This window comes from Sphingomonas guangdongensis (assembly GCF_900199185.1).
GTDB classification, from domain to species: Bacteria; Pseudomonadota; Alphaproteobacteria; order Sphingomonadales; family Sphingomonadaceae; genus Sphingomonas; species Sphingomonas guangdongensis.
In genome coordinates, this window is record NZ_OBMI01000003.1 from 1 (window position 1) to 56,335 (window position 56,335).

Here is a 56,335-nt window from a genome sequence, read left to right on the forward strand (position 1 = left end):
CAGGCTCATAACCTGAAGGTCACAGGTTCAAATCCTGTCCCCGCAACCAACACCACAGAAACGCCCCCGTCGTGAGATCGACGGGGGCGTTCTGCGTTCCCGGCAATACAAAACGACCGACCCCGCCGACGCGCCCATCCGCACGGGCCGAAGGATAGCCGACACGGCGCCCGCGTTTGTCGGTCCGAATAACCCTGCAGAATACCGTTGGGGCTTTGCGCTCCAGGCCGAGTACGCAAGGGGTTCATTCAGGCAGCGGTTGACCGACGTGCGGTTCACCTTGACGATCCGCGCGTGAGCGGACTCGGCAGTCTCTGGTGCGGGCGGCGCTTCAACACTGCACTTAGCCGTGCCGTTGCCGGAGGGGCAGGACTGAAGGCGAGTAGGTGACGGTAGCCACTCGTCCCGGCGCCTAATTAGGCTGATTAAGCCGGCAGGTCGCGTCACTTGCATCACGCATGTATCGCCTGCGTGGGCCTGATCGGAAGCCGCCGGCGGCGGCTACTCTGCCATGCACGATGCAGAGCTGCCCGCAAGCGCACGGCACCTGTTTGCGGGGCAGGCGGGCAACGCCTCGACGCCAATCGCCGTTCAGCGCAGAGCCAAGCTTTGGTGCTATGCAGGCGCCGTGATGAAGCGTTTCGCAGCGGGATTGGGTGCTTGGCTGGTGCTGCTCGCGGTGCCGAGCGGGGCTCAGGATGTACGGGCATCGATTGAGCCGCCAACGCGCGTCGTCGATCCCGCGCTCGACGAGGATGGCGCGTCGATTGCCGAGCGGTTGGGCTCCGATCCGGCGGTTGCCGCGGCCCGGCTGCGCCTGCAGCAGGCAAGTGTCGCGGTGAGCGACGCGATGAGAGCTCGCTATGGAGACCGGATCGCCGGAATAGCGGTCGAACACGTACCGGCCTTTCGCTTGGTCGTGCGGCTGACCGGGGAAGGTCAGGTCACCAGCGAGCGAGTCGCAGGCGGCAGCGAGCTGATCGACGTCGTCTACGTGCCCGGCGCCGCGGCGAGCCACGCGCAGCTGGTGGCGGCGATCGCGGCCCATCAGACGACTATCCGCGCCAGCCTGTTGGTGCCTCCCGGCCTCGGAGTCGATCAGCGCAGCGGTGAGCTGGTCGCGGTGGTTTCGCTACGCGACGTGGCGCGAGAGGGCGCGGGTGAATTGCGCGACCGGCTCGCCTCGCTGACCGGCGTCCCCGTTCGCCTGCGCACCGTCGACCAGCCGGACCGCGACCTCGCGGACGAGACGGACACTGTGGTTGGGGGCATGCGGATGATGGGCGGGGTTCCGGGTGATCCGCGCCGTTACATCTGCACGGCCGGCTTCGTTGTCACCGATGGAACGCGCCCGGCCTTGTCGACTGCCGCGCATTGCCCGGACACGCTCAAAATCCGCGATGCCGCGGGCCGCGTGGAGGAATTGCCCTATGCGGGGCAGTGGGGCTGGGGCAATCACGACGTCCAGATCAACCTCAGCGCACGGCCGCTGCCTCCACGCTTCTTCGCCGATCGTGCGCGACAGTCGGTCCGAACGGTGACGGCGGTGCAGCCGGGGGCCGCCACGCGAGCCGGCGACATCGTGTGCCACCGCGGTGAGCGGACCGGCTACAGCTGCGCGCCGGTCGAGCTGACCGACTTCGCCCCGGCCGGCGATCTGTGCGGCGGTGCCTGCCTGCCAACCTGGACCACGGTCGCGGGACCGGCCTGCGGCAGCGGCGACAGTGGCGGGCCGGTCTTTCTGGGCACCACCGCCCACGGCCTGGTCAAGGGTGGCAGCTACCGCGCAGACGGCAGCTGCGCCTTTTACTTCTACATGTCGATTGACCAGCTGCCGTCGCCCTGGCGGGTGCTCACGGCGAGCGACGCGGCGCCGCCGCTCACCCCACCAGCCGATCCCGTACCAGTCGGATAACGGCACGCGCTCACCCGGGTGATGGCGGCATCCAGCCGCGGGCGCCGCTGGCGATCTCCGCGCTCGCTCGCGCGGCCACGGCGCCGAGCACCAGTTCGACGTCGTGCACCGGCACGTCCGCGCGGGCATTGAAGTAAACGGTGCGATTGAGCGAGGGATCGACAATGCGGGCGCAGCGGAGGCGCCCCGCGGCGATCTCGTCGGCGAACAGCGCCCGCGACAGGATCGAACAGCACCCGCTCTGTTCGAGCAGGTCGGGCGTAATCCCGCCCGGTTCGATCTCCGCCACGACGTCGAGCGCGATGTTGTCCGGGCGGCACAGCTCCTCGACGAGGATGCGGTTGGTCGGATCGAGGATCAGGCGTACGCCCGCCAACTGCCGGAACGGCACGGTTGTCTGCCCCTCCGCCAGCAGCGCCGCCGGGCCGACCAGGCAGAACGCTTCCTGGTAGAGCGGCACCACGCGTGCGGCCCTGGGCGCGGGAAGGTAGCAGAGCGCAAGGTCGAGCTTGCTGTCGGCGAACTGCTCGAGCGCCGGCGCGGTCAGCACGCTGCGGATGGCAAGTTCCAGATCGAGCTCGCCCGCGCACGCCGCCATGATGTGCGGGCCGAAGGCGCGAGCGGCCGCCGGGGTCGCACCGAGCACGAGCTTGCGGCAGCGAGTGCTCACCCGGCGGCGGAGCAGCTGCTCCGCCGCTGCGACATGATCGAGGATCGCCTCCGCGTGCGGGAGGAACAGCGTGCCGGCGGGCGTCAGCCGCACTCCGCGCGCGTGCCGCTCGAGCAGCACGGCATCGAGCTGCTCCTCCAGCTTCCGGACCTGCTGGCCAAGAGCCGGTTGCGAGAGGTGAAGCCGCTGTGCCGCCGCGACGAAACTTCCCTCGTGCGCGACCATGGTGAACGCCCGCAGCCAGCGGAAATCGAGTGACATGAAGCTATAGCATCAGGTTATAGCTGCTAAAGCAACTCGGTATTGGACCTGATTTGTCGCCAGGCATAGCAATGCTGACGAGATGGCGGGGCAGGCCATCATTCGGCAAGCTCTTTAAGGGACCAGAACGGGACGGCACCGGTCACACGGGTCAACAGACATCAGCAGCGCATCCGAATCAGCATCAGAACGGCGGGCACGCCGACACGGATGAAGACTGCGAACATGGGAGAGGTATCATGAGGCATTCACCGGCGTCGGCCCGGCTCTCGCGCGGAGCCGCCCTTTGCGTCGTTCTGGCGGCGATGACCCTGATCTCTGGCGCTCCAGCGCGGGCGCAGGACGTTCCCGCCCCTGCTGCCGAGCCCGACCAGCAGGCGCCGACACGTGACGAAACGCCCGTGCCGACGCCGGCCGACGAGGCGGCACCAGCGGAGAACACCGGACAGGACATCGTGGTGACCGGGTCGCGGCTCCAGGCCGCCGGTTTCACCGCACCGACTCCGACCACCGTGCTCGGCACCGGGGCGATCGCCCTGCGCGCGCCGGTTTCGGTGTCGGAAGTGGTCAACCGCCTGCCGGCGGTGCGCAACTCGGTCAGCCCCAACGCCAACCAGCGCCAGTTCGGCGGCGGCACCTCGCCGGTCGACCTGCGCGGGCTGGGTCCGGTTCGCACGCTGACGCTGGTCGACGGCAACCGTTTCACGCCGACCCTGGAGGACGGCACGGTTGATACCTCGCTGATCCCGGTCGGGCTGATCGAGCGAATCGACGTGGTGACCGGCGGCGCGTCCGCGGCCTATGGATCGGACGCGGTCGCGGGCGTCGTCAACTTCGTGCTGGCAAAGAAGCTGCAGGGTGTCCGCCTGTCGCTGCAGGCCGGCGTGTCCGAACGCGGCGACGGATCGTCGCAGGTGCTGAACCTTGCCGCCGGCACCTCCTTCGCCGGTGGGCGCGGCCACATCGTCGCCGGGCTGGACGCGACCAACAACGATGGTGTCGGCATCATCCTGGGCCGTGAGTGGGGGCGGCTGTACCCCGGGCAGATCACCTATGGCGCGACCCGTCCGGCGGGGACTCCCGCGCTCGGCTTCGCGACCGGCGTGAACTACTCGACCCAGTCGGTCGGCGGGCTGATCACCGCCGGTCCCTTGCGCGGCCAGGCCTTTGCGCCCGACGGCAGCCTGTACCCCTTCCAGTACGGCACCGTGTACAGCAACCTCATGGTCGGCGGCTCCAACCCCGGCAGCGAGGTGTTCCATTGGCCGATCCAGACGCCGGTGGAGCGCATCGCCGGGATGGCGCGGGTCGAATATGAGCTGACCGACGCGATCACCGCCTTTGCGGTCGGCAGCTATGGCTGGACGCGCGCGGACACCTTCACCGGCTTCAACCAGAGCAGCTTCGTGATCTCGCGCGACAACGCTTTCCTTCCCGCCGCGACGCGCGCGGCGATGGTCGCGAACAACCTCCAGACCATCACGGTCGGCCGGCTGCTGACGGAGAACGGTGGCGTGCCCCAGCGCAACACGTTCGAGACGTGGCGCGCGATCGGCGGCTTCACCGGCACGCTCGGGCCAAAGTGGAGTTGGGACGCCAGCATCCAGTACGGCGAATCGACCAACGAGTTCCGTTTCCTGTCGCAGATCATTCCCGCCAACTACCGTGCGGCGGTGAACGCGGTGCGCGACGCGAGCGGCAACATCGTCTGCGGCCCGCTCGCTACCAACCCGAATCTGACGCCGGCGCTGCGGTCGCAGGTCCAGCCCGGTTGCGTGCCGATCAACATCTTCGGTCAGGGGGCGCCTTCCGCCGCCGCGCTCGCCTATATCGGGCCGGAGACCTATCATGACTGGACCAACACACGGCTGGTGGTGGCGGGCAACCTGCGCGGATCGCCGTTCGCGACCTGGGCGGGTGACGTCCAGATCGCGATCGGCGGGGAGGCGCGACGCGACGAGTTGACCGCCACCTCCGATCCCTACTCGCTCGCGGCGATCGCCGCGTCGGGTAACTACGGCGCCTACTCGGGGCGGGTGAACGTCACCGAGTTCTACGGCGAGGTGGGCGTGCCGCTCGCGCGCGACTGGACGTTCGCGAAGTCGCTGGAGGTGAACGGCGCGGTCCGCCGCACCGATTACAGCACCAGCGGAGCGGTCACAACGTGGAAGGCGGGCGTGACCTGGGAGCCGTTCGACGCGGTCCGGCTGCGCGGCACGCTGTCACGCGACATCCGCGCGCCCAACCTGGCGGAGCTGTTCGCCTATTCGGGTGCCGGCGTGTCGGTGAACAGCACCGTGAACCCGTTCAACAACCAGACGGGCGCGCTCTCCACCTCCACCAACGGCAATCCCAACCTTCAGCCGGAGGTCGCGCGGACGCGGAGCGCCGGCATCGTGCTCCAGCCTGACTGGAACTGGGCACAGGGGCTGAAGCTTTCGGCCGATTATTTCGACATCGACGTGCGCGGGCTGATTACCCAAGTTGCGGCGACGCAGGTCATCGCGCGCTGCTTCGCGGGCGAGACGGTCTACTGTCCGCAGATTCAGTTCGACAATTCGGCGTTCGGCATCGCCAATGTCCAGCAGCTGTCGTTCAATCTCAACCGGCTGCGCACCCGCGGGCTCGACTTCGAGGTCGCGTACCGCGTGCCCCTGCCGGAGAGCGCCGGGCGGCTCGACCTGCGCGTGCTCGCGACCCACATCCTGCGGCTCACCACCTATGATCGCGGCACGGTGATCGAGCGCGCGGGGTCGCTTGCGAACGGCGGCCTGCCTCGTTGGGTGGGAACGGCGGACCTCACCTGGGCCCTGGATGCGTTCACCACGACGCTCTCCGGACGCTACACGGCGTCGGCGATCAACGACGTGACGCGGATCGGCCCGGACGATCCCGCCTACAGCCCGGCGCTGCCGAACAGCATCAACATCAACAAGTTTCCGAGCGCGGTGTACCTCGACCTCAACATCCAGCAGCGGGTCGCGCTCGGCGGCACGGAGTTCACCTTCTTTGGTCTGGTCGAGAACCTGCTCGACAAGGAACCGCCGGTGTTCGCCGGCATCGGTATCCTGACCGGCAATCCGTACGACCTGGTTGGGCGCCGCTTCAAGTTTGGCGCAAGGATGCAGTTCTGATGCGCCGTGCGCTCGCCGCGCTGCTGGCGATGGCTGCCACGCCCGCGACCGCGCAATTGCCGCCGGCGTCCTACACCGCCGACGGTCAGGTGCCGGCAGCGGTGCAACAGCTGCGCCGCCACCGGGTCGATGCGACGCTGAACGCGCTCACCTTCCGCAACATGGACGAGATCTTCGACACGCGGGTCGTGCCGCGCAGCGGGCCGGTCTGGGCACTGCCGCGGCGCGATGCGGCAGCGCTGCCGGCCTATCGCTTCGCCGATCAGGAGCGGGCCGGGGAGGCGTTCATCGATCGCACCTTCACCAATGCGCTGCTGGTGATGAAGGATGGGCGGATCGTCTGGGAACGGCACTACAACAACGGCCGCGACGACGATCACTACATCGCCTATTCGATGTCAAAGACGATTACCGCGATGCTGATCGGGATCGCGCTCGACAAGAAGCTGATCGGCTCGATCGACGACCTTGCCAGACGCTACGTCCCCGAGCTCAAGGGCACCGCTTACGACGGCGTGTCGATCCGCCACCTGCTCCAGATGCGCTCCGGCGCCGACGTGCGCGAGGAGCGCGGGCAGGTCGAAGGGCGCCCGACGGAGGGGCAGCGGGTGTTCGACGAAGTCGTGGTCGCGAGCCGGATGCGCTTCGCCGAGGTGCCGCTCGGCGCGAAGCGCGCGGGGCGGCCGGGCACGCGCTTCAACTACTCGACCTTTGACACGGCCATTTTGGGCTGGGTGCTGGAGCGGGCCGCGCGTCAGCCGCTCGCCACCTTCATGACCACCTGGCTGTGGGAACCCGCGGGCATGGAGTCCTACGGCTATTTCCTTGCCGATGGGCCGCCGGGTGTCGGGCGCGAGATGAACGGCATGGGATTCAACGCGACGCTGCGCGACTACGCGCGGCTGGGTCAGCTGATGCTGACCGGCGGCGTCGGTCCGGGCGGACGGCGCATCCTTCCGCCGGGGTGGGTCGATCAGATGACGCGCATCACGCCCTTCACCGCGGCCGATCAGCGGCCCGGCCGGGTCGGTTACGGGCTGCAGCTGTGGCGGCTCGACGACAGCACCGCCTATGCCGCGGTCGGGCAGCAGGGCCAGTACATCTACGTTGACCCGGCGACCCGGACCGTGATCGTCAAGCTCAGCTTTTTCCCGCCGAACGCCGGGCCGGAGGTGGGCGCGGAAACGGTCGCCTTCTTCCGCGCAGCGTCGCAGTGGACGCCCGCGCCGTGAGCGACGTCCGTCCTGCCGCAGAGCTCGACGCGATCGTCGATGGCCAGCGCTTCGGCCGCTTCAACCTCGCGCTGCTCTGCTGGTCGTTCCTGGCGCTGTTCGCCGACGGGTTCGAGATTTCCTCGCTGGGGCTCGCGACGCCGCACCTGATCCGCGAGTGGGGCGTGACCGCCGGCAGCCTTGGCCCGATGCTGAGCGCGAGTCTGGCCGGCATCTTCATCGGCGCGCCGCTGCTCGGCACACTCGGCGACCGCTACGGCCGTCGCTTCGCGATCATTCTTGGTTGTGTGCTGTTTGGCGTCACCACGCTCGCCGTCGCGTTCACGAGCAACGTGACACAGATCGCCGTACTGCGCTTCCTGACCGGGGTCGGAATGGGCGGCGTGATGCCGAACGCCATTGCGCTCAATTCGGAACTCAGCCCCAGGCGACTGCGCGCCGCCCTCGTCACGCTGATGTTCATGGGGATCAGCGCCGGCAGCGCGACCCCGCCGCTGGTCGCGCTGTGGGGCATGGCGGAGTACGGCTGGCGACTGATCTTCGTGGTTGGGGGCGTGATCGCGCTGCTCGCGGCACTTGGTCTGTTCCTGTTCCTGCCGGAATCGGTCAAATACCTGCATCGCCGCGGCGGGCGGGATGCGGAACTGCTGGCCGTCCTGCGGCGGATGCGGCCCGATCTCGACCTGGCCGATGGCACCCGCTTCGCCCCGCCACCCGCACAGCAGGCCGGCGACACATCGGTCGTTGCGCTGTTTCGCGGGGGACTAGCTCCGGTCACCCTGCTGCTGTGGGTGTGCTTCGCGACGGCGCTGATGGCCAACTACTTTCTCAACAGTTGGCTACCGCTAATGCTGGAGATGAAGGGCGTGGAACAGCGCGACGCCGCGCTGATCGTCACCTTCTTCCACATCGGCGGCACCCTCGGCGGGATCGCCATGGCGGTGCTGCTCGGGCGGATGGGCATGCTCGCGGTCGCCGCCCTGCTGCTGCTCGCCGCGCCTGCGGTGGTCGCGTTCGGGATGCCGGCGCTGTCCGCGATCGTGCTGGGCCTCCTCGTCGGCTTCGCCGGCTTCGCGATCCTGGGCGCGCAGTTCGGCAGCAACGTGACCGCCGGCATGATCTACCCGACCGCGGTCCGCGCCAAGGGGGTCGGGACGGCGCTCGCGATCGGCCGGCTCGGCTCCGTGCTGGGCCCGCTGATCGGCGCGCAGATGCTCGCGCTGAAGGTGCCCATGACCGTCCTGCTGCTCGCGCTTGCGGGCCCCATCCTACTCGGTGGTGCAGCCGCGCTCGCCATCGCCTTTCTCATCCGCCGGCGCACCGGCGGGTTCAGCACCACGGAGGCGGGCGAGGCGATCACGCCGTGAGCGTCACGCCTGCCCGCATCGTCCAGCCCAAACCTGAGAGGACACCATCATGTCGCACGATCTGAATACCGGCGGCGATCAGGGCTATCTGCGCATCGCAACGGAGGAGACCTTCGCGACCAAGGGGCAGGTCGACACGATCCTGCGCTCGATCCGCGACGGGACCGCGGACAAGGGCATCCGCTCACTCTGGGGCTTCTACGGCACCAGCCCGTCGCAGCGGGCGTCCGAAGTGCTCGAGCGCCTGCTTGACCTCGGCGCGCAGCGCATCGCCCACATGGACGAGGCCGGGATCGACCGCGCGATCCTGGGGCTGACCGCGCCCGGCGTGCAGCCCTTTCCGGACGTGGCGGCAGCGTGCGCGCTCGCCCGCGACGCCAACGACCAACTCGCTGCCGCGGTGCAGGCGCACCCGACCCGCTACGTCGGGCTGACCGCGGTGGCGCCACAGGACCCGGAGTGGTCGGCGGCGGAGATCCGCCGCGGTGCCCGCGAGCTCGGCTTCAAGGGCGCGATCATCAACAGCCACACGCAGGGCCACTATCTCGACGAGCCGCAGTTCGATCCCATCTTTCGCGCGCTCGTCGACGTCGATCAGCCGCTCTACCTGCACCCTTCCACCCCGCCCGACACCATGATCGACCCTATGCTGGAGGCGGGGCTCGACGGCGCGATCTTCGGCTTCGGGGTGGAAACGGGGCTGCACCTGCTGCGGCTGGTCACGATCGGCATCTTCGACCGCTACCCCACGCTCCAGATCATGGTCGGGCACATGGGCGAGGCGCTGCCCTACTGGCTCTACCGGCTCGACTGGATGCACCAGGCCGGCGTGCGCGGGCAACGCTACGAGCGGATGAAGCCGCTCAACAAGACGATCCACGGCTACTTCCAGTCCAACGTGCTGGTCACCTCGAGCGGGATGGCGTGGGAGCCGGCGATCAAGTTCTCCCAGCAGGTGATGGGGGAGGACCGCGTCATGTACGCGATGGACTATCCTTACCAGTACGAGCTGGATGAGGTCCGCGCGATGGATGCGATGGACATGCCGCCGGAGACCAAGCGCAAGTTCATGCAGACCAACGCGGAGCGCTGGTTCAAGCTCTGACGTGTCGCAGGCGTGGCGCTTACGCTTTGTGCGCGGCGATGCTGGCGGCGAGATCGGCCTGTCGGAACGGCTTGCTTAGCCGCGGCAGATCGGGCGCGATCCCCTCCACATCGGCGTAGCCAGATACGATCAGGGTGCGAGTGCCAGGCAGTCGCGCCAGCACCTCGCGGGCCAGCTCCGATCCGCTTCGACCGGGCATCAGGTGGTCCGTGACGAGCAGGTCGGGACGGTAGCCGCCGTCGAGCAGCGCGAGCGCGTGCTCGGCGGAGCCGGCCTCGGTCACCGCATAGCCGAGCTCCAGCAGCATGTCGGCGGTGCTTGCCCGGACCACTTCCTCGTCATCGACGACCAGCGCCAGCCCGGCGCTCGGCCGCGCCGGCGCGACGTCCCCCCGCTGCGCGGCCGTGGCTGGCTGGTCGGTGGTCGGCAGCCAGAGCTGCACGTCCGTCCCGAGCCCCCGCCGGCTGTCGATCGCGAGCGCGCCGCCGAGCTGCGCGGCGAGGCCGTGAACCATGGAGAGGCCGAGCCCTGTGCCCTTGCCGATCCCCTTCGTGGAGTAGAAGGGTTCCACCGCCCGGCGCAGCGTTTCCGCATCCATCCCGACGCCGGTGTCGGTCACCGACAGTCGCAGATATCGGCCGGGGGCGAGCCCGGTAGGGTGGCCGTCGGCAACCTCGACGCCGCGCGCCGCGATCGTGAGCCGCCCGCCATCCGGCATCGCGTCGCGGGCGTTCACGCTGAGGTTTAGGATCGCCATTTCAACCTGGTTGTGGTCAGCGAGCGCGGCAGGCAGGTCGTCCGGTACGTCGAGCGTCACCCGCGTCTGCGGGCCGCAGGTGCTCGCCACCAGCTCGCCCATGTCGTGGACCAGCGCGGTGACGTCGACCGCGCTGGTCTGAAGCGGCTGGCGGCGGGCAAAGGCGAGCAGGCGCTGGACCAGCGTCTTGGCGCGCTCCGCTGACTGGAGCGCGCCGCCGATCAGGCGCTGCTCCCGCTCGCCGCCCAGCCCCTTGCGCTGGAGCATGTCGAGGCTGCCGATGATGGGGGTCAGCAGATTGTTGAAGTCGTGCGCGACGCCGCCGGTCAGGCTGCCCATCGCCTCCATCTTCTGGCTCTGGCGCAACGCCTCCTGCGCGAGCGTCAGCTCCTGCTCCGCCCGCAGCCGGTCGGAAACGTCGTCCGCCATGTGGAACGCGCCTATGATCGCGCCGCTGGCATCGCACAGCGGCGTGTAGCTGATCTCCCAGTGCGGCTGGCCGTACTCGGCGCGCCCGAACTGCTCCACGACCGTGAAGCGCTCGCCGGAGAGCGCGCGGCGCATCAGTGCGGTCATGCGGACGCGCTGCTCGGGCGGGAACAGGTCGGGAAAGCGGTCGCCGATCCGGGTCTCGAAACCGTGCACGCGGCCGAATTCATTATTGTGCGCGCGGTTGAAGGCGATCAGTCGAAGGTCGGCGTCGAAGGCGCAGATCGGCGAGGCGGTCGCCTCGATGATGTCGCGGCTAAAGCGCAATTCGGCGGTCCGCTCCGCGACCTGCGCCTCCAGCCGTTCGTTCAGCGCCTGCATGGTCTGCTCGGCCTGCTTGCGCGCAGTGATGTCGTTGAACAGGATGGCGACCTGGTTCGCGCCGGCTGAGCCGATCCGGTAGGCGTGGACGTCGAACCAGCGTCCGAGCGGTGCCGCATAATTCTCGAACTGCAGCGGCTCGCCGGTCGCGGCGACCTTGCCATAGCGCTCGAACCAGTGCTCCTCCAGGCCGGGAAGCGCCTCGCGGACCCACCGCCCGGCAAGCCCGCCCATGCCGACCTGCCGCTCGAACGCCGGGTTGGATTCGAGCAGCCGGTAGTCGATCGCGCGCCCCCCGTCGTCGAACTTGACCTCAGCGATCGTGAAGCCGGAGTCGACCGCCTCGAACAGCGTGCGATACCGCTCCTCGCTGTCGCGCAGCCGGGCTTCCGCCCCGATCCGTTGGACATGCGCCCAGCACCGCTCGACCACGGCGGCGACCAGCGCGATCTCCTCCTCCTGCCAGTCGCGCGGGTGATCCTGGTGCACCGCCATCATCGCGACCAGCCGGTCGTCCTTGACGAGCGGGCAGCAGATGATCGCGTCAATGCCGATCGACCGGAACATTTCGCGCCCGTCATCGGCGTCCAGTTCGGCACCGACGTCGCGAACGATCAGCATCCGGCCGGCGCGCATGTCCGCCGCCGCGCGCGACCCGAACAGGTCAAGGTTGTAGACTCCTGCCGAGCTGGCGACCCCCGGCGCGACATAGTCGTCACGGATGACGAAGCGATCATTGTCGGCATCGACATCGGCATAGGCGCAGCGCGACGACTGGAGCCAGCGGGCGAGCAGCGTCGCCGCCGCCATCATCGCCGCCGGCGGGTCGAGCGCGCCCTGCAGCGCTTCGTCGAGTTCGCGCAGGAAGCGCAGCCGCGCCTCGCTCTCGAGCAGCGCCGAATCGGCCTGCTTGCGCGCGGTGATGTCGATCGCCGTGCCGACGACGCGCGTGCAGCGCCCGGTGTCGTCGAAGATGCCGCGGCCTTTCGCCGCGACCCAGCGAACGATACCGTCCTCCTTGCCGACGGTGCGGTACTCGACGTCGTAGAGCGCCCGTTGCGCTGGATCGCAGGCGGCGGCCAGGGCGGTGCTGGTGGCGTCCCGATCGGAGGGGTGCAGGCCGTCGTAAAAGTCCTGTATGGAGATTGGCGCGTCCGCCGAGATCCCGAACATGCGTTTGACGATGGGGGGCCAGATCAGGACGTCGGCGATCAGGTCGACGTCCCAGAAACCTACGTCGGCCGCGTCCGTCGCCAGCCGCAGCCGTTCCTCGCTGATCGCGAGCGCGGCGCGGCTCTCCTGCCGCTCGGTCAGGTCCAGCATCGCGCCGATCATCCGCGTCGCCCGGCCGGATACGTCTCGAATGACGTAGCCACGATCAAGGATGCTGGCGTAGCTGTTGTCCGCGCGGCGGAAACGGTACTCGGCGCTCCAGCGCGTATCCGGGCCGTCGAGAAGAGCGTGGATGCTGTGATCGATCCGGTCGCGATCGTCGGCATGGATGTGCTGAAGCCACCAGTCGCCGGTCGGGGCGACAGCCGCCGGAGCGTAGCCGTAGCTGCGGGTGAGCGCGTCGTTCCACGTCACCTCGTTGCCGACGAGATCCCAGTCCCACACCGCGTCATTGGTCGCGAACCCGGCCAGCCGGTAGCGCTCCTCGATCGATTGCAGCGCGCGCTCCGCTTCGGTGTGCAGGTCCACGAGGCGGGCGAGCTCGGCCCCGCGGCGCTCCTGCTCGTCAAGCGTGCGACGCAGCGCCAGGTGCGTGGTGACCTGGCGCGCCAGTATTTGCAGCACCAGTCGCTGCTGCGGCGTCGCGCCGTCCGGCCGCGGTGCCGGGTCAATGACGGCAAGGATGCCGAGCGTGATGCCGTCCTCGTCGCGCAAGGTCGCAGCGGCGTAGAAACGCGCGTTCGTCGCCGTGACCAGGGGATCGTCGGCGCAGCGCGGCTCGTGCAGCACGTCTCCGACCACGAGCAAATCTTCGCTGATGCCGGAGAGCTCCGCTCCTCCGCGGACAAGCGGAAGCGCCGGCTCGACCAGGCCGGCTCGCGCCCGCAGCAGCAGCTGGTCGCCAGCCACCAGGCCGATGGCGGCGACCGGCGCGGCGAAGGTGTCGGCGGCAAGGCGCACGACGTCGGCGAAGTCCGTGTCACCGGCGGCACTCGGCCGATCCGGCACAAGCAGTGTCGCCGACACGCGATGATCCGGACCGTCTTGCCGCTCGGGCGCGCCCTCTTGCCTGCCACGTGGCACTTCCATGTCGTGGTACTATCATGGTTTCCACCGCGCAAAAGCGGTGATCGGTCAACATCGGTTAAGGCAGCGATCCTGACCGGGATCCGCGGCACGCGTGACGTGCGGCATGCGGCGTGGCAAAGGCGAACCATGCCCGCGCTGCCCCGCTACGCCTGCTTCGATTTCACCTTCGATACGGATGTGCCGCTCGGCGAGCTGCGTGAGGCCGCGGCCGATGACGTCAGGCCGATCGTCCGGATCAGGCACGGCAACGTGCCGGCCGGGTTGGAAGGAGCGGGTGCCGCGGAGTACGGCGTCTCGGCCGCAGGATCGCGCGCGCTGCTCGATGTGCCGGAGACCGCCCGCTACCTGGTCGAGTCCGGGGAGCGCATCACCGTCGCGACCTGTCCGGACGCGAGCCCGCGCAACGTGCGGCTGTTCCTGCTCGGATCCGCGCTCGGCATCCTGGCCTACCAGCGCGGGTTGCTCCCGCTGCACGCCAATGCCGTGGTGGTCGACGGTGGCGCCCACGCCTTTTCGGGACCGTCCGGAGCGGGCAAGTCGACGCTCGCGGCCCATTTCGCGAAGGCTGGGCTGGAGGTGCTGTGCGACGATGTCTGCACGCTGTCCTTTGATGCGTCCGGCGCCGCGCTCGCCTGGCCGGGACTGCCGCGAGTCAAGCTGTGGGCGGATGCGGCAAGCGCGCTCGGCCACGATCCCGCGGCGCTTGAGCAGGCGATCGAGGGACAGGCGAAGTATCACGTTCCGATCGCCGGCGCGCGCCGCGACACCGCGGTGCCGCTTCGGCGGCTCTACCTCTTGGCGCGGGCTGGGGAGGGTGAGGCGGGCACGATCACGCGCCTGACCGGCGCAGCCGCGATGGCGGCGGTGCTGGAGAACAGCTATCGCCATGAGTATCTCGACGTGCTCGGCGTGCGAGCCTGGCATTTCGCGCGGGCGGCGGCGATGTTGCGGCACGTCGAGGTCTGGCAGGTGCGGCGCCCCTGGGGGTTCGGCGTGTTCGAGGAGGCGGCGTCGCGGCTGGCGGCGCATCTGCGGTCATGATGGTCCGCGCGGCGCAGGCCAAGGATCAGGCGGCGGTCGTCGCCCTGTGGCAGGCCTGCGATCTCACACGGCCCTGGAACGATCCGGCAGCCGACTTCGCGCGGGCCGTTGCGGGACCGAACTCGACCGTGATGGTGATGGAGGCAGTCGCCGGGATCGTCGGATCGGTCATGGTCGGCGACGACGGACACCGCGGCTGGGTCTACTATCTGGCGGTCGATCCGACGGCGCGCCGGACGGGACTAGGCCAACAGCTGATGGCGGCGGCGGAAGACTGGCTGATGGCGCGCGGCTGCCCCAAGCTGCAGCTGATGGTGCGCGACGGCAACACGGCCGCGCTCGCCTTCTACCAGGAACTCGGACTCGAGCCGCAAGCGGTGGTGACGCTCGGCCGCTTCCTGGAGAACAAGCGATGATGACGATCTACGGCATCCCAAATTGCGAAACCGTCAGGAAGGCGCGGTCGTGGCTCGCCGCGCGCGGAGAGGCGGCGACATTCTACGACTTTCGGAAGGACGGGATTACCCGCGACCGGCTGGAGCGCTGGGCGGACGCGGTGGGGTGGGACACGCTGCTCAATCGCAAGGGGACGACCTTTCGCACCCTCTCGGCGGAGGAGCGCGCCGGAGCGGACCAGCGGGACGGGGCGATCGCGCTGATGCTGGCGCACCCGTCGCTCATCAAGCGCCCGGTGGTGGAGCGCGGCGATGCCGTGCACGTCGGCTTCTCCGAGGAACGCTGGGCGACTATCTTCGCGGACTGAGGCCTGACTCGCCAAGGCAGGTGCGCCTTGTTACGGTGCCGGCACAACCGGGGAGGAGCGGGCGATGGAACGGCAGGGCAGGTTGCGGGCGCCGTTCTGGTTCTACCTGGTCGCGGTTGTGCTGCTCCTCTGGGGCGTGATGGGCGTGGTCGCCTGCGTCCAGCAGGTACGGCTCGGCGCGGAGGCGATGGGCCCGGCGAGCGACTATGACCGTCAGCTCTACGCGGCGCTGCCCGGCTGGTACAACGTGATCTACGCTGTCGCGGTTGGCAGCGGCTTCCTGGGGGCGGCGGCGCTGCTCGCCCGATCGCCGCTGGCGCGCGCGCTCTTCATCGTCTCGGTCGTCGCGGTCGCGATCCAGTTCGGCTGGCTGTTCGCCGCGACGGACATCATCGCCGCGAAGGGTGCGGCAACGGTGCTGCCGTTCCCGATCCTGATCCTGGGGATCGCGATCGTGGAGGTCTGGTTCGCCGACTACGCCCGCCGCCGCGGCTGGATCGGCTAGCGGGTCCGCCCCGGCGGCGCTACACGGCGCCATGTCCACGACCTTCACCATCGACACCTCGACCAGCCGGGCGACGCCGACGCCCGCGCCGATGAAGCGGCTGACGATCCCCGCGATCCAGGCGCGCAAGGGCGGCGAGCCGATCGTCATGCTCACCGCCTATACCGCCCGCATGGCGCAGCTGCTCGACCCGCACTGCGACGTGCTGCTGGTCGGTGATAGCCTGGGGCAGGTGATCTACGGCCTGCCCTCGACGCTGGCGGTCACGCTCGACGCCATGTGCGCGCATGGCGCCGCGGTGGTGCGGGGCAGCTACCATTCGGTGGTGCTCGTCGATTTGCCGTTCGGCAGCTACGAGGCGTCGCCCGAGCAGGCCTTCGCCAGCGCCGCGCGGGTTATGGCGGAGACCGGGGCGGCCGGCGTCAAGCTGGAGGGCGGGGCGGCGATGGCTGCGACGGTCGCGTTCCTCAGCCAACGCGGTATCCCGGTATGTGGCCACGTCGGACTGACGCCGCAGGCGGTCAATGCGCTCGGCGGCTACGGCGCGCGGGGTCGCAGCGCAGCGGAGGCGGCGAAGATCGAGGCCGACGCGCGCGCGATCGCCGACGCCGGTGCCTTTGCGCTGGTCGTGGAGGGCGTGCTGGAACCGGTCGCACAGGCGATCACGGCGGCGGTCGCGTGCCCGGTCATCGGGATCGGTGCGGCGGCGGCGTGCGACGGACAGGTGCTGGTGACGGAGGACATGCTCGGGCTGTTCGAGCGCACGCCGCGCTTCGTGAAGACCTATGACGACCTGGCCGGCCGCATTTCGGCCGCGGTTGCCACCTACGCCGAAGAGGTTCGCGCCCGGACCTTTCCGGGCGACGATCAGGTGTACCGGGCCAAGGCCTGACGCTTTCGTTTTCGGCGCCGGGCCGCTAAGGGGCGTCGCTTGTTCCTCCCGACCACTGGAGTTTGTCCCCCTTGGCGCTGACCCCGCAAAACAATGAAGCGTTCCTGCGCGAGGTCGATGAGGAGCTGCGCCGCGACCAGGCGATCACGCTGTGGCGGCGCTGGGGCAAGGTTGCGCTGGTCGCGATCGTCGTTGCGCTGGCGGCGCTCGGCGGCTGGCTCTGGTGGCAGTCGCACCGTGCGGCGCAGGCGGGTGAGCAGGGTGAACGCTTCAACCAGGCGCTGGATGCGCTGGGGCGCAACGAGGCCGCGAAGGCAGCGCCGATCCTTGCCGAGCTGGAGAAGAACGGCACGCCCGGCTATGCCGCGCTCGGTGCCTTCACCCAGGCCGACCTGCTGCTCCAGAAGGATGACCTGAAGGGCGCGGCCGCCAAGTTCTCGGCGGTCGCGGGCAACGACGACGTGGCGCAGCCGCTGCGTGACCTGGCACTGATCCGGCAGACGGCGGCGGAGTATGACACGCTGCAGCCGCAGGTCGTGATCGACCGGCTGCGTCCGCTCGCGGTGAAGGGCAATCCCTTCTTCGGCAGCGCGGGCGAGATGACCGCGGTTGCGCACCTGCGCGCCGGCCGCCGCGATCTCGCCGGGCGGCTGTTCGGGCAGATCGCGCAGGATGACGGCGTGCCGCAGTCGATCCGTCAACGCGCTGTTCAGATGGCGGGTGTTCTGGGGGTCGATGCGGTCGACCAGTCTGGGGAAAAGAAGTCGGGATGAGGAAGCCAGTCACGGCAGCCGCCGCGCTCGCGCTGGTCGCGGGCCTGAGCGGATGCGGTATTTTCAAGGGCGGTGATCGCAAGACCCCGGTGCTGGGTGAGCGCGTACCGATCCTGATGTCGGAGAATTCGATCGCCGTCGACCGCAGCCTCGCCGCGGTCGAGGTCGTGCTGCCCCCCGCCGCGCCGAACGAGAGCTGGAACCAGCCGGGCGGCAACGCCGCCAAGGCGATGGGCAGCCTGGCACTCGCCGAGACTCCTGGTCGGGCGTGGAGCGTGCGGATCAAGGGCGGCGACCAGCGCGTCCGGCTGGCCGCGTCGCCGACCGTCGACGGGGGCAAGCTGTTCGTCAACGACACGGAAGGCGTGGTCCACGCCTATGCCGCCGACACCGGCGCGCCGTTGTGGACTGCCGCGACCGTCAAGGGCGAGGTGGCGAAGGATGAGCGTCGTGCCCGTTTCGGCGGCGGTGCGAGTGCGGAGGGTGGCCGCGTGTTCGCGACCAACGGCCTCGGCGACGTGGTCGCGCTTGATGCCAACAACGGCACGGAGGTGTGGCGCAGCAAGCCGGGCGGCCCCCTGCGCGGTGCGCCGACGCTCGCCAACGGCAACCTCTACGTGGTCAGCCAGGATAACCAGCTGTTCGCGCTCGGCCAGGCCGACGGGCAGGTGATCTGGACCGGATCGGGCAGCCTGGAGACGCAGGGCGTGTTCGGCGTCGCCGCGCCCGCCGCCGCACAGGGGACGGTGGTGGCCGGCTTCTCGTCGGGCGAGCTCAACGCCTATCGCTACGAGAACGGGCGATCGGTGTGGGCCGACGCGCTGTCGCGGACCAGCATCACCACGTCGGTGTCGGCGCTGTCGGACATCGATGCCGAGCCGGTGATCGATCAGGGCCGCGCCTATGCGATCGGGCAGGGCGGGCGCATGGTCGCGCTCGACGTGCTGACCGGCCAGCGGCTGTGGGAGCAGAATCTGGCCGGCATCTCGACCCCGTGGGTGGTCGGCGAGTGGATCTTCGTGGTGACCGACGACGCGCGCCTGCTGTGCCTCGCACGCGCCTCCGGCAAGGTGCGGTGGCTCAGCCAGCTGCGCCGCTACCGCGTCGAGAAGGAGAAGACGCAGAAGGATCCGATCTCCTGGCTCGGCCCGGTGCTCGCGGGCAACCGGCTGTGGCTGATCAACTCGCTCGGCCAGATCGCCTCGGCATCGCCCGCCGATGGCGCGCTCGGCCCCGTGATCGAAACCAGGCAGCGCTACGGCCTGCCGCCGGTCGTCGCCAATTCGACCCTGTACCTGCTCAGCGACGAGGGCGAACTGACCGCCTGGCGGTGAGGGGGCACCTCACCGTTCGCTGAGTAGCGACTGAGCGCAGGCGAAGGCGCGTATCGAAGTACCATTTGATCGGGACCCTCGACCAGTAAGCTGCCGCGCGTCATCTGGGACCGCGAGAGACGCGCGCCCCGCGACAATCCCGCCGCACTGCGATACAGGCAGGTCATGCCACTCCCCACCGTTGCCATCATCGGCCGACCGAACGTCGGCAAGTCGACGCTGTTCAACCGCCTGGTCGGCAAGCGCCTGGCGCTGGTCGATGATCAGCCGGGCGTCACCCGCGACCGGCGGGAGGGGGACGCGACGCTGCTCGGGCTCGACTTCCGCGTGGTCGATACCGCCGGGTTCGAGGACGAGGATGCGGCGACGCTGCCCGGGCGCATGCGCGTGCAGACGGAGGCCGCGGTCCAGGACGCCGACGTCGCGCTGTTCATGGTCGACGCGCGCGCCGGCATCGTGCCCCTCGATGAGGAGATCGCGCGCTGGCTGCGGGCGACCGACACGCCCGTCGTCCTCGCCGCGAACAAGGCGGAGGGGCGTAGCGGCGAGAGCGGCGTGCTGGAGGCGATGGCGCTCGGCTTCGGGGAACCGGTCGCGCTGTCGGCCGAGCATGGCGAGGGCGTCGCCGACCTGTTCACCGCGTTGCTGCCCTATCTAGAACGTGACGACGACGAGCCGGAGGAGGATGCGGAGGCGTCGGATGCGCCGCTCAAGCTCGCGATCGTCGGGCGGCCGAATGCGGGCAAGTCGACGCTGATCAACCGGCTGCTCGGCCAGGACCGGCTGATCACCGGGCCTGAGGCGGGGATCACGCGCGATTCGATCGCGGTCGACTGGACCTGGTCGGACGCTGACGGAGCCGCGCGCGCGGTGCGCCTGATCGACACCGCCGGCATGCGCAAGAAGGCGCGGGTGCAGGAGAAGCTGGAGAAGCTCTCCGTCATGGACGCGCTCCGGGCGGTCGACTTCGCCGAAGTGGTCGTGCTGCTGCTCGATGGGACGCGCGGGCTGGAGGTGCAGGACCTCAAGATCGCCGACCGCGTGCTGCAGGAGGGCCGCGCGCTGATCATCGCGCTGAACAAGTGGGACGTGGCTGAGAACGCCTCCAGCTTGTTCAACGGGGTCAAGGCCGCGCTCGACGAGGGGCTGGCGCAGGCCAAGGGCGTGCCGCTGCTGACCGTGTCGGCGGCGACCGGCAAGGGGCTCGACACGCTGATGCGGGTCGCGTTCGAGACGCGCGACGCGTGGTCGCGGCGGGTCTCGACCGGACAGCTCAACCGCTGGTTCGAGCGCGCGTTGGAGGCGAACCCGCCGCCCGCACCCGGCGGCAAGCGGATCAAGGCGCGCTACGTGACGCAGGTCAAGACGCGCCCGCCAAGCTTTGTGCTGTTCGGTACCCGCGTCGACCAGTTGCCGGAGAGTTACCGCCGCTACCTGGTAAACGGGCTGCGCCGCGAGTTCGACTTCGGCGCGGTTCCAGTCCGCCTCACGATGCGCGCGCCCAAGAACCCGTTCGATCAGGCCAAGGAGTGACGCTGGACGCGCGGGGGCTGCGCTGCCCCTGGCCGGCGCTGCGGCTCGCGCGCGTGCTGCGCGACGGCGCGGCGACCGTGACCCTGCTCGCCGACGATCCGAACGCCGAGGCGGAGTGCCGCGCGGTCGCCGAGGCGCGCGGGGGGCGGCTGCGCGTGGTCGCACCGGGCCGCTACGTCATCGAAATCGGCCCGATCATCAACGCCCTGTTTACGCCTTAAGCCGTACAACGACGGCATGTGCCCCCGGGACCGCGGGGTGACGAAAAGGACAGGGTATGACGGTCGCAACCAATGCGTCGCTGATCGACTGGAAAGTGCTTGCCGCCGCGCGCATCGAGCTCGGCGCCAATTTCGTACGTATTCTCGGTTACTTCCGGGAGGACGGCGAGAAGGCGGTGGGTTCGATCGAGAGCGCGATGCGGGCGCAGAATGCCGCCGCGCTCGTGATCCCGGCTCACACGCTGAAGGGTGAGGCGCGTCAGTTCGGCGCGGAGTCGCTCGCCGAAGCGGCGGAAACGATCGAGGTGATCGCGCGCGACTGCGTCGAAACCCGCGACACGCCCGATGCGGCGCTGGAAGCGGTGGCGGGCCTGCGCGCGCTGTTCCGCCAGACGCTTGAACTGCTTGAGCGCGAGACCAGTCCGCTGGTCGAGCGCCGTCCCGGGTTCGGACGCAGGGCGGTCTGACGCGATCCCAGCTTACGCTGGGATGACGGTCAACCTTCGTCCTTCTCGCCCTTGTCGTACTCCGCCTGCGAGTTGAGCTGGATGTAGTTGGCCAGGCCCATCCGCGCGATCATGTCGAACTGCCGCTCCAGCGTGTCGACATGCTCCTCTTCACTGTCGAGGATCCGGCGGAACAGGTCGCGGCTGACATAGTCGCGCACATCCTCGCAGTGGGCGATAGCGTTCTTGAGTTGTGCGACTGCCTCGTATTCGAGCTCAAGGTCGCCCCGGAGCGCCTCCTCGACCGTTTCGCCGACCCGCAGGCGGCCAAGCAGCTGGAAGTTCGGGAGCCCGTCAAGGAAAAGGATGCGCTCCGCCACCCAGTCGGCGTGCTTCATCTCGTCAATCGACTCTTCACGCTCGAACTTGGCGAGTTTGTAGACGCCCCAGTGATCGTACAGGCGGTAGTGCAGCCAATACTGGTTGATCGCGGTCAGCTCGTTGCGGAGCGTCTCGTTCAAATACTCGATGACCCGCGCATCGCCCTTCATCGTCGTCTTTCCCGCCCTGATGTCGAGCAGACGTTACCGTGCTGCGTCGTCAATGGACAGCGAAACCGGCGACGTCGGACACTTGCTGCGCACTAGGCCGATCAGGCGGCTGCACGCTCCTCATCGATGATGGCCCGAGCGAAGGGAACGCACTGCCCACACTTGGCCCGCTTGCCACAGGCCTCGTACGCCTGACAGGCACTGACCGCGCCGGCGCGCGCGGCCTGACGGACGTCCCGTTCCCGTATAGCATTGCACACGCAGACGACCATGCAGCACCCTCCGTCTCTGGGGAGCACCTAGCGCAACTGCGACTGACTCGCAAGCAAGCTGCTTCTGCTTCGCAATAAAATCAGGCGGTGATCGTCTGACCCATAAGGTCGGGGAGAAATCGCTCATGCGCGGCGCCAAGCTGGTCAAGTGCGACGACGTGGTCGGTGGTCGGACATTCGACGATGATGCGGCCCGCGATCGTGCGGCCGATCCGCTCGACCTCCACGCCGGCGGCAGTCGAGGCCTTGAGGAAGGCGAGCAGGTGAGCATCGTCGACGGTTGCGACGTACAGCCCCTGGTCCTCCGCGAACCAGGTGGCGGCCAGCCCGCGCGGGGTCGGCAGCGACAGCATGGCGCCGATGTCGCCGGCGAGCGCCATCTCCGCCACCGCGACGATCAGCCCGCCGTCCGACACGTCGTGCACGGCGGTGAGGGCACCCGCGGTGATCTGTTCGCGGACGAAATCGCCGGTGCGCCGCTCGGCGGCGAGGTCGACGCGCGGCGGTGCGCCATCCTCGCGCCCGTGGAGCTCGCGCAACCAGAGCGACTGGCCGAGATCGCCGCGCCGCTCGCCGATCACGACCAGCACGTCGCCGGTGCCCTTGAACGCGATCGTCGCGCTCTTCGACCAGTCGGCGAGCAACCCGACCCCACCGATCGCTGGGGTCGGAAGAATGGCGGAACCGCCGCCGGTCGCCTTTGACTCATTGTAGAGCGAGACGTTGCCGCTCACGATCGGGAAGTCGAGCGCGCGGCACGCCTCTGCCATTCCCTCGATGCAGCCGACGAACTGGCCCATGATCTCCGGCCGTTGCGGGTTGGCGAAGTTCATGCAGTCGGTCGCGCCGAGCGGCTGGGCGCCGACTGCGGTCAGGTTGCGCCAGGTCTCGGCGATGGCCTGCTTCCCGCCCTCGATTGGGTCGGCGAAGCAGTAGCGCGGCGTGCAGTCGGTCGCGATCGCCAGACCCTTGCCCGTGCCGTGCACGCGCACCACGGCCGCATCACCGCCGGGGCGCTGCACGGTGTCGGCGCCGACCATGTGGTCGTACTGCTCCCAGATCCAGCGCCGGCTGGCGAGATCGGGCGACGCCATCAGCGTCAGCAGGTCGGCGGCCAGGTCGGTACACTCGGGCGCGTCGACCAGCGCCTTGGGTTTGGGGGTGGCTACCCACGGGCGATCGTACATCGGCGCCTCGTCCGCGAGAGGTCCGAGCGGAATGTCGCACACCGTTTCGCTGTGCCATTTGAGCACCATCCGCCCGGTGTCGGTCACGCGACCGATCACCGCGAAGTCGAGGTCCCACTTGCGGAAGATCGCCTCCGCCTCGCCCTCGCGGCCGGGCTTCAGCACCATCAGCATGCGCTCCTGCGATTCGGAGAGCATCATCTCGTAGGGCGTCATGCCCTCCTCACGCTGCGGCACGTCGTCCATCACGAGCTCGATGCCGACGCCGCCCTTCGACGCCATTTCGACGGAGGAGGAGGTGAGGCCGGCGGCGCCCATGTCCTGGATGGCGACGATGACGTCCGTCGCCATCAACTCCAGGCAGGCCTCGATCAGCAGCTTTTCGGTAAAGGGATCGCCAACCTGAACGGTGGGGCGCTTGGCATCCGCGTCCTCGCCGAAATCGGCGCTCGCCATCGTCGCGCCGTGAATGCCGTCGCGCCCGGTCTTGGAGCCCACGTAGACGATCGGGTTTCCGACACCCGACGCGGCCGAGTAGAAGATCTTGTCCGTGTCCGCGACGCCCACCGTCATCGCGTTGACCAGGATGTTGCCGTCATAGGCCCGGTGGAAGTTCGTCTCGCCCCCGACGGTCGGGACGCCGACGCAGTTGCCGTAGCCGCCGATGCCGTGGACGACGCCCGCGATGAGGTGGCGCATCTTCGGGTGGTCGGGCCGGCCGAAGCGCAGCGCGTTCATGTTGGCGACTGGCCGCGCACCCATGGTGAACACATCGCGCAGAATGCCGCCGACGCCCGTCGCCGCGCCCTGGTACGGCTCGATGTACGAGGGGTGGTTGTGGCTTTCCATCTTGAACACCGCGCACTGCCCGTCGCCGATGTCGACGATGCCGGCATTCTCGCCGGGACCGCAGATCACCTGGGGGCCGGTGGTCGGCAGCTTTTTCAGGTGGATGCGGCTCGACTTGTAGGAGCAATGCTCGGACCACATGACCGAGAAGATGCCGAGCTCGACCAGGTTTGGCGTGCGCCCGAGCGCGGCGAGGACGCGCTGGTATTCCTCCGGGGACAGGCCGTGGTCGGCGACGATCTGATCGGTGATCTCGGTCATGCGCCGCGCCTTAGCGAGGGTGGTGCGGTAGGGCTAGGTGGCGTGTCACGCCAGCGTCACCCGGCGAGTGCAGAACGATGCCTGCAAGCACGGGGAGGAATGGGCGATGATCGGTCGGCTGACATTCGGCGTGGGTCTGGCGCTCCTGGTGGCGGGCTGCGGTGGGGATAGCCGGGCGCTCCACGCGGTGGGCTCCTCCACCGTCTTCCCCTTCACGCAGGCGGTCGCAAAGGCCTTTGTCGCGGCGGACAGCAGCCGCAAACCGCCGCGCATCGAATCGATCGGCACGGGTCCCGGCATCCAGAAGTTCTGCGCCGGCGCCGGCGGCGAGTTCCCCGACATGGCCGATGCGTCGCGGCGGATGCGCCGCGTCGAGTACGACAAATGCCAGGCGAACAAGGTTGGCGAGCTGCTGGAATTGCAGATCGGGCTCGACGGGCTCGCGCTCGCCGAAGCGAACGCCGGGCCCAAATTGTCGCTCACCGACAAGGACATCTACCTCGCACTCGCCGCCCGTCCGATGGGACAGCCGAACACCGCAAGGACCTGGCGCGACGTCAACCCGGCGCTGCCGGCTGTGCCGATCCAGGTGCTCGCACCGCCCGCGACGAGCGGTACCCGCGACGCCTTTCTCGAGCTGATCATGGAGCCGGGCTGCGTGAAGGCGATGCCGGCGGCCGAGAAGCTGCGCGGGGTCGGCGATCCGGCCGCGTTCGACGCCGCCTGTCGTCAGCTCCGCAGCGACGGCGCCGTCACCGAGCGCGCGGAGGGCGACGATGCCGCCGTCCTCAGCACGCTCGGCCGGACGCCCGGCGCGGTCGGCCTGGTCGGCTACTCGTTCCTGGAGCGCAACGCGCAGCGGCTGCACGGAGTGCCGATCAACGGCGTGGCACCGGCTTACGATGCGATCGCCGGCGGCCGCTACCCGGGAGCGCGGACGCTCTACCTGTACGTCAAGAAGAAGCACCTCGACGCGCAGCCGAGCCTCAAGGCCTTCCTCGAGCTCTACGCCGCGATGTGGAACCCTGGCGGCGACCTCGCCAAGCTCGGACTGATCGCCGGGTCCGATCGCGCTCGCGCCCGTTCCGCCGAAGCGATCCGCGGCGGCTTCGCGCTGGAGCCTGAGGCGCTACCCTAACGCCATCCCCGGAAGCGCTCCGCCACGCCGTGGAGCAGGCCGTGGTCGCTCGTCTCGAACAGGTCCTCCGGGTTTTCGGGATCGAGCACCTCGTTGTCGGCCAGCCACGCCTCGACGCTCGACAGGTCGGGCGTCAGATAGTCGCGCAGCGTGCGGGCGGGCCCGCGCAGGCGGTCGATGGTGGCGATCAGCGAACCCGTCTCGGCGAGCGCTGCCGCGACCTCCTCCGGCGTGCGGTCCAGGTGCTCGGCAATCAGGCCGTCGCGGATACGGGCGACGCACGCGCGCTTGCCCGCGTCCGCGACCTCGATCGCGACATCGCACTCGGTGTCGAGCCGCATCGAGCGGTTGTTGAAGTTGGAGGAGCCGACGCGGAGCAGCACGTCGTCGACCACCAGCACCTTGGCATGGACGTAGATCGGTGCGCCCGCGGCCGTCACCGGCAGATAGATGCGCAGGCGGCGATGCTTGTCGCGGCGGCGCAGCGCCTCCACCAGGCGGGCGCGCGCACTGTCCATCGCGATGGGCTCGAGCCAGCCCTCCGCCGTGTCCGGATTGACGACGACGACCTCCGGCCCGTCCGACTCGTCCAGCCGCTTCGCGATCGCGGCGGCGATCCGCCGTGAGGCGAAATACTGGCTCTCGGCGTAGATCCAGCGTTTCGCCTGCGCGATCGCGGCGAGGTACAGCGCCTCGATCTCGTGAATGCCGGGCTCGTCCTCCATCTCGGGCGAGGTGCGCGCGATGCCGACCGCGATGTCGGCGAAGTCCACCGGCAGGTGCTCCGGCCAGCACTCGGTGCGCGGCGCGGGTGTCGGCAGCGGATCGCCGCCCGCGAGCACCCAGCGGTCGCGCGCGAGTTCGCCGAGTGCCGCCGCGGCCGGCCCCTCCAGCGCAGTGGTTGCGTCGTGCCACGGCTTGGTGGGCTTGCCGCCGGGCAGGACCCGCTGCGGCTCGTCGTCGCGGTGGGCGCGGGTGTCCCAGCGGCCGGCGGTCATGTCGATCCCGCCGCAGAACGCCAGGCAATCGTCGATCACCACGATCTTCTGGTGGTGCGACGCGCCGGTCGGATGATGCCCGTCGAGCTTGGCCTCGATCCGGTCGTGGCGCATCCAGTTGAGCACGGTCAGCAGCGTGGAGCCGCGCGCGAGTGTCTTCAGCGCACCGACATCCCAGCGCAGCAGCTTGACCTTGAGCGTCGGGGTGCGCTCGACCAGCCAGCTGATGAAGTCGCCGACCGTCTCCGGCCCTTCATCGGCAACCGGCTCGGCCCCGGCCAGGCGGATGCGGGCGTCGAAGTCCCACCCGATCAACAGGATCTGCTCGCGCGCCTGGAGCATCGCCGCGCGCGCCGCGCGGAAGTAATCGTCGGCATCGACGATCACGGTGGCGCGTGTCGCCTGTTCGATCCGCCAGCAGGTCTCGCCGGGGATGAGAATCGGCATGGGCCCTCCCTTCCTTGCTGCTCCCGGCTAGCGGACGCGTGTTACAGGATCGCGCGGACCAAGTCTGCCGGGCGCGCGATCACGGCCCCCTGTTGGTCGCGGGCGACCGGTCGTTCAATATAATTCGGCGCGCAGACGGGGAGACTTGGCCGCCAACACCTTGGCGTCGCCGCATGCAGCAGCGAAAGCGCGTCCGAACAGCGCGGATCGTGCCAGATCGTCGCGGTCACGCTGCGGGTTTGAGGTAGCGGTCGAACCAGTCGACCGTGCGCTTGAGCGAATCGAGCTGGTTCTCGCGCTTCTGGAAACCATGGCCCTCGGCCGGGTAGAACACCGTTTCCACCACATTGCCCTTGGCCTTCAGGATGTCGTTGACCTCCTGCGCCTGGCCGCGCGGCACGCGGATGTCGTTCTCGCCTTGGATCGTCAGCAACGGCGCCTTGGCGGCGCGGATGTAGGTGAGCGGGGAGGCGGCGTCATAGACCTTGGGGTCGGTCTCTGGCGTGCCTAGCAGGCCGCGCTGGTACGCCTTCAGCACCTCGTCCTGATCGCGGTACATCGTCCGCCAGTTGATGATGCCGAACCATTGGACGCCCGCGGCGAACTCGTCGGGGGTGCGGCCGAGCGCCATCAGCGTCATGAACCCGCCGTAGCTGCCTCCGAAGATGCCGACGCGTTTGGGATCGACGTAGCCGGAGGCCACCAGAAAGGCTTTGGCCGCGACGGTGTCCTTCAAGTCGCCGCCGCCCAGGTCCTTGTAGTTCGCGTTCTGGAACGCCTTGCCGTAGCCGGTGGAGCCGCGGAAGTTCGGCTGAATGGTGATGTAGCCGCGGCTGGCGAAGGCGGCGGCGTAGCGATTGTAGCCGTCCTCGGCGCGGCCGGTCGGGCCGCCGTGCGGCATGACGATGGCGGGGTTCGTGCCGTCGCGCTTCAGGTTGGCGGGAATCGTGACCACGGCGGTGATGAGCGTGCCGTCGAAGCTCTTGTAGGTGACGACCTGCGACTTCGGCAGGGCGGCCGGGTTCAGGCTGGCGATCGCGAGCTGGGTGACGGGGCGCGTCGTTCCGGTGGCGAGATCATAGGTGAGCAGGTTGACCGGCGTATCGGCGCCGGTGTGCACCACCGTCAGCGTGCGGCCGTCGGGCGAGCGCGGGTCGGTACCGAACAGGTAGTTCGCGCCGGGCGGCAGCGCGAGCGGCGTTTCCGCCCTGCTCGCCAGATCATAGCTGACGAGCGCGCTGCGGACGTCGTCGCTCGCCTCGACGATCAGCGCTCGGCCGTCCCGCGTGAAGACCCGCGACGACTGGCCCCACGGCGACCGCTTCAGCCAGCGCCACTTCGCGCCCGCGACCTCGTAGACGCCGGCGTGCATCTGGCCGGTGCCCTCGTCCGTCGTCACCGCGATCGAGCGCCCGTCCGCAGTCGCGTCGCTCGCCTGGTAGACGGTCTCGGCCCTGCCGAGCAGGCGGGTCGCGGCGCCGGTGGCCGCGTCGACGCGCCACACCTCGCTAACCCGGTAGTCGACCCGGTCCCGGTTCGCGAGGATGGCGCGGCCGTTCTCGATCCAGGCGACCGGGGTCCAGCCGAACTGCGGGTCGGCCTCCCGGGTCAGCACGGTGACCTTGCCGGCCGCGTCCATGACCGCGAGGTTAGACTGGCCTTCGCTCTTGAGCTTGGTCGAGAGGGCGACCCGGCCATCGGCAGGCCCGGCGACCAGATTGCCCTCGCGGCGGTCGGGCGAGTTGGTCAGGTTCTCGACCGCGCCGCCGTCAACCGGTACGCGGTAGACGTCGGTGTACTCGTTGCCTCCGACGTCCTGCTCAAAATACAGATACTTGCCGTCGGCCGAGGCGAGCAGCCCGCTCTGCGTGTCGTCGGCCTGGGTCAGCTGGAGCGGCCAGCTGCCGCCCGCGTCGGTGCGCCAGATGTTGTAGCGGCCGGTGAGGTTGGTCGAGACGAACAGGTGCTTGCCGTCCGCGCTCCAGGCGACGCCCTGCATGCCGCGTGAGGTGCCGATGTCCTCCAGCGGCACCGGGCTGGCCACCGAACCGGCGGGTGAGGCGAGCGAGCGGGGATCGGTGACCGGGCGATCGGGCGTTCGGACCTGGGCCCCAAGCGGTACCGCCGTCGCCAGCAACACACCCAGCAGCAGATAGCGCATCGTCCCGCCCCCTTGTCCCTCACGAGTCCCCCGCGCTCAATCCTCCTGCTTCGCGAGCCATTCTTCAAGCCACTTGATCGTGTAGGCACCGTCCTGGAACTCTGGGTCGTCGAGTAGCGCCTGGTGGAGCGGAATGGTGGTGGTGATCCCGTCCACCACGAACTCCTCCAGCGCGCGGCGCAGGCGCCGCAGCGCGCCCGCGCGGGTGGTGCCGTAGACGATCAGCTTGGCAATCATGCTGTCGTAATAGGGCGGCACGCGGTAGCCGGCGTAGAGCCCGCTATCGACCCGCACGTTCATGCCGCCGGGCGCGTGGTAGCCGGTCACCAGCCCCGGCGAAGGCGCAAAGGTGCGTGGGTTTTCGGCATTGATCCGGCACTCGATCGCGTGGCCGCGGAACTCGACATCCTCTTGGCGTAGCGTCAGCGACTCGCCCTCGGCGATGCGGATCTGCTCGCGCACCAGGTCCAGGCCTGTGATCGCCTCTGTCACCGGATGTTCGACCTGAAGGCGGGTGTTCATCTCGATGAAGTAGAACTCGCCCGCTTCCCACAGAAACTCGATGGTACCGGCCCCGCGGTAGCCCATCTCGGCCATGGCGCGGGCGACGATGCCGCCCATCCGCTCGCGCTCGGCCGGCGTGATGACGGGGGAGGGGGCTTCCTCCACCACCTTCTGATGGCGGCGCTGGAGCGAACAGTCGCGCTCGCCCAGGTGGATGGCGTTGCCGTTGCCGTCGCCGAAAACCTGAAATTCGATGTGGCGCGGGTTGCCCAGGTACTTTTCCAGGTAGACGGTGGCATCCCCGAACGCGGCCTTGGCCTCGCTGCCGGCCTGCTGCATCAGCGTCTCGAGCTGGTCGGGGCGATCGCACACCTTCATGCCGCGTCCGCCGCCGCCCGACGCTGCCTTGATGATCACGGGATAGCCGATCCGCTCGGCGAGCGCCGCGGCTTCGGACACGTCGCTGATCGCACCATCGGAGCCGGGGACCAGCGGCAGGCCGAGCGCGCCCGCGGTGCGCTTCGCCTCCACCTTGTCGCCCATGGTGCGGATATGCTCGGGCTTGGGGCCGACGAAGATCAGGCCGTGCGCCTCCACGATCTCGGCGAACTTGGCGTTCTCGCTCAGGAAGCCATAGCCGGGATGGATCGCATCGGCGTGGCTGATTTCCGCCGCGGAGATGATGTTGGGAATGTTAAGGTAGCTCTCGGCCGCGGACGGCGGACCGATGCAGATCGCCTCGTCCGCCAGCCGCACGTGCATGGCATCGGCGTCGGCAGTGGAGTGCACCGCGACCGTCTTGATCCCCATCTCGTGACAGGCGCGGTGGATGCGCAGCGCGATCTCGCCGCGGTTGGCGATCAGCAATTTCTCGATCTTGGCCACAGGCTTACTCGACGACGACGAGCGGCTGGTCGAATTCAACGGGCTGGCCGCTCTCGACCAGAATCGACCGGACCGTGCCGGCCGCCGGCGCGACGATTGGGTTCATCACCTTCATCGCTTCCACGATCAGCAGCGTGTCCCCGGCGGCGACCTGCTGCCCGACGCTGACGAACGGCTTCGCCTCCGGGTTGGGAGCGAGATAGGCCGTGCCGACCATCGGCGACTTGACCGCGTTGGCGGTGCTCGCCGGCGCGGATGCGCCCGTCTCGGCTGCGATCGCTGCGGCCGGCTGGGGCGCTGTGACGAGCGGAGCGGGCGGCGGCGGCGCATAGGCGGCGACCGGCGCGGCGGCGGCCGGCGCCTTGCGAGCGACGCGTACCTTGCGGTCGCCGTCCTCCACCTCGATCTCGGTCAGCTGCGTCTCGTCGAGCACCTGCGCGAGCTGGCGGACCAGCTCGATGTCGACGCTGATCGCCCCCGATCCCCTGCTGTTGTCGCTCATTCGCCCCTCAGATACCGTGAAATCTCGAAAGCGCGTGCCCTTGTCAGAAGCGTGCGGCGGCGTCCAGCGCGAGCAGATAGGATAGCGCGCCGAACCCGGCGATTGTTCCGCGGGCGGCACGGCCGACGTAACTCAGGTGGCGGAAGTCCTCCCGCCCATGCGGGTTCGACAGGTGCACCTCGATCACCGGGGTGCGGATCGATCGGATCGCGTCGTGGAGCGCGACCGACGTGTGGGTGTAGCCGCCCGGATTGAGAATCACGGCCCGGGCAGCGACCGCCTGCGCCTCGTGCAGCCAGTCGATCAGGTGCCCCTCGTGGTTCGACTGGCGCATGTCGATCTCCAGGTCGAGCTCGCGGGCGCGATCCTCCAGCTGCCCGGCGATGTCGTCCAGCGTCTCGTGGCCGTAGACAGCCGGCTCGCGCGTGCCGAGCAGGTTGAGGTTGGGGCCGTTCAGGACGAAGATGGTGTCGGGCATGGCGCTCCCCGGTTGCGACTGGGGAGCGAACCCCATATCTGCCGTCCTCCCTACCCGTTCGTGTCGAGCGAAGTCGAGACACGCGTTGCAAACGGGCGATCTTTGACCCAAGCGCTTCTCGACTTCGCTCGAAGCGAACGGGGGAGTTACCATGGCCCACACCGACGGCACTGTCTCCATCACCGTCAACGGCGAGCACAAGCGCGTGCCCGCCGGCACCACGCTGACGCAGCTTGCCGAGTCGCTGGGCCTGGTTCCCGCCAAGCTCGCGATCGAGCGCAACCTGGAGGTGGTGCCGCGCTCCACCCACGACCAGGTGACCGTGGAAGACGGCGACGACCTGGAGATCGTCCACTTCGTCGGCGGCGGCGACCACGGCGCAAGCGTCGATCAGGACAGCTGGACCGTGGCCGGACGCACCTTCCGCTCCCGGCTGATCGTCGGCACCGGCAAGTACAAGGACTTCGCGCAGAACGCCGCCGCGCTCGAAGCGTCAGGGGCGGAGATCGTGACGGTCGCCGTGCGCCGCGTGAACGTCAGCGATCCGTCGGCGCCGCGCCTGACCGACTTCATCGATCCCGCCAAGGTCACCTACCTGCCCAACACGGCCGGATGCTTCGATGCCGAGAGCGCCGTCCGCACGCTGCGTCTGGCGCGCGAGGCGGGCGGCTGGGACCTGGTCAAGCTGGAGGTGCTCGGCGAGGCGCGCACCCTCTACCCCGACATGCGCGAGACGCTGAAGGCGACGGAGGTGCTGGTCCGCGAAGGCTTCAAGCCGATGGTCTACTGCGTCGACGATCCGATCGCCGCCAAGCAGCTGGAGGAGGCAGGCGCGGTCGCGATCATGCCGCTCGGCGCGCCGATCGGCTCCGGGCTCGGCATCCAAAATCGGGTCACCATCCGCCTGATCGTGGAAGGCGCGAAGGTGCCGGTGCTGGTCGACGCGGGCGTCGGCACCGCGTCCGATGCCGCGGTCGCGATGGAGCTCGGCTGCGACGGGGTGCTAATGAACACTGCGATCGCCGAGGCCAAGGATTCGGTCATGATGGCGGCGGCGATGAAGGCGTCGGTCGAGGCGGGGCGGCTCGCCTACCGTGCCGGGCGCATGGGCCAGCGGCGCTATGCCGATCCCTCCAGCCCGCTCGCCGGGTTGATCTGAGAACGCGCCCGCTTGCCGGCCGAAGTCGGCAAGCGAGCGGTACGTCAGGCGTGGCCGAGCAGTTGTTCGGCAAGCTTCGTGTGCCGCTCGTCGGCCTGCTTGGCCTCGTCCGCCGCCGCCTTCATGTCGCGCGCGACGTCTTCCAGCCCGAGGTGCCGGGCGTAGTTCGCCATGGTCCCGAATGCGGCGATCCAGTAGTGCAGCGCGAGCTGGCCGCTCGCGATGATGCCGAGGTCGCGCGCCGTGTCGTCGTCCGCCTGCTCCCGGATGCGGCGGCTGACCTCATAGTGCGCCTCCAGGATCGGATTGTTGCCCTGGTTGCCGTCGCCAGCCTGCTGCAGCGCGCGGCCGATTAGGTCCGCCCAGCGCCTCGACGTCTCCTTACCCTGCTCCAGCGCGTCCCGCAGTTCTGGATTCGTAGCATCGTCACTGATCTCGTCAGTCGCCCGTGCCGCGACATCGCTGCCGGCCTTCATCGCCGACAGACCCTGCGCGACCAGCGTCTTCAGATTGTCCTCGTCCATGACATTCTCCTGCCGACCCACAGCGCGCCGGTATGCGCAAGATGGTCTGGCAGCCGCACTGGTTGCGACTCGGCACGACGCTAGCGACGGAGCGGGCCTTGTTCCGGTCGTTGCGCAGGCACCTGCAATCTGGATCAAGGAACGACCGTCGCCAGCGATCGTTCTATGATCAACCAGTAGGAGTACGAACCATGGGTGAACTCACCGACAAGATCGCCGGCAACGTCAACGAGGCCGTCGGTAAGGCGAAGCAGGCTCTCGCCGGCGACGGCCACGACCGCGACGAGCATCTGGCGGCCGAAGGCGCGGCACAGGAGGGCAAGGGCAAGGCGCAGCAGTTCACCGGCAAGGTGAAGGGGGCGCTCGGCGACGACATCTAGGCTGTCGCCACGCCAGTAGACGCAAGCGGCCGTCCGGGTGACCGGGCGGCCGTTTCTCATTCATCAAGCCGAGTTGAACGGGCGTTCAACTCGGCTTGACCCGGTCGCGGCGCCGGTCCTAAGCGCGGTGGCGAACGCTGGGAGAGGCAAGCGCGTGGACAAGCTCTATCCGGATGCGGCGGCGGCGCTCGACGGGCTGCTTCATGACGGCATGACGATCTGTGCCGGCGGCTTCGGCCTGTCCGGCATACCGGAGCGGCTGATCGACGCGATTCAGGCGAGCGGGGTCACCGGGCTGACCATCGCCTCCAACAATGCCGGGATCGACAACGAGGGGCTCGGCAAGCTGCTGCGCAGCCGCCAGGTCAGGAAGATGATCTCCTCCTACGTCGGCGAGAACAAGGAGTTCGAGCGCCAGTACCTGTCGGGCGAGCTGGAGGTCGAGTTCTGTCCGCAGGGGACGCTGGCCGAGCGCTGCCGCGCCGGTGGCGCGGGCATCCCCGGCTTCTACACGAAAACGGGCGTCGGCACCCTGGTCGCCGAGGGCAAGGAAGTGAAGGAGTTCGACGGGGAGGAGTATATTCTGGAGCGTGGCATCCGCGCCGACCTGTCGATCATCAAGGGCTGGAAAGCGGACGAGAGCGGCAACCTCGTCTTCCGCAAGACGGCGCGCAACTTCAACCAGCCGATGGCGACCGCTGGGCGGGTCTGCGTGGCGGAAGTGGAGGAGGTGGTGCCGGTCGGCGCGCTCGATCCCGATCACATCCACCTGCCCGGCATCTACGTGAAGCGCCTGATCGTCGGTGCGCCCTACGACAAGAAGATCGAGTTCCGCACGACGCGGCCGCGCGAGGCGGCGTGATGACGGCGGAGGTGGTCGACCTCCAAGCGCTGATCGCGATCCACGGCGCGGTGCGCTACCACAACCGGCCGGTCGCCGCGGTCAACGACCACGTCGTTCGCGTGTCGGTGATGACCGAGCCTTATTTCTGGCACCGGCACCCGAACAGCGACGAGACCTTCCTGGTGATCGAGGGCGAGGTCGAACTCGCGCTCGAGGATCGAACGCTCCTGCTGCGGGAGGGCCAGGTCGCGACCGTTCCGGCGGGCGCGGCGCACTGCAGCCGCCCGCTCACCGCTCGATCCGTCAATCTGACGATCGAGCGTGCCGACCTGGTCACCGAGCGCGTCGCGCGGTGAAGGTGGCGGTGCGTCTGGGCGTGATCCTGATGCCGGCTGCGCTTGGCGGCTGCGTCGCCGCGGCCGCGCTCGCGCCGGTGGTAGCCTCGTCAACCGCGATCGTGCGGAGCCGGATGCAGGAGGCGCAGGTCAAGCGCAGGGCACCGCCGGCTACTCCGGTCGCGAGCGATCCCGCGCCGCCCCAAGCCCTCCGAATCGGGGACGCGCCGGCACTGCCTCCGGCGAGTACGGGAACCATGCCGGCGGGCATGCAGTATCTCTACGGCTCCGGGGAGGCGGTGGGGGCGTCGGTGCAGGCGTACCAGGCGCTCGCCCGCTACCTCCGCGACCAGGCGGCGGTTCGCAGTGGCCTGAGGCAGCTGGTGCTCGCCGACGGTGCGACCCTCGACGCGCCACGCTTCGAGCCGTGCGGGCCGAAGCCAAAGGCGGTGGTGCTCGACATCGACGAAACCGCGCTGCTGAACCTCGGGTACGAGGCAGATGAAGCACGGCGCGGCAGCGGCTATGACCAGGCACGGTGGGAGCGCTGGGAACGGACGGGTGCAGACAAGGTGGTGGCGGTGCCCGGCGCGAAGGCTGCGCTTGACGCCGCGCGCGCGGCCGGCATCACGGTCATCTTCAACTCCAACCGGGCGAACGCGAACGCCGCCGCGACGGAGGCCGCGCTCACCCATGCTGGGCTCGGGCCCGCCCGGCACGGCACGACGCTGTGGCTGCGCGGCGATGACGGCGGCGGCTCGGGCAAGGACGATCGCCGCTGGGCAATCGCCAGCGGCTACTGCGTCGTGGCGCTGGTCGGCGACCAGCTCGGCGACTTCAGCGACCTCTTCAACGTCGCCGGGCTGACGCCGTCCACCCGCCGCGCGCTCGCCGGCGGGCCGGCGCTCGCCCGGCTGTGGGGCAATGGCTGGTTCGTCCTGCCCAACCCCGTTTACGGCACCGCACTGAAGGGCGACGCCGATGAAATCTTTCCGAGAGACACGCGCTGGACCGATCCGGCGCAGGAGAAATAGCATGCCCTGGGATCGCAACCACATGGCGGCGCGCGCCGCAAAGGAGCTGCGTGACGGCTTCTACGTCAATCTTGGCATCGGCATTCCGACGCTCGTCGCGAACAACATCCCCGCCGGCATGACGGTCACGCTGCAGAGCGAGAACGGCATGCTCGGGATCGGCCCCTTCCCGTACGAGGGCGAGGAGGACGCCGACCTGATCAACGCGGGCAAGCAGACGATCAGCGAACTGCCGCAGTCGGCCTATTTCGGGTCGGAGCAGAGCTTCGCGATGATCCGCGGCGGCCACATCGACCTGACGGTGCTCGGTGCGATGGAAGTCGCGGAGACCGGCGACATCGCCAACTGGATGATCCCGGGCAAGATGATCAAGGGGATGGGCGGCGCCATGGACCTGGTCGCCGGCGTCAAGAAGATCATCGTGGTGATGGAGCATACCGCCAAGGACGGCAGCCCCAAGTTCATCCCGGCCTGCACCCTGCCGCTCACCGGGCGCAACGTCGTCGACATGATCGTGACCGACCTGGCGGTGTTCCAGCGACCGGACCATGCCTCTCCGTTCCGGCTGCTCGAACTGGCGCCTGAGGTAACCGCTGACGAGGTCGCGGCAAAGACGACTGCGCATTACGTCAGCTGAGCGCGGTTTCCGGCATCTTCCACGCATAGAGCACCAGCCCCAGCGCAGCCACGGCGGCGAGCACGAGAAAGGCGAGGTCGTACCCGCCCCAGGTGATCAGGGTGCCGGCGATCGTCGGACTGAGCGCCGCGCCCGCACCCTGGACGGTCGCCACCGCGCCCTGCGCCACGTTGAAGCGGCCGCTGCCCCGCATCACGGCGGCGACGACGACGGGAAACAAGGCACCGAAGATGCCGGCGCCGACCCCGTCGAGCAGCTGCACGCCGAGCAGCCAGGCGGGTGTATCGCTCAGCGTGTAGAGCACGCCGCGCAGACACAGCACCGCGAAGCCGACGAGAAAGATCGGCTTGTGCCCCCAGGCGTCCGCCTTTCGGCCGACGATGACCGCAACCGGCACCATCACCAGTTGCGCCCCGACGATGCACGCCGCCATCAGCGAGGTCGCCTGTCCCGCGCCGACCTCTCGCCCGAGCAGCTGGCCGACCGACGGCAGCATCGCCGCATTGGCGAGGTGAAAGGTAAAGGCGCTCGCCGCGAAGATGCCGAGCGCCGGCGTATGCGTCAGCACCGACAGGAGTGAGCCCGGCGCGGCGGCCTCCACCTCCGCACCGTCCGGACAGCCGCGCGCGACGTCGTGGTCGATCGCTCCCTCGTCGATGCGCGCGAGCGCGAGTACGCTCAACGCCGCAAGCGTCGCCATCAGGTAGAAGACGGCGACCGGCCCGAAGTACCAGGCAGTGGCGCCGGCGATCGCGGCAGCGACGGCGTTGCCGGCGTGGTTGAAGGCTTCGTTGCGGCCGATCCGCTTGGCAAAAGCACGCGGGCCGACCAGCCCGAGCGTAATCGCGGCGAGACCGGGGGCGAACACCGCACCGGCAATCGCCGCAACCGATTGGCTCACCGCGACAAGCGTGAACCCGGCGACAAAGGGCAGGCTGACCGAAGCGATCGTCACCAGCACGGCCGCGACGATCAGTACCGTCCGTTTCGCCCGCACCCGGTCGATCAGCGCCCCGGCCGGGGTGGTGGCGAGCAACCCGGCGATGCCGGCGATCGTCAGCACCAGGCCCACGGTCGCTTCGTTCCACCCGCGCTCCGGCCCACGCACCGCGATGAGGTAGATCGCGAGGTAGGGGCCCAACCCATCGCGGACATCGGCCAGGAACAGGTTGGCCGCGTCGAGGGCGTGGACGTTGCGGGGCGGCGGATCGGGCATCGGCAGCGTCCGGAAAGCAGGTGCGACGAGGAAGCCGCAAACCTGCGTTAAGTTCCTTTAGCAACAATGCTGCGTGAAGACTTGCATCCGCGCACGGATGCTTTCATCAGCGCGGGCATCATGGCTTCGCGACCGCTGACCCTCTACGAGAAGATCTGGGCCGACCACGTCATCGAACGACGCGACGACGGCACCTGCCTCATCTACATTGACCGGCACTTGGTGCACGAGGTGACCAGCCCGCAGGCGTTCGCGGGGCTTGCCGCGAATGGCCGCCGGGTGCGCCGCCCCGACCTGACGCTCGCCGTTCCCGACCACAACCTACCGACGTCGCCGCGAGTGGACGCGAACGGGCACCCGCTGCCGATCGCCGATCCGGAGAGTGCCAACCAGCTCGCCGCCCTGCGCGCGAACGTCGCGGCGTTTGGCGTGCCCTACATCGACGCGCTCGCGCCCGAGCAGGGGATCGTCCACGTCGTCGGGCCGGAGCAGGGCTTCACGCTGCCGGGGACCACTCTCGTGTGCGGTGACAGCCACACCTCCGCCCACGGGGCTTTGGGCGCGCTCGCCTTCGGGATCGGCACCAGCGAGGTCGAGCATGTGCTCGCGACCCAGACGCTGTTGCTGAAGCAATCCAAGACCATGGAGATTCGGATCGACGGCACGCTCGGCTTCGGCGTGTCTGCGAAGGACGTGGTGCTGGCGATTATCGGCCGGATCGGTGCGGCGGGAGGGACCGGCTATGTCGTCGAGTACACCGGCGAGGTGATCCGCGCGCTCTCCGTCGAGGGGCGGTTGACGGTTAGCAACATGTCGATCGAGGGTGGCGCGCGTGCGGGCCTGATTGCGCCGGACGAGATGACCTTTGCCTATCTGAAGGGCCGGCCGATGGCGCCGGCGGGCGAGCTGTGGGACCGTGCGGTCGCGCAATGGCGGCACCTGCCGAGCGATCCCGGCGCGCAATATGACGCAACCGTGCGGATCGACGGCAGCGCCATCGCGCCGTCGCTCACCTGGGGCACCAGCCCCGAGGACGTGGTGCCGATCACCGGCGTCGTGCCCGATCCGGACAGCTTTGCCGATCCGGCCAAGCGCGACTCGGCACGCAAGTCGCTCCATTACATGGGCCTGACGCCCGGCACCGCGATGCAGGGCGTCGCGGTCGGACACGTTTTCATCGGCAGCTGCACGAACAGCCGGATAGAGGACCTGCGCGCCGCCGCCGCGGTCGCCAGCGGGCGACGGGTGGCGGACGGTGTGCGGGCGATGGTGGTGCCGGGATCGGGGCTGGTGAAGCGGCAGGCGGAGGCGGAGGGGCTCGACCGCGTGTTCACGGCCGCCGGCTTCGAGTGGCGCGAGCCCGGCTGCTCGATGTGCCTTGCGATGAACCCGGACAAGGTGCCGCCGGGCGAGCGCTGCGCGTCCACCAGCAACCGCAACTTCGTCGGCCGCCAGGGCCCGGGGGCGCGGACTCACCTCCTGTCGCCCGCCATGGCGGCGGCGGCGGCGGTCACCGGCCGGCTGGCCGACGTCCGCGAGCTGATGGGCTGAACGCATGGCCGATCCGATCACCACCGTCCACGGCACCGCTTATCCCTGGGGCGCCAAGAACATCGACACCGACATCATCATCCCGGCGCACTGGCTGAAGACGACCACGCGCGAAGGGCTGGGCCGCGGCGCGTTCGAGAGCGTGCGGGCGCAGGCCGGCAATCTGTTCGACGATCCGCGCTATGCCGGCAGCCCGATCCTGGTCGCGGGCGAGAACTTCGGCTGTGGTTCCAGCCGCGAGCACGCCGCCTGGGCGCTCGGCGACCTGGGGATCAAAGCGGTGATTGCGCCAAGCTTCTCCGACATCTTCTCCGGCAATGCGTTCAAGAACGGCATCGTGACCGTGGTCTTGCCGCAGGACGCGGTCGACCGGCTGGTCGAGGTCGCGCGGGATGGTTCGATCACGGTCGATTTGGAGACGATGACCGTCACGACCGATCATCAGGATCGCCTCCAATTTGAGCTAGACCCGTTCCGCCGGCGCTGCCTGATGGAAGGGCTGGACGAGATCGGCCTGACGCTGGCACAGGATACCGCGATTTCGAAATACGAGTCGCAGGATGCCGTCTATCGGCCCTGGATCGCGGGGAGAGGCCGGTATGCGGGCATTGCTGTCGGAGATGGCGGGCGGACCTGAAACACTGAAGCTAACGAATCTGCCCGATCCGGTCGCCGGCGCGGGGCAGGTGGTGGTGCGTGTCGGCGCCTGTGCGATCAATTACCCCGACGTGCTGATCATCGAGGATCGCTATCAGGTCAGGCCGCCGCGTCCGTTCGCGCCCGGCGGGGAGATCGCCGGCACGATCGAGTCGGTCGGGGCGGGCGTGTCCGGCTGGCAGGTCGGCGAACGCGTCGTGGCGGTGATCGGCCACGGCGGGCTGGCGGAGAAGGTGGCGGCGCCCGCCGCCGCGCTTCACCGCCTTCCGGACGTCCGCGACATCGCCGAAGGCGCCGCGCTGCTGCTCACCTACGCGACCTCGCTCCACGCGCTCCTTGATCGCGGGCGGCTTGCGGCCGGGCACAGCCTGCTGGTGCTCGGCGCAGCGGGCGGGGTCGGCCTCGCGGCGGTGGAGCTCGGGAAAGCCTTTGGCGCGCGCGTCGTCGCCGCGGTGTCGAGCGAGGCAAAGGCGGCCGCGGCCATCGCGGCCGGCGCGGACGAGGTCATCATCTACGACCGCGCTCCCTTCGACAAGGATGCCTCGCGCGCGCTGGCCGACCGGTTCAAGGCGGCGGGCGGGCGCGGCGGGTTCGACGTGATCTACGATCCAGTTGGCGGCGACTATGCCGAACCGGCGCTGCGCAGCATCGCCTGGGAGGGCCGCTACCTGGTCGTCGGCTTTCCCGCCGGTATCCCCAAGCTGCCGCTCAACCTGACGTTGCTGAAGAGTTGCGACGTGTGCGGCGTGTTCTGGGGTGCCTTCGCCGCGCGCGATCCGGCGGCGAACGCCGCCCATGTCGACACGCTGTTCCGGTTGTGGGTCGAAGGACGGATCGCCCCGCGCGTGACGCAGCGCTTCCCGCTCGCGCAAAGCGGTGAGGCGATCGCGCAGATGGCGGCGCGCGCCGCGATCGGCAAGCTGGTCGTGACGATGGAAGACTAGCCGCGGTGCACGGCCCGCCACGGCGGTTGCGCGTCCGAAACCCTCACCCTATCTCTCCGAGCAGGCAGGGAAGGGGCATCATGACGAGTTTCGAGGATCGGGAGCGGGCGTTCGAGACCAAGTTCGCGCTCGACGAGGAGTTGGCGTTCCGGATCACGGCCCGCCGCAACCGGCTCGTCGGGCAATGGGCGGCCGCACGCATGGGGCTGACGCCCGAGGAGACTGACGCCTACGCCAAGGCTGTGGTGCAGGCCGACTTCGAGGAGGCCGGGGACGACGACGTCGTTCGCAAGCTCGTCGGCGATCTGACCGCAGCCGATGTCGCCACCGACGAGGCTACCGTCCGCCGTGCGCTCGAGGACGCGCTGGTGGAGGCCCGCCGTCAGCTGATCGAGGCAAGGTAACCCTGTCATGCCGATGGCTGCCGACGACATCGCCGAGTTGATCCGCGCCGGCATCCCGGACGCGGTGGTCGAGATCACCGATCTGGCGGGCGACGGCGATCACTATGCCGCGCGCGTCACCGCAGCTTCGTTCAAGGGCCTGCCGCGGGTGCGGCAGCACCAGGCCGTCTACGCTGCGCTCGGCGGGCGCATGGGGGGCGTGCTCCACGCGCTCCAGCTCACCACCGCGGTACCTCAGGAGACACAGCAATGACCGACGTCCAGACCCGCATCGGCGAGATGGTGAACGGCAGCGACGTGCTGCTGTTCATGAAGGGCACGCCCATGTTCCCGCAGTGCGGCTTCTCCAGCCGCGCGATCGCGATCCTCCAGCACCTGAACGTGCCGTTCGACTCGGTCGACGTGCTTCAAGACCAGGACGTCCGCCAGGGCATCAAGGCGTTCAGCGACTGGCCGACGATCCCGCAGCTCTATGTTAAAGGCGAGTTCGTCGGGGGATCGGACATCATGATGGAGATGTACGAGTCCGGCGAGCTGAAGGAACTGCTCGCCGACAAGGGCGTGGCAACGGCCGCCTGATCCCAGCGCGTCAGCCGCCAGGCGTCCCACCGTGCTGCTGAAGACTCGTGACGCCGGCGGTCGCTTGCCCGTCGTTGACGGTACGGCGCCGATGCTGCTCTGCGATCTGACGCAGAGCTACTCGCCGTCGGGCGGCGGCGGGATCAGCACGTACCTGCGCGAGAAGCGCGACTATGTGCTGACCCATACGCCGCACCACCTGCTTCAGATCGTGCCGGGCCCGGTAGACCGCATCACCGTGAACGGGCGGCATATTTTCGCGGAGATCGGGGCGGAGCCGGTGCGCGGCAGCCCCAACTACCGCTTCATCCTGCGCACCGATGCGGTGCGCGAGGTGCTGGCCGACTACCGCCCCGACATCCTCGAGTCGCTCTGCCCCTGGGTGCTGCCCTGGACGGCGATCCGGCATCGCCGGGCGTTTCCGGAGACTACGCTGGTCGCGGGATACCGCACCGACTTCCCCAACGCCCATGTCTACCGCGTTGGGCGCGAGAAGTTCGGGGAGCTCGGCGGGCAGTTCTGCCGGTGGCTGATCTGGGGCTATGCGGAGATCACCTACCGCGAGTTCGACTGGGTCTATACGCTCGGCGAGGATGCCCGGATCGAACTGGCGAAGCGCAGCATCCGCCGGACGAGCGTGCTGCCGCTCGGCGTCGATACCGCGCTGTTTCATCCCGCGCGGCGCGACCCCGGCTACCGCGCGGCCCTGGGGCTGACGGCACAAGGTCCGATGCTTGCCTATGCCGGGCGGATCGACAACGAGAAGCGCGCCGATCGGCTGGTCGCCATGTTCCGGCAACTGCCGCCCGCACTCCATGCGGCGATGGTGCTGATCGGCGACGGCAAGCTCCGCGCGCGGCTGCAGGCGGAGGCGCGCGGGCTGCAGATCGCCTTCCCGGGCTTCGAGCGTGACCGCGAGGAACTCGCCCGCGCGCTGGCGTCTGCCGACATCTACGTGTCCGCGATGGCGGACGAGACGTTCGGCGTATCGGTCCTGGAGGCGCAAGCGTCGGGCCTGCCGATCGTGGGCGTCGACGGCGGCGCGATGCACGACCGCGTGCCCGCGGGCACCGGGTTGCTCGGGCCCGTCGACGACACCGCGGCGATGGCGGCGAATGTCGCGGCGCTGTGGCCGGAGCAGGCAGCGGCGATGGGCGCGGCCGGGCGGTCGCTGGTTGAGTCGCGCTACAGCTGGCGGCGCACCTTCGAGACGCTGTTCGGCGAGGTCTATCCGGCCGCACTCGCCAACACCGCGCGGCGGCTGGAGGAGGATGCGGCGCTGCTGTTCCCGCCGCGGCGCGACCCGCGATCCAGGACCGTGCGGGTCTGACCGACACGTCATGCCAGCGAACGCTGGCATCTGGTGCCGCAAACGTGACACTTGATTGCGAGCGGCGCTGGCATTCGCCGCCGTAAGGGGCGGGCGTTTGTTGCCGGGTGCGGGCGGGTCGCTGGAGACCGTAGGAGCTGCGACCCGCCCTGCTGAAGCGTCGAGCGCTCGGCTGACTAGATCGGTGCACTCGCCGTGCCAGTACTCGCGAACGACAGGAATGCGCGCGTTCAAACGGTTAACAAGCCGATTTGTGCCCACCAACCTGTAAGTGCTCCCGACACAACAGACCGTTTCGCTCCGACAACTATTCACCTGCCATTCAGCCGCTTGACTACAGACGTAATCGTGTTGATTACACACGTAGTCGTTGGAGGTGGCCGTGACCGAGCGAATCAGTGATGCCGAGCATGCGGTTATGGAGGTGCTCTGGGACGAGTCACCCTTGACCGCGCAGGACGTATCGGAGCGGGTCGCGCCGGAGCGTGGCTGGAGTGCAAACACGGTCAAGACGCTGCTTGGCCGCCTGCTCGCCAAGAACGTGGTCGCGCACCAGGAGGACGGCCGCCGTTATCTCTATCGTCCGATGGTGGCGCGCGACGATTATGTCGCGGGCGAGTCGCGCCGGCTGATGGACCGGCTGTTCGGCGGCAAGCTTACCCCGCTCGTTGCGCACATGGCGGAGCGCGATGAATTGACCGCCGAGGATATCGCCGAGATCGAGGCGCTGCTCCAGGAGCTGAAGTCATGATCGCCTGGGCGCTCGAGACGCTGATCGCCACCACGCTGTTGATGGTGGTCGTGCTGCTGATCCGCACCCCCGCCCGGCGCAGCTTCGGCCCGTCGGTCGCCTATGCATTGTGGGCGATCCCGGCGGCGCGGCTGGTGCTGCCGCCCTTGCCGGAGGCGTGGCGCGGCACCGCGATGCCCGTGCTGCCGGTCGCGCAGGACATCACCATCTACCTGAGCGAACCGGTCGCGACGCTGGTCGCCGAGCCGACGGAGGGGCTTGGCTGGCCAAGCTACGCGCTGATCGCCTGGGCGCTCGGCGCGGCAGGCTTCATCGCCTATCACCTGCTGTCGCACGGGCGCTTCGTGGCCCGGGTGCGGGCACGGGCGGAGTCGGTGCGGCGGGTCGCGAACGGCAGCGTGGCGGTGATCCGCACCGATGCGACCAGCGGGCCGCTCGCGTTCGGCGTGTGGCGCAAGTACGTCGCTTTCCCGCGCGATTTCGCCGATCGATACGATCCGCTCGAGCAGGATCTCGCACTCGCCCACGAACTCGGCCATCACGCCCGCGGCGACCTGCTCGCCAACTGGATCGCGCTGGTCATGCTCGGGCTGCACTGGTTCAATCCCGTCGCCTGGCGCGCCTACCGCGCCTTCCGCGCCGATCAGGAAATGGCGTGCGACGCACTCGTCCTCGCCGGCCGCGCACGGGAGCTGCGCGCCGCCTACGGCCGCGCCATCGTCAAGTCGGCGCACGGCGGCGCGGTCTCCGCCGCCTGCCACCTGCACACCATCAACGAGATCAAAGGGAGGTTGAAGATGCTGGGAGTTCACGAGAAGTCGTCGCGGACCCGCCTGCTCGCGGGCGGAGCGACGCTGGCGGTGCTGCTGGTCGGCGGGCTCGGCCTGACCGCGTCGGGCACGCAGGCGGCCGCGCGGGTCCGCACCGGCGTCGAGCAGGCGACCGGGGTCGACATCGCCGCGATCACGCTGCCGTCGCTGCCGCAGGTCGTGCCGACGCCACCGGCTCCGCCGGCCCCGCCCGCACCGCCGCCGCCCGCTGCCCGACCGGCGCCGGATGCGCCCCCGCCGCCGCCGGCTCCACCGCTGCCGCCCGAGGCCAAGAAGAACGTCCGCATCACGCTGGTCGATAAGGACGGCGAGGTGTCGACCTTTGAGGACGACGACGATCTGGTCCAGGTCACGCCTGGCGACGACAGGCGGGTCGTGCGCCGCGTCTTCCTCCGCCACAAGGACGGTACGCCGATGTCGTTCGACGAGGCGCACAAGGGCGTGCCCGCCGATCTGGCCGAGCGGCTGAAGAACATGCCGGAGATCGCGTCGCGGGATTGTGGCGACAAGGAGGGCGATCCCAAGGCGCACGTCCTGCGCCGCGAGGATGGTGGCAAGAAGATCACGATCATCTGCACCAACCGGATCGAGCGGGCGACGTCGCTTGCCGCGCTGGAGGGCAGGCGCCCCGGACTGACCGCCCGGCTCGCGGACGGACACTTCGTCATGCGCCGCAATGCGGAGGCTTCCGCGCTGTTCGGGCTGCGCACCGCCCGCGCCAACATCGAGAACAACGCCAGCATGTCGCCGGAGCAACGCGCCAAGGCACTCGCCGGGATCGACCAGGCGATGCGCGAGCTCGAGAGCAAGAAGGACTGACGGGCCGCGTGCGGCCGGTCGCCATCAACTCGGTCGCCCGCTCCCCGGCGGGCACCGGGCGAGGGTGCTGAAGGGCGCCAACGCGGACACACGGGTGATCGGCCGCACCGGGCGGCGCCGGCGTCTTCCTTCGCGCGCCGGCGCCGTTGGCCGTTCCTGGCCGGTCGTCGCGGGACGAAGCCGCTTGCGCGGGGCTCTGCCACCCGCCACATCGCCGGCATGACGGCCACTCCCCATCCGCCCGAGACGCTAGAGCCGGGCGTGGTGCGGGTGACTGCGAACAATCCGTCGCCGTTCACCAAGGACGGCACCCAGACCTATCTGGTCGGGGAGGCCGATGTGGCGGTGATCGATCCCGGCCCGGCCGACGACACGTCGCACCTGTCCGCGATCCTGACGGCGATCGACGGTCGCAGCGTTCGCGCGATCCTGTGCACCCACACACACCGCGACCACAGCCCGCTCGCCCGTGCGCTGGCCGCCGCCACCGGTGCGCCGGTGGTCGGGTGCGCGCCGCTCGCGCTCGACGACGCGGGGGTTCGCGCGGACGCCGCCTTTGACCGAGACTATGCGCCCGACCGGGTGCTCGCCGACGGCGAAGCGATCGAGGGAGCCGACTGGTCGCTGACAGCGGTCGCGACGCCGGGGCACACCAGCAACCACCTGTGCTTCGCCTGGCGGGCGCGCGGCATCCTGTTCAGCGGCGATCACGTGATGGCCTGGTCAACCAGCATCGTGTCGCCGCCCGACGGCGACATGGGCGACTATATGGCGAGCCTGGAGAAGCTGCTCGGCCGTGACGACCGCGTCTACTATCCCGGCCACGGCGACGCGGTCACCAGCCCGCAGCGACTGGTGCGTGGCATGATGGGCCACCGGAGAGCGCGTGAGGGCGCGATCCTGCGGCTGGTGCGCGGCGGCGAAGGCGACGTCACGGCCATGGTGCAGGCGATGTACGCCGGGCTCGATCCCCGGCTGCACCCGGCCGCCGCGCGCTCGGTGCTGGCCCATCTGTTCGACCTGCGCCGCCGCGCGCTGGTGACGGGCGAGGAGGGGGGCGTGTGGCGGAGCGCCGCCTGAACCCCGGCCAGCTCGTCGGCGGTGCGATCGCGCTGGCGCTGCTGCTGCTCGCCGCCTTCGGCGGGAAGGCGCTCTACGATCGCTACACGCAGGACTATGTCGTCACCCGGGCACCCGATGACGGGCGTGCCGTGACCCAGGTGATACGCGCGACCTTTGCGCGGGCGAGCGCGCTGAAGGTCGGCACGCTCAACGGATCGGTGCAGGCGACCGCGTCCGACCGCCGCTTCGCCGGGCTGCTGACCGCCGACCGCGTGATCAAGGCGCCGTTCTCCGTCGATTACTTCATCGATGTGTCGCGCTTAGAAGAGCGCGATTTTCGCTACGATCCGGCGACGCGCACGCTGGTGGTCGATGTGCCCGACGTGACCGTCGGCGGGGCCAACGTCGACGAGGCGCGGCGCACGCTGTCCCAGACGCGCGGGCTGTTCGTGACCCGCGGCGCATTCGAGCAGCTGTCGCAGCGTGTCTCCGCTGCCGCGCAGGCCAGCGCCGCGGCGGAGGCGAACAAGCCCGAGCGGATCGCGCAGGCGCGGGATTATGCGCGGCAAGCGCTGCGGGCCCTATTGGAAACGCCGCTTACCGCAGCGGGCGTGACCGACGCCCGGGTGCTCGTCACCTTCCCCCACGAGCGGCGCGGCCCAGCCGAACGATGGGACATGTCGCGCACGCCCGAGCAGGTCCTGGCTAACAGTCGGTAGCTCAAGCCTTCTTCGGAGTCGCCTAACGGCCGAATGTAACGTAGTATTCGCTCAACTTGGGTTGGGGGACTCGAGACATGGCGACAGTAGCGGGCACGGCACAACGGCAGCCGTTGGCGGCGGACCACAGGTTCTTCATGGGCGGTGCGATCGTGATGGCGCTGCTGGTGGTGGCGGGTTTCTCGGTGCAGTGGCTGATGGGCCGGTCGACCTTCCGCGCGCCGCCGATCATCCACCTTCACGCCGTCGTGTTCATGGGGTGGGTAGCCTATTACGTGCTCCAGAACGCGCTGGTCGCGGTCGGATCGGTCCGGCTCCACAAGCGTCTGGGCTGGATCGGCGCGGGCTGGGCGGCGGTGATGGTGGTGCTCGGCGTCACGATCACGGCGCTGATGGTGCGGCGGGGCGCTGCGCCCTTCTTCTTCGAGCCCGCCTATTTTCTGTTCATGAACTCGCTCGGTGTGCTGACCTTTGGCGCGCTGACCGCGGCCGCGATCGTGCTCAGGCGCCAGACCGCGTGGCACCGGCGGCTGCATTTCTGCGGCATGGCGATCCTGACCGCGCCCGCGTTCGGCCGATTGCTGCCGATGCCGCTGATGATCCCGCACGCCGGGCTTGGCGTGTTCGCCGGCTTCATCCTGCTACCGATCGCCGGCGTGATCGCCGACTGGCGGCGCAGCGGCCGGGTTCATCCGGCGTGGTGGTGGGGGATCGGCACGCTGTGCGTTGCGCAGATGCTGATGAGCGTCATTGCCTTCTCGCCTGTCGGTCGCGCGCTCTATTACGGGGTGACCGCCGGAGCGCCCGGGGCCGCGATCGATCCCTACGCCTTCCCGCCGCCGCCCGCCGGACCCTTGATCACCGGCGGCGGGTGAACCATGTGAGCCTCAGGCATTCTCCTGGGGACGATCGACACATGGACGCACGCGGCGGCATCGGCGGCAGCCTGACGGGGCTCGATCTGCGCGCGGAGATCGACCGGCTGCGCAAGGAGAAGAACGCCGTCATCCTGGCGCATTACTACCAGAAGCCGGAGTTGCAGGACATCGCCGACTTCGTCGGCGACAGCCTGGACCTGTCCCGCAAGGCGGCGGAAACCGACGCCGACGTGATCGCCTTCTGCGGCGTGCGCTTCATGGCGGAGGTCGCGAAGATCCTGTCGCCGGAGAAGATCGTCGTGCTGCCCGACATGGACGCTGGTTGCAGCCTGGAGGACAGCTGCCCGCCCGAGCAGTTCGCGGCGTTCCGGAGCGCACACCCGGACCACATCGCGCTGACCTACATCAACTCGTCGATTGAGGTGAAGGCGCTGAGCGACATCATCGTCACGTCCTCCTCGGCCGAGAAGATCCTCGCGCAGATCCCGCCCGAGCAGCGAATCATCTTCGGGCCCGACAAGCACCTGGGCGGCTACATGAACCGGCGCACGGGGCGCGACATGCTGCTATGGCCGGGCGTGTGCATCGTCCACGAGGCATTCAGCGAGACCGAGCTCCTGAAGCTCAAGGCGCAGCACCCGAATGCGCCAGTCGCCGCGCACCCGGAGTGCCCGCCGCACGTGCTCGACCATTCGGACTATGTCGGGTCGACCAGCGGCATCCTCCAGTTCGCCAAGACCTTCCCCGGCGACACGCTTATCGTCGCGACCGAACCGCACATCATCCACCAGATGGAGAAGGCGGTGCCGAGCAAGACCTTCATCGGTGCGCCGGGTGCCGACGGCAACTGCAACTGCAACATCTGCCCGTACATGGCCCTCAACACGATGGAGAAGCTGTACGTGGCGCTGCGCGATCTCCAGCCGCGAATCGAGATCGACGAGGACCTGCGGCTCCGCGCCAAGAAGAGCCTGGACGCGATGCTGGCGATGGCGAGCGGTACGGTCGGCATGGGTGACCTCGGGCCGGCACGGGTGACGGGGGACTGACGCCTTTCGTCATGCCAGCGAACGGTGGCATCTCTGGCGAGCAGGGGCGGCGGTGACCGGGCTAGACTAAGGCTCAGCTGGTCTTGAGCTTTACCCCGATCAGCCACGGCTTGACGCGGCCGGTCGGCTGCGGCTTGCCGTCGAGCCGCACGGCGCGCCGGATCTCGACCGCCCGCACCAGCATCTGACCGCGCATCGCACCGTCGCCGCAGCAGGTCGGCCCCGCCAGGATGCGGCGGACGACGTCCATTCCGCCGATCACGCGGCCGAACGCCGGATAGCCCTCCCGTCCGCCGCCCGCGTCCATGTTGGGCGCGGCGCCGACGGTGATGAAGAAGTTGCCGCCCGCCGACCCGCCATAGGCCGGGCGCGCCATGGAGATGGTCGCGTCGAGGTGCTTGATCCCGGTCCTGGCGGTGGTCTCGAGCGGGAAGGGCGGAAGGATGCGGCGTGCGTCCGTGCGGATGCCGCCCTGGATGAAACCGAACTTGGGCGCGATCTTCTTGCGCGCGGCGCGGTAGAAGACCGTGCCGTCGAAGCGCCCGTCGTCAACATAGGCCAGGAAGTTCCGGGCCGTCGCGGGCGCCCGCCGAGCGTCGAGCGCAACCGTGATGTTTCCGGCCGTGGTCTCCAGCCGCACTCGGACGGTGCCGGGGGCGGAGCGGCGCGCGGGCGCCTGCGCCGCCACCGGCGCGACTGCGAGGGCGGCGAGGAAGAAGGCGACGATCGATCTCATGCTGCACCGCGGTACAAAGCGAGGCCTTGCCGTACAAGCAGAACGGCTCGAGATCGGCCGATATCGTCGCGGGCCTGCATTCGCGCTAGTCAGGCATCACCATATCCTGCGGTGGAGTGTAGCGAATGGCGATGATCTGGATGAAGCGGGTCGCAGTGCCATGGCTGCTGCTGTTCGCGGCGCCGGCTGCGGCGGCCCAGGCGCCGCTGCCGCGGATCGAGCAGGGCAAGGCCCGGCCGTACCTGTCGGTCGATGGCCAGCCCTATCTGGTACTCGGCGCGCAGGCGAACAATTCGAGCAACTATCCCTCGCAGCTGCCGAAGGTCTGGCCGACGCTCAAGCGCCTCGGTGCCAACACGCTGGAGATCCCGGTCGCCTGGGAGCAGGTGGAGCCCGAAGAGGGCAAGTTCGACTTCTCATACCTGGAGCAGCTGCTCGCCGGGGCGCGGGAACATGATCTGCGGCTGGTGTTGCTGTGGTTCGCGACCTGGAAGAACACCGGGCTCGGCTATGCGCCGAGGTGGGTCAAGACGAACCCTGGCCGCTTTCCCCGCATGAAGAAGCAGGACGGCTCGGACCACAATGTGCTGTCGCCGCACGGGCGAGAGACCTTGCTGGCGGACCGTCGGGCCTTTGTTGCCGTCATGCGCTACCTGAAGGAACATGATCCGCAGCATACGGTGATCATGGTGCAGCCGGAGAACGAGACCGGCAGCTATGGTCAACAGCGCGACTTCTCGCCGGAGGCGAACCGGCTGTTCGCCGGTGCGGTGCCCGCGGCGCTCGCCCGCCGGCTGAACCGCGCGGGCACCTGGACGCAGGTGTTCGGCGACGCGCTCGCCGGCGCGGCCTTCAACGCCTGGTACACCGCCGCCTATGTGGAACAGGTGGCGGCGGCGGGGCAGGCGATCAAGCCGCTGCCCATGTACGCCAACGCGGCGCTGTCGGACCCGTTCGCCGCGCCGGGGACCGGTGGTGGCGCGAGCGGTGGCCCGGACGCATCCGTGATCGACGTGTGGAAGGCCGCGGCCCCGAGCCTCGCCTTTGTGGCCCCGGACATCTACATGCGCGATCCGGCAAAGGTGGCGGAGATCCTGCGGCTCTACGCCCGACCCGACAATGCGCTGATGGTGCCCGAAATCGGCAATGCGGCGGAGTATGCGCGCTTCTTCTGGAGTGCGCTGGGTCGCGGCGCGATCGGGTTTGCGCCGTTCGGCATGGATGACACCGATTACTCCAACTATCCGCTAGGCGCGAAGACGCTGGACGAAGCGACGCTGGAGGCAATCGCCGCCAAGTACCGGCTGCTGGGGCGCAATGTTTCCGGATGGGCGCGCGCGGCCGCCGATCGGCCGGTCTGGGGCACCGCAAAGGGCGTTGATGAAGCGGACCAGTCGACGATCATGGGTCAATGGCGCGTCACCGTCGAATACGGACAATGGCAATTCGGGGATCGAAGGGCGTCTTGGTTCAAGGGTGATCCACACCCAACGGTCGGTCAGCCGGTCGGCGGTGCGGCCGTGATCCAGACGGGCGATGACGAGTTCATCGTCGCCGCGTCGGACGCGCGCGTCAGCCTCTCGCCTGCCTTCGGTGTTGCGCCGGCGCGCGCCGATCCCCTGCGGGTGGAAGAGGGCTACTTCGACGCGCGTGGCACTTGGGTCATGGTACGTGTGATGGGCGGCGACCAGACCGACTACGGCCTGAACTTCACCAGCCGACCAATGCTACTGCGTGTCGTCATGCCGGCTCGCTAAGCTATGCCGCGCTGCGTGCCCGCAGCTGATTGGCCAAGCGTTCGCTGGTTCTGCGGCGGGACGGCGCGGTAGAACTTCTTGGCTAAAAGGTGGCTGCGTGAAGCCCGCTGCGAAACTTCGCGGCTGTACGTCGCGCGGGTCTGTGCCACAGGTGCCGCCGCCCTAGCGACAGGGTGCTTTCGAAAGCCACGTCATGAGTTTCGCGCTGCCCGCCTTCGACACCGTGGCCTTTGTCGCGGGGACGCTCGCCGAGGACATGGGGGAGGGCGGCGATATCACGTCGGCCGCCGTCATCCCGGCGACCGCGCGGTTCAGCGGCGTGATGGACAGCCGCGACGCGATCACCGTCGCCGGGCTCGGCCTGGCGGAGGCGTTCTTCCGCGCGCTCGACCCGGACGTGACGGTCGAGCAGCTGGTCAAGGACGGCGACCGGGTGGCGGCTGGCACCGATCTGCTCCGGCTGGAAGGGAATGCCCGCGCCCTGCTGACGGCGGAACGCAGTGCGCTCAACACCGTGCAGCACCTGTCCGGGATCGCGACCGTCACGCGCGCCTATGTCGACCGGATCGTCGGGACCGGCGCGACGCTGCTGGACACGCGCAAGACGCTGCCGGGCCTCCGTCTGCTCGAAAAGTACGCCACCCGCATGGGCGGTGCGACCAACCACCGTATGGGGCTGTGGGATGCCGCCATGATCAAGGACAACCACGTCGCGGTCGCCGGCTCGGTCGAGGCGGCTGTCGCGCGGGCGGTCGCCGCCGGCATCGCGCGGATCATCGTGGAGGTCGACCGCGTCGACCAGATCGAACCCGCGCTCGCCGCAGGTGCAACCCACCTCCTGCTCGACAACATGGACGTGGCGACGCTGCGCGGCGCGGTGACGCTGGTCGGCGGACGCGTACCGACCGAGGCATCGGGCGGGGTCCGGCTGGAGACGATCCGCGCCATCGCGGAGACCGGCGTCACCTTCATCAGCGTGGGCCGGCTGACCCAATCGGCGCCCGCCGCCGATATCGGGCTGGACTTCGACGCCTTGCCCCCTGCGTCCGCGCCTGTATCGTAGCGCGGCGAGGCGAGGGGGAGGGCGGATGCGACCACGATCGATCGTGCTGTTCGAACGGCTGTATCTCGGCGCTTGGGCGTTGGGGCTGATCAATACCGGGCTCAACTGGTCGCAAACGATGCGGCAGTTCAGCGCCGGCGGCGCCGTGGCGGTCAGCCCGGTGCTGCTCTACGCCAGCACCGCGATCGGCCTGCTGATCCCGCTGGTCCTGTGGTTCTTCATAACCCGCCGGGCGAGCCTGGTCGCCAAATGGGTGCTCGTCGTGCTGTTCGCGATCGGGCTGGGCAGCATCGCGCTTGCCACGCTCGACGGACGTCTGCCTTCCGGCCTTGCCGGCATTGTCGCGGTGACCGCGACGGTGCTCCAGGCGGTGGCGATCGGGTGCCTGTTCCAGCCGGACGCGCGCGAGTGGTTCGGCGAGGAAGCAGCGGAGGTGAAATCGTGATCCGACCCATTGCGACGGCGGTCGCACTTGCCGTGCCCGCCGCCGCGGGCGCGCAGGCGTACCAGTGCGCCGCGCCCGCCCGCCTGCCGGTGCCGCGCGCCGACGGCCCGAGCACGCGCGAGCCGAAGCGGGTGCTGCCGATCGGCAGCTACACGCTGGCGCTCACCTGGGCGCCACAATACTGCCGGGAAAACGGCGATCGCGAGTCGGCCGCCTTTCAGTGCGGGAGCGGCAACCGCTTCGGCTTCACCCTGCACGGTCTCTGGCCCGACGGTCCCGGCAAGACCTGGCCGCAATATTGCGCGCCGTCACCGATCCTGTCGCCGGCGGTCCTCCGCGCCAACCTGTGCGCGACGCCGTCGGTGCAACTGCTCCAGCACGAATATGCCAAGCATGGTACGTGCATGAACGTGTCGCCCGAGCGCTATTTCGCGCAGGCGACGCGGCTCTATGGGCGCTTGCGCTACCCGGACATGGACGCGCTGTCGCGGCGTTCGCGGCTGACCGCCGGGGCGCTGGCAAGCGCGATCGCGCGGGCGAACCCGGGGGTTGCGCCCGACATGATGCGGATCACCGCCGATCGCCAGGGCTGGTTGGACGAAGTGTGGCTGTGCCTCAACACCCGGCTCGCCTATGCGCGGTGCCCGGCGCACCAGGGCGGCCTTGCCGCGAGCGCGCCGGTCAGGATCTGGCGCGGGCGGCGCTGACGCTATCCGTCGAGCGTTACCGTCGACGGGTGGTGACGATCGAGGTGGCGGCGGATGATGCGCAGGTTGCGCGTGTTCGAGCGAAAGAAGAAGTCGGGGATGGCGCCGACGAACGGGATCAGCCCGAGCGCCCAGTCGACGCCGACGTTGCCTGCCATCCGCGCCATCTGCAGCTTCGACATCCCGAGGTTGCGCGCCTCCCACACCAGGTAGCTGCCCATCGCCGCGCCGACGAAGCTGCCGACGGTCGGGATGAGATCGAGCACGACGTCGAGCCCGACCTTGCGGCTCGTACCGGGGATGGTGAAGGCTCGCTCCAGCAGGTGCTCCAGCGCCTCGATCCGCTGGCGCACGGCGGCGGGATCGGTGCCGATCGGCAGCGTGCGGGCAGTGGTGAGCGGGACGGGTCGGGCCATGCCGGATCAATTGGTGTCGCGACGCAGGTGGTTCAACGGGTGGACCGCGCGCGCGTTCGCCGCAAAGACGCGCAGCCGCAGCGCCACCAGTGACCAGCGCAGCGGCCGGGCGAGCGGGATAAAGGCAACATCGTCGGCGAGCGCGCGGTCGGCGAGCGCAAGCGCACGCGCGCGGCTCGCGACATCCGGCGCGAAGCGGGCGTCGCCGATCAGCGTCGCCACCGAAGCGCTGCACGGCTGGCACGCGGTCCTGAGGTACCAGCGCGCGCTGTCGTACGGTGCTACCTCGTCGACCAGCCTCAGGTCGGCCGCGGCCGCAGGGCCGACCCGCTCCGGCCTGAATCCCGCGCGCGCCAGCCCGGCGGCGATCTGCGCATAGACCAGCGTTCCGCCGGGGCCGTCCGGCATCGCGATGCGCAAGCGGACGGGTTCACCGAGTGCCGCGACCCGCGCCACGGCCGTGCTCGGGCGCTCGGCCAGCGGCGTCGTGCTCCACGCCGCGGGCGCGGGTGGAGCCGCCGAATCGAGCTGTTCCGGCAGGATCGTGGCGGTGGGCAGCCACCCGCCCCGCACGGTGGTCGTCACCGCCTCCGCGTCGATCGCCATCGCGACGGCGGCGCGGAGGTCCGCGCGCGCGAGCGGGCCGCTGCGATCCACCACCTGCAGCCCGAACAGCCCGGCCGCCGTATCGACGTGGACGTTCGCGGGTGCGATCCCGGCGGCAGCCACCAGCGGCCAGTCCGACAGGCCGCCGCCGAGCACCAGATCGGACCGCTTCTCCTTGAACCGCCAGACCGCGGCCGCGGCGCGCTCGCCACGCACCCGGACGAACTCCTCGGGCGCGATGCCGTTCGTTCCGGCGTCTTCCTCATCCGACCCATCGTCGACCGGTCGCAATAGCACCGTCGCGCCGCTGTCCGGCTCGATCCTGAACGGCCCGCTCCCGACGCGGCGGTCGGGTGCGGGCACGGTCATCGCAGGGTGCGCGAACAGGTTGAGCAGGTCGGGTCGGGGATAACGCAGCCGAACCTCGATCACCTGCGGCGTCATCGCCACGATCTCGTCAATGGCGGTGAGATACGGCCGCAGCGGGTTACGCGCGCGCGGGGCAAGCTTGCGGCGGAGCGTGCGGGCGACGTCCTCCGCCACGATCGGCTTGCCGCCCGGCCAGGAGGCCTCCTGCAGGCGGAAGATGAAGCTGCGGCCATCGTCGCGCACGATCCAGCGCTGCGCCAGCCCAGGCTCGATCCCGCCGCTAGCGTCGAAGCGGACCAGCCCCTGCGATACGGCGGCGGCCAGCACCAGCCGGGTCGGGGAGGGACCGGGGCGGGGCGGCACCGGCTCGATCACACTGACCAGCACCGGCACATCGTCGCGCCGACGATCGCACCCCGAGAGGATCAGCGTCGCCGCGGCGAGCAGTGCCACCGCCGTGGTGCGGACGGCGGGACTCGAACCCGCATGCCCGTAGGGGCGAGGGATTTTAAGTCCCGTGCGTCTACCAGTTTCGCCACGTCCGCGCGCTGGCATGGAGCAGCGCAAGCCAAGCTTGCGCGTCGCCATGACGAGCCGGCCGGCGGGCGAAAGCCCGTCCGACGTCATGCGACTTAGTCGCATGACGGCCAGGTACGCCAGTGATTTCATGAGCGCGGGTGATGCCGCAAATCGTGAACCGCTGAAACCCCGTCCGGGCGCAACGGCAGATCAGTAGCTTGGGTAGCGACGGCGGCGGTATTGGTAGCGCCGCGCCGAAGCCGCGTCGTCGGTCCTCGCGTTTCGCGAGGCCGGCCGAGCTGTCGGCAAATCCGCAGCTAAGCCGCGCTTAGCTGCGGCCGTCGCGGCTATACATTCAACCGCGCGCGCATTTCCTTGCCCGGCTTGAAATAAGGGACACGCTTGGCATCCACCGCGACCGTCTCACCGGTGCGTGGATTTCGGCCTTGTCGCGCGTCGCGATCGCGGGTGGAAAAGGCGCCGAAGCCGCGCAGTTCGACCCGGCCGTTGTCGATCAGCCGGACGATGATCTCTTCGAAGAAAACGTCCACGATCTTCTCGATATCGCGCGCGGCGAGATCGGGATGGTCGCGTGCCAGCAGTTGAACGAGTTCAGACCGGATCATTCCGCCCCCCAGAGCGTCCCCGTGTGGATGCCCGCGCCTGGCGCATCCTTGCGGGCCATCCCTTACGCAGCAACTTTAACTTTGAGCAACCTTCTCACGAGAAAAGGGCGGCGGATCCCCCGATCCGCCGCCCGC

The 56,335-nt window shown here is 69.2% G+C and carries 55 protein-coding genes and 1 tRNA gene; 39 read left to right on the top strand and 17 right to left on the bottom strand.

Annotation, left to right across the window (positions count from 1 at the left end; translation table 11 throughout):
- Positions 1–631: 631 nt before the first annotated feature.
- On the top strand, positions 632–1,915 hold the full coding sequence (locus CRO12_RS11965; protein WP_179641010.1) for a chymotrypsin family serine protease: 1,284 nt from the start codon (positions 632–634) through the stop codon (positions 1,913–1,915).
- A gap of 10 nt (positions 1,916–1,925) precedes the next feature.
- Here CRO12_RS11965 and CRO12_RS11970 read toward each other — a convergent pair whose 3' ends face one another.
- Entirely contained in the window at positions 1,926–2,846 is a 921-nt protein-coding gene (locus CRO12_RS11970; RefSeq protein ID WP_097064338.1) for a LysR family transcriptional regulator, read from the bottom strand.
- A gap of 305 nt (positions 2,847–3,151) precedes the next feature.
- Between CRO12_RS11970 and CRO12_RS11975 the strand changes: the two genes are divergently transcribed.
- From CRO12_RS11975 to CRO12_RS11990, 4 genes are read left to right on the top strand one after another with little or no spacing between them, the layout of a single operon-like run.
- Positions 3,152–5,980 carry a TonB-dependent receptor domain-containing protein gene (locus tag CRO12_RS11975; protein WP_179641011.1) on the top strand — a complete coding sequence of 943 codons (2,829 nt, stop codon included), beginning with the start codon at positions 3,152–3,154 and terminating at the stop codon, positions 5,978–5,980.
- Complete coding sequence (locus CRO12_RS11980; RefSeq protein WP_097064340.1) at positions 5,980–7,212, top strand: serine hydrolase domain-containing protein; 1,233 nt, start codon at positions 5,980–5,982, stop codon at positions 7,210–7,212. Before CRO12_RS11975 ends, CRO12_RS11980 begins: the two co-directional genes overlap by 1 nt.
- Positions 7,209–8,579: an MFS transporter gene (locus CRO12_RS11985; RefSeq protein WP_179641013.1), complete on the top strand. Its 1,371-nt coding sequence runs from the start codon at positions 7,209–7,211 to the stop codon at positions 8,577–8,579. The genes CRO12_RS11980 and CRO12_RS11985 overlap by 4 nt, the downstream gene beginning before the upstream one ends.
- Positions 8,580–8,628: 49 nt before the next feature.
- Complete coding sequence (locus CRO12_RS11990; RefSeq protein ID WP_097064342.1) at positions 8,629–9,684, top strand: amidohydrolase family protein; 1,056 nt, start codon at positions 8,629–8,631, stop codon at positions 9,682–9,684.
- A 19-nt stretch (positions 9,685–9,703) separates the two neighbouring features.
- On the opposite strand, the gene CRO12_RS18495 is transcribed toward CRO12_RS11990, so the two are convergent.
- Positions 9,704–13,450 (bottom strand): PAS domain S-box protein, encoded by a 3,747-nt coding sequence (locus CRO12_RS18495; protein ID WP_218838901.1) that lies wholly within the window; start codon positions 13,448–13,450, stop codon positions 9,704–9,706.
- A 189-nt stretch (positions 13,451–13,639) separates the two neighbouring features.
- Between CRO12_RS18495 and CRO12_RS12010 the strand changes: the two genes are divergently transcribed.
- The 10 genes from CRO12_RS12010 (at position 13,640) to CRO12_RS12055 (ending at position 21,042) form a co-directional block, all read left to right on the top strand.
- On the top strand, positions 13,640–14,554 hold the full coding sequence (locus CRO12_RS12010) for a hypothetical protein (RefSeq protein ID WP_097064343.1): 915 nt from the start codon (positions 13,640–13,642) through the stop codon (positions 14,552–14,554).
- Positions 14,551–14,970 (top strand): GNAT family acetyltransferase, encoded by a 420-nt coding sequence (locus CRO12_RS12015; protein WP_097064344.1) that lies wholly within the window; start codon positions 14,551–14,553, stop codon positions 14,968–14,970. Before CRO12_RS12010 ends, CRO12_RS12015 begins: the two co-directional genes overlap by 4 nt.
- Entirely contained in the window at positions 14,967–15,317 is a 351-nt protein-coding gene (locus CRO12_RS12020; RefSeq protein ID WP_097064345.1) for an arsenate reductase, read from the top strand. Before CRO12_RS12015 ends, CRO12_RS12020 begins: the two co-directional genes overlap by 4 nt.
- Before the next feature lie 64 nt (positions 15,318–15,381).
- On the top strand, positions 15,382–15,822 hold the full coding sequence (locus CRO12_RS12025) for a hypothetical protein (RefSeq protein WP_097064346.1): 441 nt from the start codon (positions 15,382–15,384) through the stop codon (positions 15,820–15,822).
- 31 nt (positions 15,823–15,853) lie between these two features.
- The gene (gene panB, locus CRO12_RS12030) at positions 15,854–16,714 is read left to right on the top strand and encodes a 3-methyl-2-oxobutanoate hydroxymethyltransferase (protein WP_097064347.1); all 861 of its coding nucleotides are present in this window, start codon (positions 15,854–15,856) and stop codon (positions 16,712–16,714) included.
- A gap of 71 nt (positions 16,715–16,785) precedes the next feature.
- Positions 16,786–17,487, top strand: coding sequence for a tetratricopeptide repeat protein (locus tag CRO12_RS12035; protein WP_097064348.1), 702 nt, complete (start codon positions 16,786–16,788; stop codon positions 17,485–17,487).
- Positions 17,484–18,821, top strand: a complete 1,338-nt coding sequence (locus tag CRO12_RS12040) for a PQQ-binding-like beta-propeller repeat protein (protein WP_097064349.1) — start codon at positions 17,484–17,486, stop codon at positions 18,819–18,821. The genes CRO12_RS12035 and CRO12_RS12040 overlap by 4 nt, the downstream gene beginning before the upstream one ends.
- Positions 18,822–18,986: 165 nt before the next feature.
- Positions 18,987–20,354 (top strand): ribosome biogenesis GTPase Der, encoded by a 1,368-nt coding sequence (gene der / locus CRO12_RS12045; RefSeq protein WP_097064350.1) that lies wholly within the window; start codon positions 18,987–18,989, stop codon positions 20,352–20,354.
- Positions 20,351–20,575: a sulfurtransferase TusA family protein gene (locus CRO12_RS12050; RefSeq protein ID WP_097064351.1), complete on the top strand. Its 225-nt coding sequence runs from the start codon at positions 20,351–20,353 to the stop codon at positions 20,573–20,575. The genes der and CRO12_RS12050 overlap by 4 nt, the downstream gene beginning before the upstream one ends.
- A gap of 56 nt (positions 20,576–20,631) precedes the next feature.
- Positions 20,632–21,042 (top strand): Hpt domain-containing protein, encoded by a 411-nt coding sequence (locus CRO12_RS12055; protein ID WP_179641015.1) that lies wholly within the window; start codon positions 20,632–20,634, stop codon positions 21,040–21,042.
- 29 nt (positions 21,043–21,071) lie between these two features.
- Here the strand turns inward: CRO12_RS12055 and bfr are convergent, their stop codons facing one another.
- From bfr to purL, 3 genes are all read right to left on the bottom strand, one after another.
- A complete protein-coding gene (bfr, locus tag CRO12_RS12060; protein ID WP_097064352.1) occupies positions 21,072–21,572 on the bottom strand; it encodes a bacterioferritin in 501 nt (166 codons plus the stop codon).
- 101 nt (positions 21,573–21,673) lie between these two features.
- Positions 21,674–21,844 (bottom strand): (2Fe-2S)-binding protein, encoded by a 171-nt coding sequence (locus tag CRO12_RS12065; protein WP_097064353.1) that lies wholly within the window; start codon positions 21,842–21,844, stop codon positions 21,674–21,676.
- A gap of 80 nt (positions 21,845–21,924) precedes the next feature.
- Entirely contained in the window at positions 21,925–24,141 is a 2,217-nt protein-coding gene (purL, locus tag CRO12_RS12070; RefSeq protein ID WP_097064354.1) for a phosphoribosylformylglycinamidine synthase subunit PurL, read from the bottom strand.
- 106 nt (positions 24,142–24,247) lie between these two features.
- On the opposite strand from purL, the gene CRO12_RS12075 reads away from it, so the two are divergent.
- The gene (locus CRO12_RS12075; protein WP_097065033.1) at positions 24,248–25,279 is read left to right on the top strand and encodes a substrate-binding domain-containing protein; all 1,032 of its coding nucleotides are present in this window, start codon (positions 24,248–24,250) and stop codon (positions 25,277–25,279) included.
- Here the strand turns inward: CRO12_RS12075 and CRO12_RS12080 are convergent.
- From CRO12_RS12080 to aroQ, 5 genes are all read right to left on the bottom strand, one after another.
- Positions 25,276–26,724 carry a phospholipase D-like domain-containing protein gene (locus tag CRO12_RS12080; protein ID WP_097064355.1) on the bottom strand — a complete coding sequence of 483 codons (1,449 nt, stop codon included), beginning with the start codon at positions 26,722–26,724 and terminating at the stop codon, positions 25,276–25,278. The genes CRO12_RS12075 and CRO12_RS12080 overlap by 4 nt on opposite strands.
- A gap of 226 nt (positions 26,725–26,950) precedes the next feature.
- Positions 26,951–28,885: a S9 family peptidase gene (locus CRO12_RS12085; RefSeq protein WP_097064356.1), complete on the bottom strand. Its 1,935-nt coding sequence runs from the start codon at positions 28,883–28,885 to the stop codon at positions 26,951–26,953.
- Positions 28,886–28,921: 36 nt separating this feature from the next.
- Positions 28,922–30,274 carry an acetyl-CoA carboxylase biotin carboxylase subunit gene (accC, locus tag CRO12_RS12090; protein ID WP_097064357.1) on the bottom strand — a complete coding sequence of 451 codons (1,353 nt, stop codon included), beginning with the start codon at positions 30,272–30,274 and terminating at the stop codon, positions 28,922–28,924.
- A gap of 4 nt (positions 30,275–30,278) precedes the next feature.
- A complete protein-coding gene (accB, locus tag CRO12_RS12095) occupies positions 30,279–30,776 on the bottom strand; it encodes an acetyl-CoA carboxylase biotin carboxyl carrier protein (protein ID WP_097064358.1) in 498 nt (165 codons plus the stop codon).
- Between the two features lie 43 nt (positions 30,777–30,819).
- Positions 30,820–31,254, bottom strand: coding sequence for a type II 3-dehydroquinate dehydratase (gene aroQ, locus CRO12_RS12100; RefSeq protein ID WP_097064359.1), 435 nt, complete (start codon positions 31,252–31,254; stop codon positions 30,820–30,822).
- Positions 31,255–31,405: 151 nt separating this feature from the next.
- On the opposite strand from aroQ, the gene thiS reads away from it, so the two are divergent.
- Positions 31,406–32,413, top strand: coding sequence for a sulfur carrier protein ThiS (gene thiS, locus CRO12_RS12105; protein WP_097064360.1), 1,008 nt, complete (start codon positions 31,406–31,408; stop codon positions 32,411–32,413).
- Positions 32,414–32,457: 44 nt separating this feature from the next.
- Here thiS and CRO12_RS12110 read toward each other — a convergent pair whose 3' ends face one another.
- The gene (locus CRO12_RS12110; protein ID WP_097064361.1) at positions 32,458–32,937 is read right to left on the bottom strand and encodes a YciE/YciF ferroxidase family protein; all 480 of its coding nucleotides are present in this window, start codon (positions 32,935–32,937) and stop codon (positions 32,458–32,460) included.
- A gap of 191 nt (positions 32,938–33,128) precedes the next feature.
- On the opposite strand from CRO12_RS12110, the gene CRO12_RS12115 reads away from it, so the two are divergent.
- The 5 genes from CRO12_RS12115 (at position 33,129) to CRO12_RS12135 (ending at position 36,167) form a co-directional block, all read left to right on the top strand.
- Complete coding sequence (locus CRO12_RS12115; protein ID WP_097064362.1) at positions 33,129–33,317, top strand: CsbD family protein; 189 nt, start codon at positions 33,129–33,131, stop codon at positions 33,315–33,317.
- 154 nt (positions 33,318–33,471) lie between these two features.
- On the top strand, positions 33,472–34,179 hold the full coding sequence (locus CRO12_RS12120; RefSeq protein ID WP_097064363.1) for a CoA transferase subunit A: 708 nt from the start codon (positions 33,472–33,474) through the stop codon (positions 34,177–34,179).
- Complete coding sequence (locus tag CRO12_RS12125) at positions 34,179–34,517, top strand: cupin domain-containing protein (protein WP_097064364.1); 339 nt, start codon at positions 34,179–34,181, stop codon at positions 34,515–34,517. Before CRO12_RS12120 ends, CRO12_RS12125 begins: the two co-directional genes overlap by 1 nt.
- Positions 34,514–35,530, top strand: coding sequence for an HAD family acid phosphatase (locus CRO12_RS12130; RefSeq protein WP_245858467.1), 1,017 nt, complete (start codon positions 34,514–34,516; stop codon positions 35,528–35,530). The genes CRO12_RS12125 and CRO12_RS12130 overlap by 4 nt, the downstream gene beginning before the upstream one ends.
- A 1-nt stretch (position 35,531) precedes the next feature.
- On the top strand, positions 35,532–36,167 hold the full coding sequence (locus tag CRO12_RS12135; protein ID WP_097064365.1) for a 3-oxoacid CoA-transferase subunit B: 636 nt from the start codon (positions 35,532–35,534) through the stop codon (positions 36,165–36,167).
- On the opposite strand, the gene CRO12_RS12140 is transcribed toward CRO12_RS12135, so the two are convergent.
- Positions 36,160–37,383: an MFS transporter gene (locus CRO12_RS12140; RefSeq protein WP_097064366.1), complete on the bottom strand. Its 1,224-nt coding sequence runs from the start codon at positions 37,381–37,383 to the stop codon at positions 36,160–36,162. The two genes, CRO12_RS12135 and CRO12_RS12140, sit on opposite strands and share 8 nt — an antisense overlap.
- Positions 37,384–37,503: 120 nt before the next feature.
- On the opposite strand from CRO12_RS12140, the gene leuC reads away from it, so the two are divergent.
- The 13 genes from leuC (at position 37,504) to nadA (ending at position 48,956) form a co-directional block, all read left to right on the top strand.
- On the top strand, positions 37,504–38,934 hold the full coding sequence (leuC, locus tag CRO12_RS12145; RefSeq protein ID WP_097065035.1) for a 3-isopropylmalate dehydratase large subunit: 1,431 nt from the start codon (positions 37,504–37,506) through the stop codon (positions 38,932–38,934).
- A 4-nt stretch (positions 38,935–38,938) separates the two neighbouring features.
- Positions 38,939–39,571 (top strand): 3-isopropylmalate dehydratase small subunit, encoded by a 633-nt coding sequence (leuD, locus tag CRO12_RS12150; RefSeq protein ID WP_097064367.1) that lies wholly within the window; start codon positions 38,939–38,941, stop codon positions 39,569–39,571.
- Positions 39,534–40,535, top strand: a complete 1,002-nt coding sequence (locus tag CRO12_RS12155) for an NADPH:quinone oxidoreductase family protein (RefSeq protein WP_179641016.1) — start codon at positions 39,534–39,536, stop codon at positions 40,533–40,535. Before leuD ends, CRO12_RS12155 begins: the two co-directional genes overlap by 38 nt.
- Positions 40,536–40,615: 80 nt before the next feature.
- Positions 40,616–40,939 carry a DUF1476 domain-containing protein gene (locus tag CRO12_RS12160; protein ID WP_097064369.1) on the top strand — a complete coding sequence of 108 codons (324 nt, stop codon included), beginning with the start codon at positions 40,616–40,618 and terminating at the stop codon, positions 40,937–40,939.
- A gap of 7 nt (positions 40,940–40,946) precedes the next feature.
- The gene (locus CRO12_RS12165) at positions 40,947–41,192 is read left to right on the top strand and encodes a BolA/IbaG family iron-sulfur metabolism protein (RefSeq protein WP_097064370.1); all 246 of its coding nucleotides are present in this window, start codon (positions 40,947–40,949) and stop codon (positions 41,190–41,192) included.
- Entirely contained in the window at positions 41,189–41,518 is a 330-nt protein-coding gene (gene grxD / locus CRO12_RS12170) for a Grx4 family monothiol glutaredoxin (protein WP_097064371.1), read from the top strand. The genes CRO12_RS12165 and grxD overlap by 4 nt, the downstream gene beginning before the upstream one ends.
- A gap of 31 nt (positions 41,519–41,549) precedes the next feature.
- Entirely contained in the window at positions 41,550–42,848 is a 1,299-nt protein-coding gene (locus CRO12_RS12175; protein ID WP_245858471.1) for a glycosyltransferase, read from the top strand.
- 382 nt (positions 42,849–43,230) lie between these two features.
- Positions 43,231–43,599 carry a BlaI/MecI/CopY family transcriptional regulator gene (locus CRO12_RS12180; RefSeq protein ID WP_097065037.1) on the top strand — a complete coding sequence of 123 codons (369 nt, stop codon included), beginning with the start codon at positions 43,231–43,233 and terminating at the stop codon, positions 43,597–43,599.
- A complete protein-coding gene (locus tag CRO12_RS12185; RefSeq protein WP_097064372.1) occupies positions 43,596–45,248 on the top strand; it encodes a M56 family metallopeptidase in 1,653 nt (550 codons plus the stop codon). The genes CRO12_RS12180 and CRO12_RS12185 overlap by 4 nt, the downstream gene beginning before the upstream one ends.
- 219 nt (positions 45,249–45,467) lie before the next feature.
- On the top strand, positions 45,468–46,328 hold the full coding sequence (locus CRO12_RS12190) for an MBL fold metallo-hydrolase (RefSeq protein WP_097064373.1): 861 nt from the start codon (positions 45,468–45,470) through the stop codon (positions 46,326–46,328).
- Positions 46,310–47,029 carry a DUF4230 domain-containing protein gene (locus CRO12_RS12195; RefSeq protein ID WP_245858472.1) on the top strand — a complete coding sequence of 240 codons (720 nt, stop codon included), beginning with the start codon at positions 46,310–46,312 and terminating at the stop codon, positions 47,027–47,029. Before CRO12_RS12190 ends, CRO12_RS12195 begins: the two co-directional genes overlap by 19 nt.
- Before the next feature lie 77 nt (positions 47,030–47,106).
- Positions 47,107–47,904 (top strand): hypothetical protein, encoded by a 798-nt coding sequence (locus tag CRO12_RS12200; RefSeq protein ID WP_245858474.1) that lies wholly within the window; start codon positions 47,107–47,109, stop codon positions 47,902–47,904.
- Positions 47,905–47,945: 41 nt separating this feature from the next.
- Positions 47,946–48,956 (top strand): quinolinate synthase NadA, encoded by a 1,011-nt coding sequence (gene nadA / locus CRO12_RS12205; RefSeq protein WP_097064374.1) that lies wholly within the window; start codon positions 47,946–47,948, stop codon positions 48,954–48,956.
- A gap of 73 nt (positions 48,957–49,029) precedes the next feature.
- Here the strand turns inward: nadA and CRO12_RS12210 are convergent, their stop codons facing one another.
- On the bottom strand, positions 49,030–49,692 hold the full coding sequence (locus CRO12_RS12210) for a peptidylprolyl isomerase (RefSeq protein ID WP_097064375.1): 663 nt from the start codon (positions 49,690–49,692) through the stop codon (positions 49,030–49,032).
- A 131-nt stretch (positions 49,693–49,823) separates the two neighbouring features.
- On the opposite strand from CRO12_RS12210, the gene CRO12_RS12215 reads away from it, so the two are divergent.
- From CRO12_RS12215 to CRO12_RS12225, 4 genes are all read left to right on the top strand, one after another.
- Positions 49,824–51,449: a DUF5597 domain-containing protein gene (locus tag CRO12_RS12215; protein WP_097065040.1), complete on the top strand. Its 1,626-nt coding sequence runs from the start codon at positions 49,824–49,826 to the stop codon at positions 51,447–51,449.
- A gap of 193 nt (positions 51,450–51,642) precedes the next feature.
- Positions 51,643–52,512 (top strand): carboxylating nicotinate-nucleotide diphosphorylase, encoded by an 870-nt coding sequence (nadC, locus tag CRO12_RS12220; RefSeq protein WP_097064376.1) that lies wholly within the window; start codon positions 51,643–51,645, stop codon positions 52,510–52,512.
- A gap of 25 nt (positions 52,513–52,537) precedes the next feature.
- Positions 52,538–52,957, top strand: a complete 420-nt coding sequence (locus tag CRO12_RS18375; RefSeq protein ID WP_245858478.1) for a hypothetical protein — start codon at positions 52,538–52,540, stop codon at positions 52,955–52,957.
- Positions 52,951–53,664, top strand: a complete 714-nt coding sequence (locus CRO12_RS12225; RefSeq protein WP_245858570.1) for a ribonuclease T2 family protein — start codon at positions 52,951–52,953, stop codon at positions 53,662–53,664. The genes CRO12_RS18375 and CRO12_RS12225 overlap by 7 nt, the downstream gene beginning before the upstream one ends.
- A 2-nt stretch (positions 53,665–53,666) precedes the next feature.
- Here the strand turns inward: CRO12_RS12225 and CRO12_RS12230 are convergent, their stop codons facing one another.
- The 4 genes from CRO12_RS12230 to CRO12_RS12245 all read right to left on the bottom strand — a co-directional run bounded on the left by CRO12_RS12230 (position 53,667) and on the right by CRO12_RS12245 (position 56,200).
- Positions 53,667–54,080 carry a DUF4112 domain-containing protein gene (locus CRO12_RS12230; RefSeq protein WP_097064378.1) on the bottom strand — a complete coding sequence of 138 codons (414 nt, stop codon included), beginning with the start codon at positions 54,078–54,080 and terminating at the stop codon, positions 53,667–53,669.
- 6 nt (positions 54,081–54,086) lie between these two features.
- Positions 54,087–55,508, bottom strand: a complete 1,422-nt coding sequence (locus tag CRO12_RS12235) for an ABC transporter substrate-binding protein (protein WP_245858480.1) — start codon at positions 55,506–55,508, stop codon at positions 54,087–54,089.
- Positions 55,509–55,513: 5 nt separating this feature from the next.
- A tRNA-Leu gene (locus CRO12_RS12240) sits at positions 55,514–55,600 on the bottom strand.
- A gap of 321 nt (positions 55,601–55,921) precedes the next feature.
- Entirely contained in the window at positions 55,922–56,200 is a 279-nt protein-coding gene (locus tag CRO12_RS12245) for an integration host factor subunit beta (RefSeq protein ID WP_097064379.1), read from the bottom strand.
- Positions 56,201–56,335: the final 135 nt, after the last annotated feature.

Bases quoted from the DNA above. Each gene is read 5' to 3' on its own strand.
- thiS (WP_097064360.1), top strand. From the start codon at position 31,406: ATGGCCCACACCGACGGCACTGTCTCCATCACCGTCAACGGCGAGCAC.
- CRO12_RS11970 (WP_097064338.1), bottom strand. From the start codon at position 2,846: ATGTCACTCGATTTCCGCTGGCTGCGGGCGTTCACCATGGTCGCGCAC.
- CRO12_RS12200 (WP_245858474.1), top strand. From the start codon at position 47,107: ATGGCGACAGTAGCGGGCACGGCACAACGGCAGCCGTTGGCGGCGGAC.
- CRO12_RS11975 (WP_179641011.1), top strand. From the start codon at position 3,152: ATGACCCTGATCTCTGGCGCTCCAGCGCGGGCGCAGGACGTTCCCGCC.
- CRO12_RS12165 (WP_097064370.1), top strand. From the start codon at position 40,947: ATGCCGATGGCTGCCGACGACATCGCCGAGTTGATCCGCGCCGGCATC.
- der (WP_097064350.1), top strand. From the start codon at position 18,987: ATGCCACTCCCCACCGTTGCCATCATCGGCCGACCGAACGTCGGCAAG.
- CRO12_RS11980 (WP_097064340.1), top strand. From the start codon at position 5,980: ATGCGCCGTGCGCTCGCCGCGCTGCTGGCGATGGCTGCCACGCCCGCG.
- CRO12_RS12160 (WP_097064369.1), top strand. From the start codon at position 40,616: ATGACGAGTTTCGAGGATCGGGAGCGGGCGTTCGAGACCAAGTTCGCG.
- CRO12_RS12015 (WP_097064344.1), top strand. From the start codon at position 14,551: ATGATGGTCCGCGCGGCGCAGGCCAAGGATCAGGCGGCGGTCGTCGCC.
- CRO12_RS12155 (WP_179641016.1), top strand. From the start codon at position 39,534: ATGCGGGCATTGCTGTCGGAGATGGCGGGCGGACCTGAAACACTGAAG.
- nadA (WP_097064374.1), top strand. From the start codon at position 47,946: ATGGACGCACGCGGCGGCATCGGCGGCAGCCTGACGGGGCTCGATCTG.
- CRO12_RS12055 (WP_179641015.1), top strand. From the start codon at position 20,632: ATGACGGTCGCAACCAATGCGTCGCTGATCGACTGGAAAGTGCTTGCC.
- CRO12_RS12190 (WP_097064373.1), top strand. From the start codon at position 45,468: ATGACGGCCACTCCCCATCCGCCCGAGACGCTAGAGCCGGGCGTGGTG.
- purL (WP_097064354.1), bottom strand. From the start codon at position 24,141: ATGACCGAGATCACCGATCAGATCGTCGCCGACCACGGCCTGTCCCCG.
- CRO12_RS12010 (WP_097064343.1), top strand. From the start codon at position 13,640: ATGCCCGCGCTGCCCCGCTACGCCTGCTTCGATTTCACCTTCGATACG.
- CRO12_RS12125 (WP_097064364.1), top strand. From the start codon at position 34,179: ATGACGGCGGAGGTGGTCGACCTCCAAGCGCTGATCGCGATCCACGGC.
- CRO12_RS12020 (WP_097064345.1), top strand. From the start codon at position 14,967: ATGATGACGATCTACGGCATCCCAAATTGCGAAACCGTCAGGAAGGCG.
- CRO12_RS12080 (WP_097064355.1), bottom strand. From the start codon at position 26,724: ATGCCGATTCTCATCCCCGGCGAGACCTGCTGGCGGATCGAACAGGCG.
- CRO12_RS12115 (WP_097064362.1), top strand. From the start codon at position 33,129: ATGGGTGAACTCACCGACAAGATCGCCGGCAACGTCAACGAGGCCGTC.
- leuC (WP_097065035.1), top strand. From the start codon at position 37,504: ATGGCTTCGCGACCGCTGACCCTCTACGAGAAGATCTGGGCCGACCAC.
- CRO12_RS12085 (WP_097064356.1), bottom strand. From the start codon at position 28,885: ATGCGCTATCTGCTGCTGGGTGTGTTGCTGGCGACGGCGGTACCGCTT.
- grxD (WP_097064371.1), top strand. From the start codon at position 41,189: ATGACCGACGTCCAGACCCGCATCGGCGAGATGGTGAACGGCAGCGAC.
- CRO12_RS12185 (WP_097064372.1), top strand. From the start codon at position 43,596: ATGATCGCCTGGGCGCTCGAGACGCTGATCGCCACCACGCTGTTGATG.
- CRO12_RS12210 (WP_097064375.1), bottom strand. From the start codon at position 49,692: ATGAGATCGATCGTCGCCTTCTTCCTCGCCGCCCTCGCAGTCGCGCCG.
- CRO12_RS18375 (WP_245858478.1), top strand. From the start codon at position 52,538: ATGCGACCACGATCGATCGTGCTGTTCGAACGGCTGTATCTCGGCGCT.
- CRO12_RS12230 (WP_097064378.1), bottom strand. From the start codon at position 54,080: ATGGCCCGACCCGTCCCGCTCACCACTGCCCGCACGCTGCCGATCGGC.
- CRO12_RS12135 (WP_097064365.1), top strand. From the start codon at position 35,532: ATGCCCTGGGATCGCAACCACATGGCGGCGCGCGCCGCAAAGGAGCTG.
- CRO12_RS12075 (WP_097065033.1), top strand. From the start codon at position 24,248: ATGATCGGTCGGCTGACATTCGGCGTGGGTCTGGCGCTCCTGGTGGCG.
- CRO12_RS12040 (WP_097064349.1), top strand. From the start codon at position 17,484: ATGAGGAAGCCAGTCACGGCAGCCGCCGCGCTCGCGCTGGTCGCGGGC.
- aroQ (WP_097064359.1), bottom strand. From the start codon at position 31,254: ATGCCCGACACCATCTTCGTCCTGAACGGCCCCAACCTCAACCTGCTC.
- CRO12_RS12245 (WP_097064379.1), bottom strand. From the start codon at position 56,200: ATGATCCGGTCTGAACTCGTTCAACTGCTGGCACGCGACCATCCCGAT.
- CRO12_RS11990 (WP_097064342.1), top strand. From the start codon at position 8,629: ATGTCGCACGATCTGAATACCGGCGGCGATCAGGGCTATCTGCGCATC.
- CRO12_RS12025 (WP_097064346.1), top strand. From the start codon at position 15,382: ATGGAACGGCAGGGCAGGTTGCGGGCGCCGTTCTGGTTCTACCTGGTC.
- leuD (WP_097064367.1), top strand. From the start codon at position 38,939: ATGGCCGATCCGATCACCACCGTCCACGGCACCGCTTATCCCTGGGGC.
- panB (WP_097064347.1), top strand. From the start codon at position 15,854: ATGTCCACGACCTTCACCATCGACACCTCGACCAGCCGGGCGACGCCG.
- nadC (WP_097064376.1), top strand. From the start codon at position 51,643: ATGAGTTTCGCGCTGCCCGCCTTCGACACCGTGGCCTTTGTCGCGGGG.
- CRO12_RS12110 (WP_097064361.1), bottom strand. From the start codon at position 32,937: ATGGACGAGGACAATCTGAAGACGCTGGTCGCGCAGGGTCTGTCGGCG.
- CRO12_RS12215 (WP_097065040.1), top strand. From the start codon at position 49,824: ATGATCTGGATGAAGCGGGTCGCAGTGCCATGGCTGCTGCTGTTCGCG.
- CRO12_RS11965 (WP_179641010.1), top strand. From the start codon at position 632: ATGAAGCGTTTCGCAGCGGGATTGGGTGCTTGGCTGGTGCTGCTCGCG.
- CRO12_RS12065 (WP_097064353.1), bottom strand. From the start codon at position 21,844: ATGGTCGTCTGCGTGTGCAATGCTATACGGGAACGGGACGTCCGTCAG.
- CRO12_RS12140 (WP_097064366.1), bottom strand. From the start codon at position 37,383: ATGCCCGATCCGCCGCCCCGCAACGTCCACGCCCTCGACGCGGCCAAC.
- bfr (WP_097064352.1), bottom strand. From the start codon at position 21,572: ATGAAGGGCGATGCGCGGGTCATCGAGTATTTGAACGAGACGCTCCGC.
- accB (WP_097064358.1), bottom strand. From the start codon at position 30,776: ATGAGCGACAACAGCAGGGGATCGGGGGCGATCAGCGTCGACATCGAG.